This window comes from Pseudomonas sp. SDO5591_S426 (genome assembly GCF_054070755.1).
This window is the reverse complement of record NZ_JBSVXD010000003.1, coordinates 1-57,671: the sequence shown is the minus strand read 5'-3', so window position 1 is coordinate 57,671 and position 57,671 is coordinate 1. Positions and strand designations below refer to the sequence as shown.

The following is a 57,671-nucleotide window of genomic DNA, read 5'->3' as shown; positions in this document are numbered from 1 at the left end:
TGGCTGAGCCTGTTCGGCGTACATTTTCTGAGCCACTGGCGCGGAGACCTTGGACAGCTCTTCAACCTTGGCCTCGATCGCAGCCTTGTCGTCGCCTTTAACAGCGGCTTCCAGCGCTACAACAGCAGCTTCGATTGCAGTCTTCTCTTCAGCGCTCACTTTATCGCCAGCATCAGCGACCATTTTGCGCGTCGAGTGAACCAGTGCATCACCCTGGTTACGGGCAGCGGCCAGCTCTTCGAACTTGCGGTCTTCCTCGGCATTAGCCTCGGCATCACGCACCATGCGCTCGATTTCTTCGTCGGACAGACCGGAGTTGGCCTTGATCACGATCGACTGAGTCTTGCCAGTAGCCTTGTCTTTCGCGCCTACGTGCAGGATGCCGTTGGCGTCGATGTCGAAGGTCACTTCGATTTGTGGCACACCACGTGGTGCTGGTGGAATCTCGGCCAGGTCGAACTTGCCCAGGGACTTGTTCTGTGCAGCCTGCTTACGCTCACCTTGCAGCACGTGAATGGTCACGGCGCCCTGGTTGTCGTCGGCAGTCGAGAACACTTGCGATTTCTTGGTAGGAATCGTGGTGTTTTTCTCGATCAGCGCAGTCATCACGCCGCCCATGGTTTCGATACCCAGGGTCAGCGGGCTAACGTCGAGCAGCAGAACGTCTTTAACGTCACCGGCCAGTACGGCGCCCTGGATGGCAGCACCCATGGCAACGGCTTCGTCCGGGTTCACGTCTTTACGAGCTTCTTTACCGAAGAACTCGGTCACCAGCTTCTGAACCAGTGGCATACGGGTCTGACCGCCAACCAGGATCACGTCGTTGATCGCGCCAACATCGATACCGGAGTCTTTCAGAGCGATGCGGCAAGGTTCGATGGTGCGTTGAACCAGGTCTTCAACCAGCGCTTCCAGCTTGGCGCGGGAGATCTTCACGTTCAGGTGCTTAGGACCGGTGGCGTCTGCAGTGATGTACGGCAGGTTCACGTCGGTCGACTGAGCGGAAGACAACTCGATCTTGGCTTTTTCAGCGGCTTCTTTCAGGCGCTGCATGGCCAGCGGATCACCCTTGAGGTTCATGCCGCTTTCTTTCTTGAATTCGTCGACGAGGTAGTCGATCAGACGAATGTCAAAGTCTTCACCACCCAGGAACGTATCGCCGTTGGTGGCCAATACTTCGAACTGGTGCTCACCATCAACTTCGGCGATTTCGATCACGGAAACGTCGAAAGTACCGCCGCCCAGGTCGTAAACGATCACGGTGTGATCGCCCTTGGCCTTGTCCATACCGTAAGCCAGAGCAGCTGCGGTTGGTTCGTTGATGATACGTTTTACGTCGAGGCCCGCGATGCGGCCGGCGTCTTTGGTCGCCTGACGCTGGCTGTCGTTGAAGTAGGCCGGAACGGTGATCACCGCTTCGGTCACTGGCTCGCCGAGGTAGTCTTCGGCGGTCTTCTTCATCTTCTTCAGAATTTCAGCCGAGATTTGTGGCGGCGCCATTTTCTGGCCGTTCACTTCAACCCAAGCGTCGCCGTTGTCAGCCTTGGCGATCTTGTAAGGCACCATCTGGATGTCTTTCTGTACGACTTCTTCTTCGAAGCGACGACCGATCAGACGCTTCACCGCGTACAGGGTGTTGTGCGGATTGGTCACTGCCTGACGCTTGGCGGACTGGCCTACCAGGATTTCGCCATCGTTGGCGTAAGCGATGATCGACGGCGTGGTACGCGCGCCTTCGGCGTTTTCAATAACTTTGGCTACGCCATTTTCAAGAACGGAGACGCAGGAGTTGGTAGTCCCCAGGTCGATACCGATAATTTTGCCCATGTTCACTCTCCCGAAACTTTGGATTTGGTTGCCGCAGCAGTGGTGGCTAACTGCGGTAGCACTTAAACGCTTGACTTCTAAATGGGGGCCTTGCGGCTAATTTCAAGCCTGCTCGTCGATCGAAGGCGAAACTGGCGCCGGTGCCTTGCTGACCACGACCATTGCCGGGCGCAGCAGACGACCATTGAGCTGGTAGCCCTTCTGGAACACCTTGAGCACGCTGTTCGGCTCGACGTCAGCGCTTTCCTGCATGGCCATCGCCTGATGAAGAACGGCGTTGAACGGTTCGCCATGCGGATCGATCGCTTCCAGCTGATAACGCTTCAGGGTGTCCTGGAACATTTTCAGGGTCAGCTCGATGCCTTCGCGCATTGGACGGATGCTTTCGTCATCCGGATTGGACAACTCCAGGCCGCGCTCCAGGCTGTCGATGATCGGCAGCAGATCGCCGGCGAATTTTTCCAGCGCGAATTTGTGCGCCTTTTCTACATCCTGCTCTGCACGACGGCGGACGTTCTGCAGATCGGCGGCTACACGCAAAGCCTGATCCTGCGCGCCTGCCAGTTGCTCTTCGAGCACTTGTACACGAGCCGCCAGGTCATCACCCGAGGACTGGGGAGCCTGATCGGCGTCTAGATTTTGCGTATCCACTGTCTGTTCGTCAGCCATAAAATTCTCCTTTCAATATCGTCCGCGAGCTCGACTCGCGCTTCTGCCCAGCTATATGGGGCCGCAAAATCCCGCTTCAAGGGGTGGAAGTGATTAACCCTACAAAAAGCTCAGCATTGTCATTCCAAGGCGCGCTAAGGATTTCGTCGGATCAAGCGAAACGAGCTAAGCGAGGGCATTGTCAGCCAGAAACAAAACACTGTATAAATAACCAGACCTAAAGCCTGGGAGCGGCCTTTATGCTGGTGCACCTGTCCGTACACAACTACGCCATCGTTGAACATCTCGATCTCGAACTCGATCGCGGAATGAGCGTGATCACGGGGGAAACCGGCGCCGGCAAGTCGATCATGCTCGACGCCCTGGGCCTGACCCTCGGCGATCGCGCCGACAGCGGCGTGGTCCGCCCCGGTGCAGACAAGGCCGACATCCTGGCAACCTTCGACCTGGCCGACATTCCTGAAGCCAGCGCCTGGCTGGCCGAACGCGACCTCGAAAACGACGGTCCATGCATCCTGCGTCGAGTGATCACCGCCGAAGGTCGCTCGCGCGGCTACATCAACGGCACGCCCTGTCCTTTGGGCGACCTCAAGGCACTGGGCGAGCTGCTGATCGACATCCACAGCCAGCACGAACACCAATCCCTGCTCAAGACCGACACCCACCGCCGCCTGCTCGACGAGTACGCCGGTGCGACCGATCTCGCCCGGCAGGTACAGCTTGCCGCCCAGCGCTGGCGCCAGACTCGCCAGGAACTGGAGCGACTCTCCAATTCCGGCGATGAGCAGCGCGCCCGCCACCAACTGCTCAGCTATCAACTTGAAGAGCTGGAAAACCTCGGCCTTGGCGACAATGAGCTGGAACAGCTGGAACAGGAACACAAGAACCTGACCAATGCCGAAACCTTGCTGGGCATTTGCCGGCAAGTGGTCGAGCAGTGCAGCGAAAGTGATTCCGGCAATGTCCTGAATGCCCTCACCGCCAGCCTCAACCGCCTGTCGAGCGTGAACAACTCGATTGGCGCACTGGGCGAAGCCAGCAGCTTGCTGACCAGCGCGCAGATTCAAGTTGAAGAAGCCGTGGGCGAGCTCAACCGCTTCCTGGACAATTTCGACGCTGATCCGGCGCGACTTCAATACTTGGAAGAACGTCTCGACGCGATTTACACCATGGCGCGCAAACATCGCATTCAACCGACCGAAGTCGCGGAGATGCAACAGCGCCTGCTGGATGAAATCGAAACACTGAATGCCAACGATGAGTCCATCGAGCGACTGAGCGACGAGCTGTCATCTTATGCCCGCCACTATCAGGAAAAGGCCCGGGAGCTGAGCGACTTGCGCCACCAGGCATCCAGCAGCCTGGCCAGCGCCGTGGAGCAGGAAATCCAGCGACTGGGCATGCCCGGCGGCCGTTTTACCATCGAGCTACGCCCGAACAGTGGCGATGAGCTGCTGCCTAACGGACTTGAACAGGTTGAATTACTCGTCAGCGCCAACCCGGGGCAGCCTTTAAAAGCCTTGGCGAAGGTCGCATCGGGCGGTGAACTGTCGCGGATCAGTCTGGCCATCCAGGTGATCACCGCACAAACCTCTCGCGTGCCGACGCTCGTGTTCGACGAAGTTGACGTGGGCATTGGCGGCCCGACCGCCGAGATCGTCGGCCAGTTGCTGCGTCGACTTGGCGAACGCGGGCAGGTACTGACCGTGACCCATTTGCCGCAAGTGGCGGCACAAGGTCACCAGCATTTGTTTGTGCACAAGGTTCGTGGGGAAGACGCCACTCGCACCGCCGTCTCCAAGTTGAGCAAGAACGATCGTGTCGAAGAAGTCGCTCGAATGCTGGGCGGCATCGATCTCACCAAGGAATCCCTGGCTCACGCCAAAAAAATGGTGGTTACCGCAAAAGTTTAAGGCAAGCAGAAAGCACGAAGGCGACCCTGGGGTCGCCTTCGTTCGTTTCGCGAACCAGGTTCGCGCGACTGCTTACTTTTTCTTGCGTACGTACAGCACCAGATTGTGATCAACCATCTCGAAGCCATACTTGTCGACGATTGCTTTCTGCAGGCGCTCGATTTCTTCGTCGAAGAATTCGATCACTTCGCTGGTTTCGACGTTGACCATATGGTCGTGATGCTTGCCGTCGTCCAGCTCGAAGACCGCATGGCCCCCGTCGAAGTTGTGCCGCACCACAAGGCCAGCTGCCTCGAACTGGGTCAGAACACGGTAAACCGTGGCCAGACCGACGTCCTCGCCAGCCTCCATCAGTGCCTTATAAACATCTTCAGCACTCATGTGGCGTTGCTCGGCGGAATCGAGCATTTGCAGAATTTTGACCCGTGGCAGGGTCACTTTGAGGCCGGCTTTGCGTAGTTCGCTATTTTCAACCATGGTCAGCTTTCTCGCGATGCTGCTTCGCAGCTTCTCTTAATGCGGGTATGATCGGCGTTTACGTTGTCCCAGCCAAGATAGTGGAAGTCGCCCACCGATGCAAAACACCAAGCTCTTGCTAACCAGTTTCACCTTTGTGGGACTGCTCGCACTCGCCGGTTGTTCATTCCCCGGGGTTTACAAAATCGACATCCAGCAGGGCAATGTCGTCACGCAGGACATGATAGACCAGTTACGCCCGGGAATGACCCGCAAGCAAGTACGGTTTATCATGGGTAACCCTCTGCTGACCGACACGTTCCATGCCGATCGCTGGGATTATCTGTACAGCCTGCAACCGGGTGGCGGTGAACGCCAACAGGAACGCATTAGCGTTATCTTCAACCCAAATGATCAGCTTGTCAGCCTCTCTGGTGATTTCATGCCAGGCGTGAGCCGCGACGAAGCCATACTCGGCAAGGACAGTGGCACGACAGTGGCCGCCCCAGCAGAGAACGTCGAGAAGCCGAAACCGGAAAAACCGACCAAGCCAGGCTCGTTGCTCGATCAGATCCAGAAAGAAGTAGACGGTGTAGAGACTGTTCCAGTCCCGACTCCAGAACCACTGGACACCACGCCGCAATAATTTGCGACGCAATAAAAAACCCGGCATGTCCGGGTTTTTTATTGACTGGCGTTTACCGATTCACTGATTCCGGGCTTTAGCCTCGGCCGCCTTGGCCGCACGCAACCGACGAACTTCCTTCGGATCCGCCAGCAATGGCCGGTAAATTTCGATGCGATCCCCTGACTGAACCGGTCGACTATCCGCGTCGACGATCACTTTGCCGAAAATTCCCACAGGACATGCAGCCAAATCCAGCTCCGGAAACGCCTGGCCGATACCGGATTTGAGCATCGCCGCCCGAACGCTCGTCCCTGCCGGCACGGTTACCGACAAAAGCACCTGACGATCCACGGCGGCATACGCCACCTCGATCTCGACTCCTGCCTCAACCATATATTTGCTTGGCCCGCTGGCAGAACGCATCCACCAGCGTGTTGGCCGCCTGATTGAACAACGGTCCGAGTGTTGCGCGAATAATGGGGCCGGCGTAATCGAACGACAGATCCAGACTGATCTTGCAGGCCTTTTCGCCCAACGGCTTGAATACCCAGACGCCGTGCAACTGAGTGAAAGGCCCTTCTTCCAGGTTCATTTCAATCGACTGGCCGGGAACCAACGTATTACGCGTCACGAAATGCTGGCTGAGCCCCCCCTTGGCCACACCGACGCTGGCGCGCATGTGTTCGGGGGAGCTTTCGAGGACTTCAGCTGTTGAGCACCAGGGCAGGAACTCCGGGTACCGCGCCACGTCGTTGACCAGGTCATACAGGGCTTGCGCCGGGTACGGCAACAAGGCCGAACGTGAAATGTGTGTCGTCATGTCAGCGTCACTTCCACAGCTGGGCGGCAAATACTACGAGAATGCCGATGGGCGCCACATAGCGCATCAAAAACAAAGACAAGGCGAACAATGCAGGATTACGGATCGACAATTCGTCGCGCACCGCTTCCCGCCCCATCACCCAGCCCGCAAACACCACGAAACACAAACCACCGAGTGGCAACATGATTCGCGAGGTGAAGAAATCGATCACGCCAAAGAAGTCCAGTCCGCCCGCAGCGCCCCATTGATAGAGGTGGAACAAACCGTCTTCGTTCACGAAAAACCTGGCTTCCTTCCAGATATTGAAGGAAAACACAGTGCCCAGGCCAACAAACCAACAGCTGAATGCCAGCCAGAAGGTCACCCAGGCGCGGCTGATTTTGCTCCGCTCGACCAGGTACGCCACCATCGGCTCAAGTAGCGAGATCGCCGAACTCCAGGCTGCAATCGCCACCAGCACGAAGAACACTACGCCCATCACTTGGCCGAACGCTACGTTACCGAAGGCAAACGGCAGGCTGACAAACATCAGACCAGGGCCTTCGCTCGGGTTCAGCCCTGCGGCGAACACAATCGGAAACAACGCCAGGCCGGCCACCAGCGAAACAAAGGTATCGAGCAATGCCACGCCAACCACGGTCCCGGAAAGCGACGAGTTCTTCGGCATATATGCGCCGTAGATCATGATTGAACCGACACCCACGCTCAGGGAAAAGAACGCGTGCCCCATGGCTGGCAACAAGCCGTCGAGAACTTTTTCCGGCTGGAAGTCGAACATGAAATGCACGCCTTCCATGAAATGCCCGGTGGTCATGCTGTAGCCCAACAGCACAAGGATCATCACGAACAGCAGCGGCATCATGATCCGCAGGCTGCGCTCAAGCCCGGCAACCACGCCCTTGGCGATCACGATCGCCGACAGCAGCAGGAAAATCGTGTGCCAAAGTGTCAGGCGCCACGGGTCGGCAATGACGCTGCCAAAATAGGCGCCCACCTGATCAGGTGTCGCCCCCTGGAAATCGCCACGCCCCATGTCGATGATGTAATCGAGCGACCAACCGCCAACGACGCTATAGAAAGACAGGATCAGTAACGCCGTGATCATCCCGGCAAAGGCGCCCCAGGACCATTTGGCCGAATGCCCCGCCTCCAGCGCCAGCACCTTCAAGGCGTTGGCCGGACTCTGCCGCGCACGCCGGCCGATCAGGGTTTCCGCCAACATCACCGGAATGCCGATCAGCGCGATACAGGCCAGGAACATGAGCACGAAGGCGCCGCCGCCATAGACGCCGACCATGTACGGGAATTTCCAGATGCTGCCCAGCCCCACGGCCGAACCGGTCGCGGCGAGTATGAAAACCCAGCGGCTAGCCCAACTGCCGTGGACAGAAACCTTGTCTGTCGACATTGATATTACGACCAAGCGTTGAAAAAAGAGCGCGCATTGTCCGGGATTCAATCAACCTGCTCAAGCACGCAGCAACACCGTAGCCGACTTGCTTGCAACTCCCTATAATGCCGCCCCTATGGCTAAACAGAAGAAACACCCAACAGGGACCATCGCGCAAAATAAAAAGGCGCGACACGATTACTTCATCGAGCATAAGTTCGAGGCTGGTCTGGTCCTGGCCGGCTGGGAAGTAAAAAGTCTGCGGGCAAGCAAGCTGCAGCTGGTTGACAGTTACGTACTGCTCAAGGATGGCGAAGCCTGGCTGCTTGGCAGCCATATCACGCCGTTGACGACTGCCAGTACCCACGTCATCGCTGACCCGGTCCGCACCCGTAAACTCCTGCTCAACCGGCGCGAGCTGGAAAAGCTCGCCGCCGCCGTGCAGCAGAAGGGCTACGCCTGCGTCTGCCTGTCCTGGTACTGGAGCAAGCACATGGTCAAGTGCGAGATCGCTCTGGGCAAGGGCAAGAAGGAATACGACAAGCGTGATACCGAACGCGAACGTGACGCCGGTCGCGAGTTGCAGCGTGCGGTGCGCAACAAGGGCAAGGAAGATTAATCTTTCGGCCTGAGTTTTGCGGCGCTAGCGAAAAGATCGCAGCCTGCGGCAACTCCTACCTTGGAATACGTTCCTTGTAGGAGCTGCCGCAGGCTGCGATCTTTTTTTGCGCTTAACGATCACATCCCCTTGCGCCGCTCCGCCCGGGCCATGCGCTGCACTTCCTGACGCACTTCTTCCAGCACTTCCTGTACATACAGAATGTGCCGACTGGAAACCTCCCGCGCCTGTTCCGCCCTGCCTTCGATAATCGCCAGGTACAACTCCCGGTGCTGCGTGATCAGCATGTCGCGGGTTTCGGTGCGCTGCTTGTACATGCCGCCGATGTTGGTCACCACGTTGCGCTTGAGCAGATCGAACAAGCCACGAATGGTGTGCAACAAAACCGCGTTATGGCTGGCCTCGGCAATCGCCAAGTGGAACTTGGCATCCGCCGCGCCCTCTTCCGCCCGACTGACTTCATCGTGCCGCGAATAGCAGTCCTGCAATTCATTGAAGGCCGCAGTCAGTCGCTCGCGATCCACATCAGTAGCACGTAACGCCGCGTAATAAGCACAGGACGCTTCCAGGGTGTGGCGAAATTCCAGCAGGTCTCGCTGAGCTTCGGGATTACTTTCCAGCAGTTGTAGCAATGGATCACTGAAGGTCGTGCCCAGGGATTCCACCACATAATTGCCGCCGCCCTGACGACTGACCAGCAAGCCCTTGGCCGTCAACTTTTGAATGGCCTCACGCAAGGAAGGACGCGATACGCCGAATTGCTCGGCCAATGCGCGCTCGGCCGGCAAGCGCTCGCCCGCCTTCAGCGTGCCTTCGAGGATCATGCCCTCCAGCTGCTCGACAATATCGTCAGACAAACGGCGCTGACGAATCTGATCAAACCCCATAACTCGATTTCTCCACGATCCCGACGGCTCGCCGGGGCTCTATTCTGGCCGATTCGCGCCGCGCCAGCACCTGCCAGACAACATTTAACCGAGCGGATCAGATGCCCGATCAGGCCACGCATTCGACAAAAGTTTTAGGGCGGCAAATTGACACACCGCACACAAGACTTTTACCCTAGCCAACAGCGATTGTAAATTGGTCTTACCAATTATCCAAGAACGCTGATCAGTGCCTGACCAACAACAATTAGGGGCCACCCCATATGCAAACCTGGCAACAGCTCTACAGCCCTCTCGGCAGCCTCGGTTTATCCGCGCTCGCAGCCGTCATTCCCATCGTGTTTTTCTTCCTGGCCCTGGCCGTGTTCCGCCTCAAAGGCCATGTGGCCGGCAGTATCACGCTGGGCTTGTCGATCCTGGTGGCGATCTTCGCCTTCCAGATGCCCGTCGACATGGCGTTCGCCGCCGCCGGATATGGCTTCGCCTACGGCCTGTGGCCGATTGCCTGGATCATCGTGGCGGCGGTTTTCCTCTACAAGCTGACGGTCAAGAGTGGCCAGTTCGAAGTGATCCGCAGCTCGGTGCTGTCGATTACCGACGACCAGCGCCTGCAAGTGCTGCTGATCGGCTTCTGCTTCGGTGCCTTCCTTGAAGGTGCGGCCGGTTTCGGTGCGCCGGTGGCGATTACCGCCGCGCTGTTGGTCGGACTGGGCTTCAACCCGTTGTACGCCGCAGGCCTGTGCCTGATCGCGAACACCGCTCCGGTAGCCTTCGGCGCCCTGGGGATTCCGATCATCGTCGCCGGCCAAGTGACCGGCATCGACGCGTTCAAGATCGGCGCCATGACCGGTCGCCAACTGCCGCTGCTGTCGCTGTTCGTGCCGTTCTGGCTGGTGTTCATGATGGATGGCCTGCGCGGCGTCCGGGAAACCTGGCCGGCAGCATTGGTCGCCGGTTTGAGCTTCGCCGTGACCCAGTACTTCACGTCGAACTTCATCGGCCCGGAACTGCCGGACATCACCTCGGCCCTGGCCAGCCTGATCTCCCTGACCCTGTTCCTGAAAGTCTGGCAGCCAAAACGCGCCGCCGGCCAACACATCGCCGGCGCCGTTTCGGCCTCCGTGGTCACCGCAAGCGTCGGTGGTTTCGGCCAGAAACGCAGCACCGTTGCCTCGCCTTACAGCCTGGGTGAAATCTTCAAGGCCTGGTCGCCGTTCCTGATCCTGACCGTGCTGGTCACCATCTGGACCCTGAAACCGTTCAAGGCGATGTTTGCCGCCGGCGGTTCGATGTACAGCTTCGTGTTCAACTTTGCCATCCCGCATCTTGATCAAATGGTGATCAAGGTCGCGCCGATCGTGGCCAACCCGACCGCCATTCCAGCGGTGTTCAAACTTGACCCGATTTCCGCGACCGGCACGGCGATTTTCTTCTCGGCGTTGATCTCGATGCTGGTGTTGAAGATCAATTTCAAAACTGGTCTTACCACTTTGAAAGAGACCTTCTACGAACTGCGCTGGCCGATCCTGTCCATCGGCATGGTGCTGGCTTTTGCCTTCGTCACCAACTACTCGGGCATGTCGTCGACCATGGCCCTGGTGTTGGCCGGCACTGGCGCAGCGTTCCCGTTCTTCTCGCCGTTCCTCGGTTGGCTGGGCGTGTTCCTGACTGGCTCCGATACCTCGTCCAACGCGCTGTTCAGTTCGCTGCAAGCGACCACCGCACACCAGATCGGCGTCAATGACACCCTGCTGGTCGCGGCGAACACCAGCGGTGGCGTGACCGGCAAGATGATCTCGCCACAATCGATCGCCGTGGCGTGCGCTGCGACTGGCCTGGTGGGCAAGGAATCTGACCTGTTCCGCTTCACCCTCAAGCACAGCCTGTTCTTCGCCACGATTGTCGGTTTGATCACCCTGGCTCAAGCCTACTGGTTCACCGGCATGCTGGTGCACTAAGTACTACACGCGACATGGAAAAAACCGACGCCGGACCACGATTCCGGCGTCAGCTATTCACAACCCGGTCTGTAAGGCTGCTGAAAGGATCTCACTCTATATTCAGCAGCCTCAGCGGACGGATAACCGGGCCCACCCGGAGACACGCCTGATGAGCGAGCTTTTTTACAACGCTGTGCCGAATGCGACCCGTGTCGCCCCGCCACTGCCCGAGCCTCGGCAATACCCCAGCGAGAAACCGCAACGGGTGTACCTGTTCGGGACCTGCGTAGTGGACTTGTTCTACCCGGAAGCCGGAATGGACGCGATCCACTTGCTGGAGCGCGAAGGCATCCGTGTCGAATACCCGCAAGGGCAAAGCTGCTGCGGTCAACCGGCCTACACCTCGGGTTACACCGATCAGGCACGGACCGTAGCACGCTCGCAACTGGCGCTGTTCGCCGGGGATTATCCGGTCGTGGTGCCTTCGGGCTCCTGCGCGGGCATGTTGCGTGAACACTATGCCGACTTGTTCAAGGACGAGCCGGACACGCTGAAGCAGGTTCAGGCCCTGGCCGCCAGAACCTTTGAGCTGGCCGAGTTCCTGTTGTTTGTCTGCAAGGTGCAGCTCAATGACAGTGGCGAGCCGGTAAAAGTCGCGTTGCACACGTCGTGTTCGGCACGCCGTGAAATGAACACCCACCTGCACGGCCGTGAGTTGTTGGCGCAGCTGAGCAACGTGGAACGAGTCGACCACAGCCATGAAAGCGAATGCTGTGGCTTCGGTGGGACTTTCAGCGTCCGTATGCCAGATATTTCCGGCGCGATGGTGGCTGACAAGACCCGCTCGTTGAAGGAATCCGGCGCGCACAAGGTACTCAGTGCCGACTGCGGTTGTCTGATGAACATCAACGGCTCGCTGGAAAAACAGCAGGAAGCGTTGCGCGGCCAACATCTCGCCAGCTTCCTCTGGCAGCGTACCGGAGGTGCCCGATGAGCGCCGCCGAGATTATTCCTACGGTTACCGTAGAAGAGGATTTCCGCACCCGGGCTCACGAGGCTTTGGGTGACGCGCAATTGCGAGGCAACTTCCGCAAGGCGATGGATTCGCTGATGAGCAAACGTGCGGCCGCTTTCAGCGATGCCCACGAAAGAGAACAGTTGCGTGCGCTGGGCAATGCCGTCCGCGCCCGTGCGTTATCCAAGTTGCCCGACCTGCTCGAGCAACTTGAACAGAACCTGACCCGCAACGGTGTGACAGTGCACTGGGCGGAAACGGTGGACGAGGCCAATGGCATCGTCCTCTCGATCATCCGCGCTCACGAGGGGCGGCAAGTGATCAAGGGCAAATCGATGGTCAGCGAAGAGATGGAGATGAACCATGTCCTCGCTGAACAGGGCATTGAATGCCTGGAATCGGACATGGGCGAGTACATCGTCCAGCTCGACCACGAGAAGCCTTCACACATAATCATGCCGGCGATCCACAAGAACGCCGGTCAGGTCGCGTCCTTGTTCCATGACAAACTTGGCGTGGAATACACCAAGGACGTAGACCAACTTATTCAGATCGGTCGCAGGGTCCTGCGGCAGAAATTTTTCGAAGCGGACATCGGCGTCTCAGGTGTCAACTTCGCCGTGGCCGAAACCGGCACCTTGCTGCTGGTGGAAAACGAAGGCAACGGCCGCATGACCACCACGGTTCCGCCGGTGCATATCGCCGTGACCGGTATCGAAAAAGTCGTGGAAAAACTGCGCGACGTGGTGCCGCTACTGTCGCTGCTGACCCGCTCGGCGCTGGGTATCCCGATCACCACTTACGTCAACATGATCTCCGGCCCGCGCAAGGAACATGAGCTCGACGGCCCGCAGGAAGTGCATCTGGTGCTGCTCGACAACGGTCGCAGCCAGGCCTTTGCCGATAGCGAGTTGCGTCAGACCCTGAACTGCATCCGCTGCGGCGCCTGTATGAATCATTGCCCGGTCTATACCCGAATCGGCGGCCATGCCTACGGCGAGGTTTACCCCGGCCCTATCGGAAAAATCATCACCCCGCACATGGTTGGCCTGGCGAAAGTCCCCGACCACCCGAGCGCCTCTTCGTTGTGCGGTGCCTGCGGTGAAGTCTGCCCGGTAAAAATTCCGATCCCTTCCTTGCTGCGTCGCTTGCGCGAAGAGAACGTCAAGGCGCCGGACAGCACCCATCAAGTGATGCGCGGCCAGGGCAGCAAGTACTCGCGCAAGGAACGTTTCATCTGGAACGCCTGGGCGAAGCTCAATAGCTCACCCACGCTGTATCGCCTGTTCGGTCTGGCCGCTACGCGCCTGCGTGCGCTTACGCCGAGCAATGTCGGCCCGTGGACGCAAAACCACAGCGCCCCGAAACCCGCTGCCCGCTCGTTGCATGACATGGCTCGCGAGCATCTGGCCAAACAGGGAGATCGTTGATGAGCGCCAAGCAAAACATCCTCGCCAAACTGCGCAAAAGTCTGACAGGCACCACGCCGGTGGCTGACAACTTCGATGTCGATCTGGTGACGCAGCCTTACACCTACACCGCCGAACAACGCATCCCGCAACTGCGCAAACTGATGGAAGCCGTACACACGGAAATCCACCTGACGTCAGGTGAAGCCTGGCCTGAGTTGCTCGCACAGTTGCTAAAGGAACGTCAGTTGCCGAGTCTGCTGATCGCGCCGACCACACCTCACGGTCAACGTGTCGCACAACACTGGGAGAAAAATCCTGGCCTGCCGACACTCAAGGCCTACGATCGCCCAATGGAAGAATGGAAAGCAGAACTGTTCAACGACACTCCGGCGAGCCTGACCGGCACCCTCGGCGCCATCGCCGCGACCGGTAGCCTGATTCTCTGGCCAACGCGGGAAGAGCCGCGCCTGATGAGCCTCGCGCCACCGGTACATTTCGCCCTGCTCAAGGCCAGCGAAATCCGCGACAACTTCTATCAGGTGCAGCAGGAGTTCGACTGGGCCCAAGGCATGCCGACCAATGCGCTGCTAGTCTCCGGCCCATCGAAAACCGCTGACATTGAACAAGTGCTGGCCTACGGCGCCCACGGTCCAAAAGATCTGGTGGTGTTGATCCTGGAGGACCAATGAGTCTACCGGCCGCTTTTCTGCGTGATGCGCAGCAACTGATTCCCCGCGAGCGTCGCTTCGACGACCCGTTGTCGACCCTGGCTTTCGGCACCGACGCCAGTTTCTATCGACTGATTCCGCAACTGGTGATCCGCGTCGAGTCCGAAGATGAAGTGGTGGCGCTGCTGAAACTGGCCCAGCGCGATCAGGTGCCGGTGACCTTCCGCGCCGCCGGCACCAGCCTGTCCGGGCAAGCCATCAGCGATTCGGTGCTGATCGTGCTTGGGGATAACTGGAACGGTCGCGAGATCCGTGGCCAAGGCACACAGATTCGTCTGCAACCGGGCGTGATCGGCGCGCAGGCCAACGCGTGGCTGGCGCCGTTCGGGCGCAAGATCGGCCCGGACCCGGCGTCGATCAACGCCTGCAAAATCGGCGGCATCGTCGCCAACAATGCCAGCGGCATGTGCTGCGGCACGGCGCAAAATACCTATCACACCCTGGCAGGTATTCGATTGGTGCTGGCCGATGGCAGTCGTCTCGATACCGAAGATGCCGCCAGTGTCGCGGCATTCCGCCAAAGCCATGGTGAGCTGCTGGAACGTCTGGCGACGTTGGGGCGCGAGACGCGGGCAAACGCTGAACTCGCCGCCAAAATTCGCCACAAATACCGTCTGAAAAATACCACCGGCCTGTCACTCAACGCCCTGGTGGATTACGACGAGCCTGTGGATATCTTGAGCCACCTGCTGGTGGGTTCCGAAGGTACGCTTGGCTTCATCAGCGCGGTGACCTACGACACAGTGATCGATCACCCGAACAAGGCCTCGGCGCTGATCGTATTCCCGGATGTGGAAACCTGCTGCAACGCGGTCACCGTATTGAAAAGCCAACCGGTGTCGGCGGTGGAACTGCTGGACCGACGCAGTTTGCGTTCGGTGCAAAGCAAACCCGGCATGCCCGCTTTCGTACAGCATCTGTCGAACAATGCCTGCGCCCTGCTGATCGAATCCCGCGCAGCGTCGTCCACACTGCTGCACGAACAATTGGCACAGATCATGGCGTCGCTGGCGTCTTTCCCGGTGGAGAAGCAAGTCGACTTCACTGAAGACCCGCTGGAAAACGCCCGGCTCTGGGCGATCCGCAAGGACACCTTCCCCGCCGTTGGCGCAGTGCGCAAAACCGGGACCACAGTGATCATCGAAGACGTGACCTTCCCGGTGGAACAACTGGCCATCGGCGTGAACCGGCTGATCGAGTTGTTCGACAAACATCACTACGACGAAGCGATCCTTTTCGGACACGCACTGGAAGGCAATCTGCACTTCGTCTTCACCCAAGGCTTCAACAATCCGGAAGAAGTCGCACGCTACCAGGCGTTCATGGACGATGTCGCGCAGTTGGTCGCCGTCGAGTTCGGCGGCTCGCTCAAGGCTGAACACGGCACCGGACGCAACATGGCGCCGTTCGTCGAACTGGAATGGGGCAGCGATGCCTACCAGTTGATGTGGCAGCTCAAACGCCTGCTCGACCCCAATGGCATTCTCAACCCGGACGTGGTGCTCAGCGACGACCCGCAGATCCATCTCAAGCATCTCAAGCCGTTGCCGGCCGCCGACGAGATTGTGGATAAGTGCATCGAATGCGGCTTCTGCGAACCGGTCTGCCCGTCGAAAGGCCTGACCCTGAGCCCGCGCCAGCGCATCGTGATCTGGCGTGACATACAGGCGAAGAAACGCGCAGGGGTCGACACCCGCGAACTTGAAGCCGCGTATGAATACCAGGGCATCGACACCTGCGCCGCCACCGGTCTGTGTGCGCAACGCTGCCCCGTGGGAATCAATACCGGCGAACTGGTGAAAAAGCTTCGCGGCCAGCACGCCACCCATACGAAAACCGCCAATTGGCTTGAAGGCAATTTCGCCACGGCGCTGCAAGGCGCGCGCTTCACCCTGCACGTGGCCAACGGTGCACGGATGTTGTTGGGCGCACCACGATTGGCGAAGCTATCGGCGACGTTGACGCGCTTGTCCAAAGGTCAGGTCCCACAATGGACCAACGCCATGCCGCAACCGGAAAAAGCCATTCGCTTCAGCCCGACGGTGACGGACGAGCGCCCGCGCGTGGTGTATCTGGCCGCGTGTGTTTCACGCGCCATGGGCCCGGCGGCTCGCGACAAGGAGCAAATGTCGCTGTACGACAAAACCCGCGGCTTGCTGGAAAAGGCCGGTTATCAGGTGGTCTTCCCGGACAATCTGGATAACCTCTGCTGCGGCCAACCGTTCGCTTCCAAAGGCTATGCCGAACAGGCCGAACACAAACGCCAGGAGCTGATCGGTGCCTTGCTCCACGCCAGCCGTGGCGGGCTCGATCCAATCTACTGCGACACCAGCCCCTGCACCTTGCGCCTGACGCAAGATCTGGGCGATGTGCGCCTGGACCTCTACGATCCGGTGCGTTTCATCCGGACGCATTTGATGGATCGCCTGGACTTCACCCCGCAGGAAACACCAATCGCGGTGCATGTCACGTGCAGCACCCAGCACCTTGGCGAAAGCCAGGCCCTGATCGATCTGGCGCGCAAGTGCAGCAACAACGTGGTCATCCCCGAAGGCATTCACTGCTGCGGATTTGCCGGCGACAAAGGCTTCACCACGCCGGAATTGAATGCGCATTCGCTGCGCACCTTGAAGGACGCGGTGCAGTATTGCAGCGAAGGCATTTCCACCAGCCGCACCTGCGAAATCGGCCTGAGCCAGCATGGCGGGATCGATTATCACGGGTTGGTGTATCTGGTGGACCGAGTGACGCAAGCGCGCCCGGCTTAAGGGTGACGGATAGAAAAGGGGCATTTTTTGCCCCTTTTTGCTGTGCATCACCATCATCCACCCGAAAAAAAAACCGAATTCCTGCGCGCGGCTATAGTCATTTAGCTAGGCCCTGTGAAAGGGCTTATAACCACCTCGGCCAGCGGCCCCCTTCACTGGCAGCACCGAGCCCTCATGCGCAAGGAGATACTCATGAAGCACTCTGCAATTGCTGGATTGTTCATCGCTGCTGCAATGTTGGCGTCGCCGGTGTTTGCGGCGGATAAGGATCTGTGTGCGGGGAATATTCAACAAATAAGCGATTTCGTGGACAGTGCGCCCTCCCTTCCGGAAGGCACAATGGACACCGTAAAAGCCGCACTGACCAAAGCGAAAGCCTCTCAGGCAGCCGGGAACGATAAGGATTGCGTCGAAGTCACCTCAGGCATCATCACCAAAATGCAAATTCGTAACCCAACCCGGAACTGATCCCTGGCAGGGCCAACCTTCGGGTTGGCCTTCCGCGCCACATTGACGTAGACTGTGCAGGCTTGTTGCTCATTTGATTCACGAGCAATGAGTTCGGGGCCGTTTAGGATTCGACGCCGGTTGCGAAACTTTAGGTGCATGCCGAGTTGGTAACAGAACTCGTAAATCCACTGTTGCAACTACTTATAGTTGCCAATGACAAAGACTACGGCCAGGAATTCGCTCTCGCTGCGTAAGCAGCCTTAGCCCTGAGCTTCTGGTGCCTTCGGGCCCAGCAATCACCAGGGGATGTCTGTAAACCCAAAGTGATTGTCATATAGAACAGAATCGCCGTGCAGTACGTTGTGGACGAAGCGGCTAAAACTTACACAACTCGCCCAAAGCACCCTGCCCGTCGGGTCGCTGAGGGTTAACTTAATAGACACGGCTACGCATGTAGTACCGACAGCGGAGTACTGGCGGACGGGGGTTCAAATCCCCCCGGCTCCACCAAATTATCATCTAAAGACGTCCACGGACGTCTTTTTTTGTGCCTGAAATTCAGCAAAACCCTGGCGTCCATGAGCCGCGATTCCGCCCGCAACACTACCGCTCAGAATACGCAGCAAAATCCGTGTACCCCCTTTCCCCACGCCGTGTGTAATACGCTGATCGGTCCGCTTCCGCCAACGGCCAGTCATGCTTGAGACGCTCCACCAGGTCCGGGTTTGCGATGTAGGGTCTGCCGAAGGCGATCAGGTCCACCAACCCGGTGTCGAGCGCATCCTGCGCGCTCTGGCGGTCAGTGAATCCGCCGCACCAGATGATTTTTCCGGGGAACGCCGCTCGAACCTTGGCCAGCAGCGCGTGATCGAGGTGACGCGATTTGAACTCGGCAACCTCCATATTCGCTTCCGGCATCAGTTCGTAGACCAGATGCAGGTAGGCGACGCCGAGGCGGCCCAGTTTATCGGCAACGTACAGCAAGGTTTCTTCAGTCAGAGGGTCCGCCGGAATCCCGTTGAACTTGCCGAACGGCGACAGGCGGACACCCACGCGCCCAGGCCCCAACTCACGCACCGCCGCTTCAACCACTTCCATCAGGAACCGTGTGCGGTTTTCTACGCTACCGCCGCCGAAGCAATCTGTGCGCGTGTTGAGCACCGAGTTCATTAACTGTTCGAACAGGTAACCGTTGGCTGCGTGGATTTCGACTCCGTCAAATCCAGCCTCCCGCGCCTGGACGCAGGCTTGGGTAACGGTGCCGACCAAGGCAAACACTTCTTCCGTCCTCAGGCGTCTTGGCTGGCCTGCGGGCATATAGCCCAACGTGCCATCCGGGCCGTGGGCAAACACTTGCGAATCCGCCCTTTCCTCGGTGACGCCCCATGGCGCTTCGCCGTTGGGCATGAGCGATGGATGGGCCATCCTGCCGACGTGCCAGAGTTGCGAGAATATCGTGCCGCCTTTGCGGTGAACCTCATCGGTCACCAGACGCCAGCCCTGCCGCTGGTCCTGCGTGTAGATGCCGGGGGTCAGCGCGTAGCCGTTGCTGGATGGTGCAACGTCAGTTGCCTCGGTCACGATCAGGCCGGCGCTGGCCCGCTGCCCGTAGTAGGTGGCCATCAACTCGTTCGGGATGTCACCCTCGGAGGTCCGTGTGCGAGTCATCGGCGCCATGACGATGCGGTTCGTCAGCGCAACGGTGCCGCCAACCAATTGGGAATCAAACAGGTCTATCATGGATTTTCCTTCAGGTCGGATCGGATCGGATCGGAAGGAAAATGTACTTTTCGAAAGTCGCCCCCTCTACACACCGTTTGGTCAGTGGTTGCAAATGAAGACGATCAATAGACTCCCCGGCTTGCCAGTCGAACGTGCGCTAGGTGTCCTTTCCGGACGCTGGAAAGCGGTCATCCTTCATGTCCTGCTGGACGGCCCGCAACGCACCTGTGATCTGGAAAAGCGCATCGCCGGCATTTCCCAGAAGGTGTTGATCGAGCAGCTGCGAGCGCTTGAGGAACATGGAATGGTGAGCCGGCAACCCAGCGCCGAGGATCGCCAAGGCATCGAATACCTGCTCACCCCGCTTGGCGAAAGCTTGCGGCCCATTCTGGAGTCCCTCATTGATTGGGGAACCCATCACGCCAGAGAGCTCGACGAGGTACATCGGCTGCTGCCATGCAGTGCTGTGGTTCGAGATCGAACTGGCTGAATGTTTGGAAAGGATCTGTGAGCCGCTCCGGGCTCACCCTCTGGCGCGATGACGCAAGCGCGAGTAAGAGATCAGCATGCTGGTCAGCTCTTGTGTGACCTGGGTGAAGGGTGACACTCGACGGCTGATCAGGCACACCTCATTCGACTCCAGCGGCTCGCGAATCGAAATGCTGATCAGCGACGAGGAAAACAGCTTCATGCCGGGCAGCATCCCGGGCTCAATGGTCAGGTAGTCCGTCTCGGAAATGATGTGCAGGATTTCCAGCAGCGACTCGGTGGTGATCGCGATCTTTGGCGGCGGCAAACCCTGGGCTCTGAACAGCTCGACCAGATGATTTTCCGCACTGCCGACGACCCCGGCCGGGCGGACACTTATCCACTGACAATCAGCGAGGTCGTGCACTGAGCGAGCACCCGCAAGCGGATGTCCCTTGCGCGCAATCACGCTGGACTTCGAGCTGTAGAGCCGCTCGATCTGCAGGTCGATATCGCAAACGTTGGAGCTCAAGGGGCACATCACGAAATCGAGCCGGCCAGCGCGAATCATCTCGATCAGCATCTTCGTCTTGCCACTGGCGACATGCAGCTGCACCTTTGGAAATCGGCGGGTAAAACTGCTGAAGACCGGCATCAGGCACGCCGCCAACGGCTCCACGGTGACACCCAATGCGATCTGCCCTTCGGGCAGGCCATTCCACTGTCGGACGTCTTGAACCGCGCGATCGCAATCCAGAATGATCGAGCGCGCCCGGGGCAGGAAAACCTTGCCGGCCAGGGTCACGCTGATGCCTTGATTGGAGCGCACGAGCAAGGTGACGCCCAGTTCCTTTTCCAGACTTTGAATCGACTCTGTCAACGTGCTTTGCGCAACGTCCAGCTCTCGCGCTGCCGAACGGAAACTGCCCATGTCGACCACCGAGCAGAAGGCGCGCAGCTGGATCAGCTTCATGAAGCACGGCCTCTGGGACGGCTATAGGCACGGTCGCAGATGACCGGGACTTTTTCGGTTTTACTCATGGGGCTTTCTCAAAATTCATTAGATGTATACGATTGAATCGTACGCGATAGATAAATACTCAAGCAAAGTCCTGATGATGTCAAAGCTCGTGTTAAGTCTTGGCGACGAGTGGTGGCGCAAACGGGATGGGCGGAAAAGCCGAAGATGATCGCTTTTTCCGTTCTATTCGGCACCTGACCTCGCCTATAAAATCAGGCCCGTCAGATAGTTACTGTCGTTTGTACTATTTGAACTTCGATAATCCCGTGAAAAGTTATAACTAATAGCAGTTTCCATTAAAGGGGCTCTACGTGTGACTTCGCGCCTGAGGAATCTGCATGCCCAAAAACAACAAACAACTTTCCCTTAGCAGACGCAAATTTTGCGGCGCTGCTGCCGTGACCTGCGCGGCAGCTCCCCTAGGGCTACTCGGCTTCTCAATCAAGACTGACGCTATGACCAATAATCAAAAAACAACAAATAGTGCTTCCACCGAAATACGTCCCTTTCATTTCAGCGCCCCGGAGTCAGAACTTTCAGAGTTGCGCAGACGCATACAAGCAACAAGATGGCCGGACAAGGAAATAGTTAACGACTCATCGCAAGGCGTACAACTTGCGACGATTCAAAAACTGGCCAGACACTGGGCGACAAAGTACGACTGGCGTGTAATTGAATCGAAAATAAACGCAGTTCCCAACTTCATCACCCGGATTGATGGCCTGGATATACATTTCATCCATATCCGCTCCAAACACGAAAATGCACTGCCGCTGCTCATGGCGCACGGCTGGCCTGGATCGGTGATCGAGCTGATGAAAGTCATCGGTCCGCTCACCGATCCTGAGTCGCACGGAGGCAACGCCGCCGATGCGTTCAGCCTGGTCATTCCATCGATGCCGGGTTACGGCTTCTCGGAGAAACCGACCGAGGCCGGTTGGAATCCTGTTCGTATCGCCGATGCCTACATCGAGTTGATGAAGCGCCTCGGCTACACCCGGTATGGGGCGCAAGGTGGCGACTGGGGCGCTATCGTCGTCGACCTGATGGCTGCAAAGGCGCCACCTGGCCTGATCGGTATTCACTCGAACATGCCTGGCGTGATTCCGCCTGAACTGGATGCGGCATTGTTCCGTGGCGACCCGGTCCCGAGTGGTCTTTCCGGGGAAGAGAAACTGGCGGCCGATCAACTCGCCAACACCTACAAGCACATCGGCTACGCAATCATGATGGGCGACAGGCCTCAGTCGCTCACCGGTATCACCGACTCACCCGTAGGTTTGGCGGCGTTCATGCTTGATCACGACCCTAAAAGCTACGAGATGATCGCGCGCTCCATCGACGGTCATCCGGAAGGCCTCACACCCGATGACGTCCTCGACAACATCACGCTGTTCTGGTTGACCAAGACTGCCCTTTCCTCGGCTCGGCTCTATTGGGAAAACAAGTCGACCTTCTTCGCCGTCAAGGGCGTCAACATCCCGGTGGCGGTCAGCGTGTTTCCCGATGAACTGTATACGGCGCCGAGAAGTTGGTCGCAGCAGGCATATCCCAAGCTTGTGCATTACAACAGGCTTCCCAAAGGCGGGCACTTTGCTGCATGGGAGCAGCCAGCGCTTTTCTCGCAGGAAGTCCGGGCCGGGTTCAAGACCCTGCGCTAAGCGCGCCAGCTCTTAGCATCGATACCTGATTCCTGTTGGCTAAGTATCAGGATGGCGGGTGGGCCAATCCACCCGCTTCTACCGTTCGTCGTCGAGGCGAAAAATAATCTTTGACATCGTTGGGGGTTTGGCAGAATATTAATCCATCGCATGCGATCTAATCGAAAGCAACCAACAACATAAACCCGTTGCCGTTTGGAGATTCAACCATGAACACCGCAAGCACCTACACCCTCTTCAATACCACCGCTCGCGCTGCCCAAGGTCACAACGGCAACAACTGGGTCACTGCAGCAGACGATTGATAAACCGTTTTCCACACCAATCATATCGCATACGATGTAATCGTATACACTACAACTCTTAAGGAATCACCCCATGAGCAAGATCGAAAAAGTACTGGCCACTGGCAAAACCCACACCACCTTCAGCAGCGCCGGCAAAACCTCACGCGGTCACAACGGCACCCTCGACATCGAGTTGTCGTCCCCCGGTTCCGCCCAACCGTCCCATGTATTCGCCGCTACCCAGCCGCACCCGAAAGCCGAGCAATTGTTCGCCGGCGCATGGTCGGCCTGCTACACCGCAGCGGTTGGCCTGGTTGCCGCCGAGCGCAACATCGCACTGCCCGCAGACCTGTCCGTCGACATCGAAGTGGACCTGGGCCAGACTGGTCCGGCCTACTTCCTTCAGGCCCGACTGACCCTGCGCGTACCGGGGCTGGCACACGATGTCGCGACCGAACTGGCACACATCGCCGATTCCATCTGCCCGTACTCGAAAGCGACACGCGGCAATATCGACGTAGCCCTGAACGTTATTACGGCTTAATACATCGCATGCGATGTTAGCGTACACGTAGCACATAATTGAAAAACCTGAGGGAATCATCATGAGCAAAATCGAAAAAGTACTGGCCAGCGGCAAAACCCACACCACCCTGAGCAGCGCCGGCACTACCTCGCGCGGTCATAACGGCAACCTCGACATCGAACTGTCGTCCCCGGGCAGCGCCACACCGGCACACGTGTTCACCGGCGTGCAGCCGCACCCGAAAGCCGAGCAACTGTTCGCCGGAGCGTGGTCGGCCTGCTACATCGCGGCGGTGGGTCTGGCTGCACAACAACTGAAGGTGACGCTGCCGGCCGATACCGCTGTCGACATCGAAGTCGATCTGGGCCAGACCGGCGCGGCCTACTTCCTCCAGGCCCGACTGACCCTGCGCGTGCCGGGCCTGTCACACGAAATCGCGACCGAACTGGCGCACAACGCCGATGCCATCTGCCCGTACTCCAAGGCAACACGCGGCAACATTGATGTCGCCATCAACGTCCAGACCGCGTAACGCAGTCCACGGCCGGTCCACCAGGGTGTTTCCCGGTGGACCGGCCGTCGGCTTTACCGGCCGGTTACACGTGGACATTGAATGGCAAAGGTCTGAGCACTTCCGACACCATCGCATGCGATGTATAGTCCGAGCTTGCAACCCATCCGTCTTTGCCCAGAGAGAACGCGCATGAAACCCACCGAAAAGACATCCGCCCTCGACCTGAAGCTCTCCGACTTCCTGTGCTTTGCGGTCTATTCCTCCAACCTCGCCTTCGGCAAGGCGTACAAGCCAATGCTCGAACGGCTCGGCCTGACCTATACGCAATACATCACCCTTGTGGCGCTGTGGGAACAAGACGACCAGACCGTTGGCAGCCTCGGTGAAAAGCTGTTCCTCGAATCCAACACCCTCACGCCGATCCTGAAAAAACTCGAAGCGATGGGTTACCTGCTACGCCAGCGCGACCCGGAAGACGAACGCCAGGTGCGGATCAGTCTCACAAAAGAAGGTCGAAAACTGCGCGGAGAACTGACCGAAGAAGGCTTCCCGCAAACCGGTCTTGATCCTGAGGATTTCGTACTAATGCAGCAGGCGATTGTGAAGCTGCGCAACAACCTCATCCGGACAACCAAAGACCGTCACGACGCGGAGTAAAAGGCTTCCCTAGCTCAGACGAAAGTCGCTCAAGTCAATCGACACCATCAACCGCTCCCGCAGTGGCTGCAGATTTTCGTCGCGCAGATAAGCTCTGCGCCGCGTCGGGAAACGCAGGCCTTGAGCCTCGACGTAATCACTCACGTATTGAGCAGCGGCAAACCCGCCGGCGATATCGACGTGGTAGTCATGGCGGCGCAGCAGAAAGTCGTCGCTGAAGTAGAAATCCTGGAAGCGACTGTGACTGGCGATGTGTTCTGGAAACTCGACCCGCAGCCCGTGCCAAATCTCCTGGCCTTCGTGCCAAGGCTCGATCTCGCTCACATTGAAGCCGGGCAGCGCCATGAAAAACGGCGTCGTCAGGTACGTCCACATCGCATAACCGCTGAAATACGCGCGATGCAACGGGTCCCAAGGCGTTTCCATGCCATGCCCGGCGAATGCCTCGCGAGGGTTCAGCCGTTCGCGCACGATTTCGCCTTGCGTGGTTTCGATAGCGATGTAATCAGCCCGGAATGCCGTGCGCCAATCAGGATTGCCGAAAGGCGTAACCGAAGCCTGTTGCTGGTGCAGGCTGACGGTCATCTCGCGGGGCATCGTGTCTTGCACCACACCTTTGATCCCCCACAACTCGCCGCCCGAAACGATGGTGGCGTTGAGCGTGGTGAAACGGTTCCAGCGCTCCAGGCCGCCATGGGCGTCGAGGATTTTTTGCAATAGATCGCTCATGGGTACTGGCTCCGACAGGATTGGCATTCATCAGAGAATACGCCTTGGCATCACCGGCAAACTGCTTGCCCAATAAAAAAGGCACTGACGGTTTATCGCCAGTGCCTTTTTCTACCGCAATGAAGTATCAGCGCGACAACATGAAGGTGTCGTACTCAAGGTCTTCCAGCGCCGTGGACAACCGGTGCAGCCCAAGCAACACACAGACCAGCAACGAAAGGGTAAAGCCGTAGCCGAAGAAGCTCGGGCCAAGGTGCATGCTGAGCAGGGTCAACCCTGCGTTCAACACCGCGAAGATCACGCACAGTTCCAGCACTACGGCGCGCTTGTCGAGGTAGAAGAAGACGTTGAGCAACGCCATGAACACCACCTGGATGCTCACCCCGATCAGGTCGATGTAGAACAGCGGCAGGTAGTAACTGGAGATCCCCAGCCAGTCCAGCAAGCGTGGCGCGAACAGGAACAACAGCACCACGGTCAGCCCTTGCACCTTGCAGATTTCCAGCAGGCCCTGGCGGATCGACAGGGTCATTTCGGTTTTCAGCGAGCCGATGTGCTGCAGGGTTTCACCCTCGCGAACGGCCCGGAACAGTCGGTCATACCACTCGGCGAAATCGGTTTCGATGCGCACCAGGAACACCGCCATCCCGGGAATGATCGCCAGGTACGCGAGGAAGATCGGCAAGTCATACAGGATCGAGGCGCGCAACGGGCCGACGACGACGTTCGAAGTGCCGGGGTTGAACCAGAAGATGAACTTGTCGATCCAGATGCCAAAGTTATAGAAAAACCCGGTCACCAGCAGGCTGACAAACACTTGGCGGCGCTCAAGGAAATCGAAGGCCACCAATTTCTCGGCACGGTATTCGCGCAGGATGTCGTAGAGAAACAGGAACAGCAGCGTGCTGTGCCCGATCAACAACGCCAACAGCAGGCCCGCTATCCCCAGGAAGCTCAGCAGGTATGCGCTTATGACCATCAGCGTGTAGCCCACCAGCATCACCAGCAGGATGCGGTTATAGGCTTTCATCCCCGAGAGGAAGATGATCACCATCCACAGGTTGCACAGCACCACGAAGTTCGCCAGCACCAGCAACCGGTACATCAGCGGCTGATCGAACAACACGCTCAGCACAACGATACCCAGCAACCCGGCACCAATGGTGACCAGCAACAGCACACCCACCAGATTGGGCAGGATCTGATCGTACTTGTGCTCGAACAGACGGTCGGAAACGAACCGGGTGAAAAACAGTTGCAAGCCGCCCGTGAGGATCAGCGAACTGGCCATCAGGTACGTCACCGTCACCAGGAACTGCCCCACCAGCGTATTGGGCACGACACGGCTCAGGCTGATGATCCCCACCAGCATCACGCTGATGATCGACAGCACCCAGGGACCGGAGCTGATCAGCCCGGCATAAACGTAGGCATGCAAGGTCGCGGTGTAGGAATCGCGCGACAGGATCTTGCGGAGTTCGAAGCCAATCCCGGCCATTTAACTGTTCTCCATGGCGGCTTGATACAAGTCGCGATAACGCTGCAGCATCAAGGCTTCGGTGTAATAACGATTGACCCGTAGCAAGCCGCTGGCCTGAGCGGCCTGCCAGCGTTGCGGGCTGCGCAACAGTTCAAGGATCGCCACGCTGGTGGCTTGCGGGTCGGCAATCGCGACCACTTTGCCGGCCAAACCGAGGTCACGATCTTCGGCGCTACCGCCTTCGATCAGCTCGCGACACGAACCCACGTCACTGCTGACCACCGGCGTGCCGGCGGCCCAGGCTTCGAGAATCACCAGCGGTTGCGCCTCGCTGATCGAGGTCAGCACCATCAGGCCCAGTTGCGGCAGAATCTCCTGAATGCGCTGGAAGCCGAGGAAATGCACCTTGCCCTCCAGCCCCAGACTGGCCATCAGGCTGCGGCATTCGCTGACGTATTCCGGGTCTTCCTCTTCCGGTCCGACGATCCAGCCTTCGGCCTCGGGCATGGCGCTGATCACGCCGCGCATGGCCCGCAGAAAGGTCTTCACGTCCTTGATCGGCACCACACGCCCGATCAGCCCCACCACCGGCGCAATGCCTGGCGCACGGGATTCGAGCGCGGCGGTCCACTGCGGCAAATCGATGCCGTTGGGAATGACCCGGGTGCGGACCGGGTCAGCGCCGTCCTTGATTTGCCGCTGACGGTTGCCGTCATACAGCGAGATGATGCTGTCGGCGCTGTTGTACGTCAGCTGACCGATGCGCTCGAAGAAGCGCACCCACAAGGTACGGATGTAACCCGAACCAGCGTCGAGGCTGCGGTTGAGCGCCTGCCCTGAACTCTCGGCGATCCAGCTGGCCTGGGCCAGGTCGATCTTGCGTTCCTTGGTGTAGATCCCGTGCTCGCTGAGCAGGTAAGTGCAGTTCCAGCGTTGCTTGAGGATGCAGCCCAGCAACCCGGCGTAACCGGTGGAAATCGAGTGCAGCACCCGCGCCCGCGGCATGCGTCGCGACGCCTCGGCGAGCATCAGCAACGGCGACTGCATCGAGCGCAGGGTCCAGAAATAGTTGATGAACGACGGGTCGGCACAATGCAGGCGATAACCTTCGCTCAACGCCTCCCAACTGGCGCGGCTGCGCAGCACGTCGTCGAGGGTCAAACGGCCTTGGGCGATGCTGTCGAGCAGGCTTTCGCCCAGCGCTGGTTCCGGTGCATCCGGGTGATGCAGGAAGCGATACAAATCCTGCAACTGCTGCAGGTCGGCCTCGCGCGGCGTGCCCCGGGTGTCGGTCGGATGGGTCGCGTCTTCGAGGAAGACTTCCTCGATGTGCAACACATTGGACGGTACTTGATAGCGTCGCTCGCCATACGCCGAGCGCTGTCCGCCGATGAACATCACCGAGAACGTCACCTCGGGCAAACCGAGGATCATCTGGTGAATCCAGCTCGACACGCCACCGCGCACATAAGGCCAGGTGCCTTCGAGCAGCAGGCAGATGTCGGCCAGCGGCGCCTCTTCCTTGTGACTCATGTCCAGCTCCTCACCAGGTCAGCGAAGGGTGGGCGCTGACGGGTTTTCTCCGGAAGGCTGGCGAGCAACCCTGGGATTTCGTGGTAACGACCGGCCTCGAACGCGAGCTCGGCGTGGAACGGCAGAATCTGCGCCGCGCCCATGCCGTTTTCCTGAGCCTGGGTCAGCAGCACTTCGGCGCGCTCGATGTCACCGCGCTCCAGGGCAATGCGCCCGGCCAGCAGAAACAGCTCACCGCCCTCGCCCGCTAGCAGGCCTTGTTCGGCATGTTCGTTGGCCTGATCGAGCACGTGCTCAAGCACGCTGCCTTGCGCCAGGCCCAAATAGGCGAGTTCCCAATACCAGCGCGCCAGCGTGCCGTGCAGCACACCCGCGGCTTTGGCGGTGGCACCGTGCAGTTGGCCCAGAGCGATCTGGATGCGCAGGTTGATGTCGCTTTCCTGTTTGTCGAGCATCGAGTAGGCCAACAGCCGTACGTCATCGCTCGGGTCGCCCAGTGCCAGTTTGAGAATCGGCACCGCATCTTTGCCGGGCATGCGCTTGGTCGCCAGCAAGGCGGCCAGACGTTGATCCGGGTCCGGTGCATGGCGCAACACATCCTGCAAACCGCCATCGGCGAAAATGGGCGAATGCAAATTTGTCTGCGCCCGATACGGCAGGCTCGGAATGCCCACCGCTTGCCAGGCCTGCTTGTCGCGTTTGCGCGGCAGGTACAGCGCCGGGAAGATCGCCGCGACCACGCCGACCGCACCCAGCACCGGCACAAAGAATGCCAGGCTGAAAATGAACAGCGGGCTCCACGGCAGCGGCGAGCGGTAACGCGCCGGCAACAGCAGCCAGACCGCGCCGCACAACATCATGCAGGCCAGGCCATGGCTGAGGGTGAACACCAGCAATTGATGCGCCTCGGGCAAGTCGGTCCACAAACTGGCCCAACTGCCCGCCTCTAACAACAAGGCTCCGCTAAACAGCCACTTGCTGATCATTCAGACCACACTCGTTGAACAGGTAATTACGCAGCCCGTTGGGTTCACCAGGCTCCAGGTTGAACGGCATGACCCGCACGCCGAGGCTATCCATGTCACTTTCAATGCCGAAGTGTTCGTGGATCAGCAGGTTGATCCGCGCCAGGTAGCCTTCGGTGCCTTGCGGGCTGGTCAACGGCAGGAGCACCAGCAGCAGCTGATGATCGCGGTTGTTGCGCAGCGGCAAGTGCAAGTCCAGACCACGCTGACTGCGTTCCAGCAAGCGTGTCAGCTCTTCGTTGGCGCGGGTCATTTCAAAAGCGAACAGACCGGCCGACAATTTGTGCTGCTCGACGTCGACCAGCGAGCGCTTGAGTTGCAGGGTGAAATGCTGCGCATCGGCATCGACCAGTTGCAGCACCTGCACATCACGCAGCAACAGGTCGGCGATGTGCCCGGCCAACAGCGCCAGCAGGCTCAGGGTACGATCCTGGAACGCAAAGAACGGCATTTGCCGCACCGCCAGCACCGCCAGCAAACGCCCCTCGGCATCGATCAACGGAATGCACGCCTGCAACGACGAGAACTGCGCCGAGCTGCCCGCTTCGAGCAACTCCTGACGCACACTCACCAGTTCGCCACGCTCCAGGCACAGCTTGACCAGGCCGTCTTCGGTATCCAGAGATCCCATGACGCCGATGGTCGACAGAGGTGTAGGCAATACCCGCTCACCGCGCTCGTCGACCCGATACAGACCGGCCACCCGCAGTGCGCCGTACTGACCAAACACCGCGACGATCGGATCAGCCAGTGCCGCCAGGGCATCGCCCTCTTCCGGCATCACCCGCAGTCTTTCGCGCAAGCCCAGCAAGGAACTGCGCAAGCTTTGGTCACTGCCCGCCACGCGCTGTTCCAGTCGGTCGTGGGAGACCCGCAGGATCTGATGCGCCCGGGTGAATTCATCGAGACGATACTGGCGATAATCGTTAGCCATCTGCAGACGCTCCAGGCGTCGCTCCCACAGATCGCGAACCTCGCCCACCAGCATGCCGCACACCAGCACGCCGACAATCCACGACGGCTCAAGCTGCGCGTAGCCGGCATGGCCGCTGTAGCGCAGGGCGAATACCGCCATTACCAACAACGCGGCGCTGAGCAGGCCGCGGACAAAACCGTAACGCACACCCAACAGCAGCGGCGCCAGAATCGGCCAGGGGAACCCTCCGTGCATTTGCAACGGATCTTGCGGGGTCAGCCACAGGCCGAGTCCAATGACCAGGCCGGTCACGAGGAACGTTTCCAGCCAAGACACCGGGCCACTGGCGCGAGGCGCCAGGCTGTAATCCATGTGTGGAGAATTCATTGCGATCACTCGAACCGAAGGGCGCCAACAAGTTTGTCGAGCACCTTTTGCGCGGTGCCCGCGAGGCTTTCACGGGACCAACCGGCACGTGCGCCACTCTTGCTCCAGAGTACCTGGCCACTGCTGGCGTCGAGCACGCGCAGGCTGATGCCCACCGCCGGCTCACCGTCCAGACCATTCTTGTACTGCCACTCTTCGACGCTACCGGCCACGACGTAATCGAGTTTCTGCTCACGCGCCCAATCAAGGGCACCGGCCAGACGCTCGTTGTCGTCCATCAACGCTTGTTCGCCTTGAGTGCTGGCCGGGTAAACCCGTGGTTGCAAACCGTGGCTGCTGAGCACGCTGAGCAGGATCTGCTCGCTGCGTTCACCGGCCTGCGGCGTCTGCGAATAGTTGACCATCGGCACGATGCCCCACTGCGCAGTGCGCGGCAGGCTCGGGCTGCTTTCGTCGGTGAAGCTGGCACAACCGGCGACGAACAGGACCGCCAGCGCCAGGCTCAGATTACGAATTGCTTGCATACGTTTTTCTCCCGTAGAAAATTCCATGATCAGCGTCCGAAACGCACGCCGTAGCTCACACCCAGTGTTCCGCCGGCCTTGCCGTCCCCGCCTTGTGGCGCGGATTGGTAGCCGAAGGTCAGGGCCAGTTCGTCGTCACCCAGCACTTCGACGCCGATGCCAGTGTTGATGCCGTAGTTGAAGGTTTGATCGGTCCATTGCCAGCCTGCCGTCAGGTCCACCAGCCAGGTGTATTGCGGCTTGGTGCGTACCAGTGCGCCGGGCAAACCACGGCGCCAGGAACTGCCGAAATACAGTTGGCCGTAGCGGCTTTGCAGCAAGTCGCTGGCGGTGACGGTCTCGATATCCAGTGGATTGATCGGATCGGGCTCACCGGTATCCGGGTCGAACGTCTGCTCAGGCGCCGCCCTGATGACCGGCCCGCCAAAATTACTGGACAGATAATCCAGATTTTTGTCCTTGACCCGGTTCTTCTGGTAATCGACACCGCTGCGCACCGTCCAGTTGGGACCGGCAAATTCCAGCGTGTGGTTGTACTCCATTTTCAGCGCATGACCATCGCCCAGATCGTCACCCGCACGGGTGGAAAACGACCGCTGTGCGACTTCCCAACTAAACTGATCGCGGGCCGTGAGGCTGTGGCGACCACCCAGGTACACACGGTCCTGTTGGCCGAAGGCACGCATCAAACCGCTGTCTTCGTTTTTGCGATGCCAATCAACACCGGTTTCCAGTTCATCGCTCACGCCCATCTGCCAGGTCCGGGACAGGCCCAGGCCGTTGCGGTCGTCATCATCGCGCTGGCTGGTATCTGCGAACAGTTTGTAGCTGCCGTTATCCACTGCACGTTGCAGGGTCAGGGCGGCATTACGCTCTTCGCCGATTTTCGATGATTCGATTTCGTCACCGCTGTAGTCGCCCTGTTCAAGCTCAAGATCGGCGTACCACTTATCGCCCAGGTTGTGCGCGATTTGCAGACGCGGCGCGTTGAACTCAATTCCGCCGAAATCCTGCTCTTGCCACGACAACTGCGCGCCTTGCGGCGTGCGCTCGTGGATTTCCACGGCCTGGCGACGCAGCTGTTCGCGCACCGCTTCCGGCTGCTCGTCACCGAGCGCTGTCAGGCTGGTGTCGAGGGCTTCGTTCAGACGCCCCAGGCGATTGAGCGCCTGAGCCCGTTGCGCAGGGTTCAAGTCGCTACGGGCCAGCAGGGTTTCGACTTGCGACTTGTTACGGCTACGCAGGGCTTCCTGAATCTGCTCGTAGCGTTCGACCTTCAAGCCATGGCTACGTGCCCACGCCAGCCAATCATCCTTTTGGGATTCCGAATTGGTGGAATCGAGGCGCGCCAGCAGGCGTTCGAACCACATTTGCAACATCGCCGGCGAACCGTCCTTCCACCTCAACAACTCGTGCTGCGCCTTTTTCGGCGAATAACTGGTGGTCATCAGGCGCAGCCAGACAGCGTAACGCTGAGACGAGGGTTTTATGTCCTCACCTTCCGGACTGCGCAGCAGCTTCAGGCGCAATCGCTGGGCTGCATCCTCATAACCGGCGCTTTCCAATGCATCGGCATAGGCCGCCCGCACCAGCCAGTCCTGCGGACTGCTTTTGAGGTACATGCGATACCAGGCGAGTGCTTCTGCGTCGCGGCCCAGCAACTGGCTGGCACTGGCGAACGGCAGCCACAGCAGTCGGTCCTGGCGTGCATAATCGCGCCACTGGGTCATCAGAGGCTTGAGTTTCGCGGTGTCCGCCTGGTCAACGTAGAACCACACCAGTCGCTCGCGGAACAAGTTGTCAGTGGGGTAACGCGACAAGCCCAGTTGATACAGGCGTTCGGCCTCATCGGCATTCCCCTGCTTGGCCGCCAGTGCACCCCGCATCGCCAGCACCTGAGCTTGATCAAAGGCATCCGGATATTGCTCGGCATCTTCAAGCAGCGATACCACTCGCGACCAGTCGTCCAACTCCTGAGCTTGCTGCAACGCTTCGACCAGGCGTTGCGGATCCCGGGTGCGCTCCCAGCTGCCAATCGTCAACGTCAAGGCGCGTTGAGGATCGCGAGTGCGATACATGGTGATCAACTGGCTCTCGTCGCCACTGGTCAACTTGCCATTGATCGCAAGCAGTTTTTCCAGCGAAACCCGTAAATCCTCATCGCGCTCCAGTTCCCAGGCCAGGGACGCACGGGCGTGCCAGTAATGCTCGTCGTCGATGGTCTGGTCATCGTCCTGAACCACCTTCCATGCGGATTTGTTATCGAACAATTTCAGGTAGGTGTTGGCCCAGTCGACCTGCTCGGTGGTATTGAGCTTGAAGCGTTTGGCATAGCTCTCATAAACCTTGGTCTTGCTCTCGAACTGCCCGGTGTTTTCCAGGTTCTGCAGCAAGCGCGTCCACGCCAGGCGATGCGACGGGTACTTGCGCAAGTACTTGTGGAACCAGGCTTCGGCCTCGTTCGGTGTGCCTCGCGATTCATGACCGTAGTTCAGTGCATCGAGTTCGATGTCAGTCAGCGCGCGCTGATCCATGATCTCTTCGAGCAATGGGATCGAGCGATCGAAATCAAACTGCTGACTCCCCAGACGCCACGCGTGCTCGCGCAGCTTCGGGTCTTCGCGCAACCTCAGCAGACTGATCCAGTAGGTCAACGCGGCCTCGTTCTCTCCACGCCATTGACCCAGCAGAGCCATTTGCTCAAGCAACGCCTGATCCTGGGGGTGGTCGATCACCAATTGCTGACCGGTTTCCCAGGCACCCGCCAGGTCGCCGATGGCCAGTCGCACATGGAAAGCCTTCAACGGGATTTGCGGGTTATCCGGTTGCAAAATCTGCCACTGCTTGAGCACTTGCTGTGCCAGATCAAAACGCTTGTTCGCTACCGCGACATCAACGCCCTGTTCCAGCCAGGCAATGTCGGTTTGCGGATTGGTCAGCTGCGGTAGCTCATCGGCAAGCACCTGTGCGGCCTGGTCACCACGACCGGCGGACAGCAGGCTGTCAAAAGCCAGCTTTGCAAATTCGCGACGCTCGGCGCTGACCTGGGCTTCTCTTTTGAGCTGCTGATAGATATCAGCCGCATGCCCAGGCTGTTCACCGGCCATATACCACTGGGCGGCAGATCTCAACGATTCGGTACGCAACTTCGGTTCACGGTTGGCAATTTCTTCGTAGACGCCAGCGGCGTACGCCGGGGCCTGCAACTCCAGCGCCAGCTTGGCCAGGGTTTGCAGCTGCGGCGTCGGCAACTTGCGATGATCGAAGGTTTTCATCCGCTCAACCAAGGCTTGCTGCGCAATCAGATCGTTGCTGCTCTCGGCAACCAATGCGTCAAGCTGCAAACGATAAAATGCCTGAACCTCCGCCTTCGGATGAGGCCAGGCCTCCAGGTGCCGCCGCGCCTTGTCGTACTCACCCAGACGAATCAGCAGATCGATCAGTTGCATACGCAGGTGATCGTCATCCGGGTGGGCCGCCAGCAGCAACTCGGCATAGTTGGCCGAGACCGCATCCGGTTCACGGCCATCGGGCTGGAATACTTCTTCACGCTGGAAGGTCGCCCACAGCAGACCTCCCACGGCAACCGTCACCACCGCCAATGCCCATGGGTTGAGCAGGCGGCTTTTTTTAGTTGCAGAGGAGCTGACCATTACTCACCTGCTTCATTGGTAATTGAAAAGTCCAAAGGCCCGCAGACGACTTGCCTGCAAAACGCTGCCCATCCACTTCGACCCGGCAGGCACTCGCCGACCGTACCGAGAAGGTCAGATCAAACTGCCCGGCAAACGAAAAGCTCACTCGTTGATCATCCAGGTACTGCCAACTCAGCAGAGGCAAATTGGCTTCCTCCAGCGCCGGGCGGCCGTCCCGATCAGGACGCAGGACCAGCAATGCCCGGTCGCTGCTCAGGGCCACATAGCGGCCTTGCGGTATATCTCGAACACCGGCAATGCCTTGCGATCGCAGCAAATCCGGCCAGCCCATTTGCGGGTCCAGGCGCACGGTGCGCAACGCATCCATGCCGCGAATCTGCCAACTGCCATCGGCGGTCCGCGCCAGGCTGGCCTGGTACAAGCCATGCAATCGATCGATGTAGTCGCTCATCCACAGCGACATCGGATTCTGCTCACGCATGTAGCCGTAGATCTCGTGCATGGCCTTGATCGAGGCTTGCTTGGTGCTTGAATAGAAGTGGTAGTAAAGGTGCAGGCCCCGCAGACGCTTTGGGCTGTCAGTCAATTCAAAGGTCTCGATCAATTCGCGGAAGCCGTAGTAGGGGCCGTGCCACAGGTTGGTGTAGAGGTTCTCGTTGATGATTGGCGCGTAGTACTGCAAGCCGCCCTCGGTGGGACGCAGTAAAGGGTTCAACCCGGTCAGCGACGGATCGGCCTTGGTCATCATCGTTTCCGCGCCGTTGACGTTTTTCAGACCGGCATCGTAGGCAATCTTCAGCGTCGACGCCGAAGGCAGGGCGTCACCTGGCCAGAACACCATTTTCACCGGTTTTTCCGGGGTGGTGAGCTGCTGGTTGATGTAGTCGCGAGAACCGACAACCTCGCGATAGAAATCAATTTTGTCGTAGCCCGGTATCGCCATGTTCAAGCCATATTCCGGTTTGAAATTCTCACGCTTCCTGGCCTTGTCCGGTTGCATGAAAAACGGATGGCTGAAGGTGTGAGTGGCCACTTCGACTTTCGGGTTGGCGAAGATCTCGCGGGCGATGGGCTCCAGTTCACGTGCCAGGTGCGGGAACATGCCGCGCGGCGAAATCTCACCCTCGACGATCGACACCGACGTCAGGAACGGGTTGGGCTTGATGTAGTCGTCCAGCGTATGACGACCGGCGTACGGAGTGCCACGCACTTCGGCGCGGGATGGAAAACCATCGCCATCGATGTGTACGGTAGCGATTCGACGGCCGTTTTCTGTGGTGGTGTCCGGGCGTGGTTGCTCAGGCAGACGCAGGCTTGCCTTGAGGAAGGCGAAGGGATCGAGAATCCAGCGACTGCGCTCGTTGTTCACCTCAAGAAGGTAAGGCGCCAGCGCCAGACCGCCCCAATCGCCAATGACGACCGGATCAAACGTTTCGCCTGCTGCATTGCTCAGCGAGAGTGCCGGTGTCGGCCCCTTGGGCAATACCGAAACCGCCGTCAGATCACGGGATCGGGGCTCCACCGGTGCTTCAAAAGCGCCGACCAGCGCCTTGTCTTGATGAGTAACGGTCAGGGTTTGGGTACCCGGCGGGGCTTCGCGGGTCAGGCCCATGCGTTTGAGCAGAACCCGGTCTTCAATCGGCAGACCTGAGAAAAAAACCACCGGCACGTGCTCGTCCAGACGCGCGCTAATGAAGCGGTTGAACGCCGCAGCATCTTGCGGCGAACCGCTGGTCATCCACGTAATCACCCCGGCATACAAGCCACTGAAGCGATAATCCGGCATTGAGCTGTTGGCAGGCAGGTAGTCGACGCGATACCCCAGGTATTCGAGCAGCCCCCCGAGATAGGTATGACCGGCATTATCAGCCAGGTCACCTTCGCGCGGGTCGTAGACCAACGCTACACGTCGCGGCTGCACTTCGATGTTGCTGATACCCATCGAATTCAGCTCTGGGGTGCTGATAAAAGGAATAAAACCTTCATCGCGCAAACGCTTGGCCAGCTTGCGGGCCTCCTCACGTCGTTCCGGTGGCAAATAGTCGATCGCCACCAGTGGAATGCCCTTGGCACGCAACGGTTGCAGCTGGTCCAGCAGCCATTGGCGGTCCGCCTCCGGTACTGGTCGATATCGCTTGGCGGCTGCATCCCAACCGGCATACAGCGACTCGAAAGCTACCGCTGCCGCCACGCCGTCGAGCTCCGGCAGCACTTCAAAACCACGATTGAAAAACAGCTTCAGTTTTGGTTGCTGCTTGTGCAGCTCCCGCAGAAAACTGGCAAGGCCGGCACGCTGTGCTTCACGTGATGCTTCTGGCAGTAAGGTGAAACTGTCGAGGGTATCGAGAAATAGCCCGCCATAACCCTGGGCTTGCAGCTGCTTGGCACGCCCGAGCAAATGTTCGCGCCAGGCCGGTGCCGTGAGGTCCATGACCTGGCTGTTCCACGAATCGTTTCGCACCGGAGAGACAGCCTTGTCCAGGCCGGCCTTGGTGATGTCAGCCTTTGAGCCGTCGAACTCTCCCACAGACACATAAGCAAATGGTTCACTGCCCAGCTTGCGCAACGTTTTGACATCGCTCGCCGTCATGTGCCCAGGCTCTACAACCGCCCAGTCGAACTGGGCCAGCTCAGAGATTGGCGGCTCGTCGGCATACCAGAAAGTCACGCTGGAAGGAGGCGTCAATGCGGCGGCTTGCACAGCAGGCCCGCTCACACACAGCGCCAGGGCGGCTAACAGTCGCTTGGCGACCGAGCGGACACGCGTCCTGCGAAAAACGATTTCCATAACTCACTCTTGAGATGACTGAACCAGTAATGCTTGAACGTCGGGCAGCAAAACCGACCGAGTTACAAACTGCGGATGAGTTGCGCTAGACCTTTGCCGATGGATGTCGGTTCCGGGAGTTTGAAGCGCTCGAGCAGGCGGGCATTGTTGGCGCGCGAATGGCGAATGTCGCCCTGCCGTGGCGCCTGATGATTGACCGTCAGAGGATTGCCGGTGGCCATCCCCAGTTCAGCGATCAGATCGTTGAGGCTGGTGGAGCGGCTGAGCCCGATGTTCACCGCACCCGGACGCGGCGCGTTCACCTCCACGGCCTGGAGCAGAATGCTCACCAGGTCCTGGACATAGACGAAGTCGCGGGTCTGCTCGCCGTCGCCGAAAATCGACACCGGCTGCCCGTTCAGTGCCCGCTCGGTAAAGATGCTGATCACGCCGGAGTACGGCGAAGATGGATCCTGGCGTGGGCCAAAGATGTTGAAGAAGCGCAGGATCACCGGTTCCAGACCGTGCTCACGGCGATAGAAATCCAGGTAATGCTCACTGGACAACTTGTCGCTGGCATACGGCGTGAGCGGCGACTTGGGGGTGTCTTCGTCGATGGCCGAGCCTTCGCCGTTGTTGCCGTAAATGGCAGCGCTAGAGGCAAACACGACGCGCTTGATGTCAGCCTTCAACATGTTTTCACAGACGTTGAGGGTGCCGACGAAGTTGCTTTGATGAGTACCGACCGGATCATCCACCGAGGCTTGCACCGAGGCTACTGCCGCCAAATGAACGACCGCACTGCAATCGCGCATGGCCTGAGCCACGGCGGCGCTGTCGGCGACATCGCCGATCACCAGGTTCAGGTTGGCATTATCCATCGGCAAATTACTGACTTTACCGGTGGACAGGTTATCCAGCACCCGAACCTTGTAACCCTGGGCCAGCAATGCTTCCACAAGATGCGACCCGATAAATCCTGCCCCGCCGGTGACCAGTACTCGCTCAACGAACATGAAATTTCTTCCTGAAGATTCAAGCGGATACTCGTGCTCAAAGTCCGCTAACGGTGTGGGCTTTCTCATCGTATTGCGGTTGCGAAGCGTGGGAAACTACCCAGTCACGACCGACGTTTTTATGGCGCTAGGCCATCAAAACCGGGCCGATAATGGGAGATCCCGCGGACACTGTCAATAGGTTGTCTATTTTGCCGCCGTACGGCAATTTGCCTGCATAAGTCGTCATTTTCTTGACGGCATTAATCGGATCCATTCTTGGCAAAAAACATGCGCCAAGCCCGGCTGATCACCCGCCGAAATCAACCAAACGTCAGAGCAAAAGGCGCCGCTGCCTGTTCAATGGCCCCGACGACATGAGGTGCCTGCTCTCGATACTGGGGATAACGCGCAATCACCACTTCAACCGCGGCAAGCATTTTCAGAATGCGCTCCCTTGGCTTTTCGATCTCGCAGTTTTGTGCAAACTCCAGCAAGCCTTGTCGTGAGGCAAACATAGACTTGTTACCTGCCAGGTCCAGCGCCAGCACATCCTCCGGGATATAGGCGGTGGTATTGACGATGTCGTAAGCCGGTGCAAGGCGCGCATCGCGCTGCGTGGGCTCCGAATAGAGCAAACCGAAGTTCTTCAAGTGCGCATCGCCATTTCCGACAATACAGCTCAAGGCGACGCTATCGAACAGTTGATCAAGGGAGGATCGCAGATGTTGCGCGGGGCAGAACAAGCGGATGGCCTTGGCGATTGCCGCGTAGCTTTTGCTGTATTTCTGATCCGCTGATAGCCCCATGAGAGCGGCCATGTCCTCAAAACCAATCGGGTTGAGTTGGTCGTCGCGATCGAAGCGACGCATGACAAACAGCTTTGCATTGTCAGACAGATAAAACTCCGGGACAGGCAGACCTCCCTCCTTGGCAATGGACATGCAAAGGAATTCATTGATCGCAAGCCCGGGGAACTCGTCACGGCCACTTTTGATGATCAAGTCCGATGTTTTCGAAGTCACGCGGGACAGTTCCGCTTCCCGCTGCTCCGGCACCAATACCTTGGGTTGAACACCTGAAATACCGGCTCGCAGGATGTAGCGATCGAGAAGTCCGGCAAAGATATCTTCGGTACCGTCCCACGTCAGAATCTCTTCAAGCTTTTCCCCCGGAAACTGCTGCTCGCCCAACAAAGCGTCGACTGCCTCGGAACGCACCCGAACGCGGCCAATGGGCGAGCTGCTTCCGGAAAGTGCCAGCAACAGCATCGGATCGACATTTACGGTTTTAGCCAAGCGATTACGAAGCTGCTCCAGCACATAGCCTTCCGGCAGGTTCATCTGAAAAATGGGGTGCAGATCCCGTCGTCGAAACTCGTCAGGCCGCACAGGCATCGACAAGCTGATTGCCATTTCTGGCAATGCTTCTTCGTGATAGCGAAAAATGAAATCGTCAGCGCTGGTGAGGACTCGGCCGCTGAGTCCCTCAGGTGTACTGACAGCAAGAGAAGTCATTTTCATTCGAACAGATCCCCTAGCTCTTCAAGGGTTGGCATCGCCGCAGGAACGACCGCGAATTCACAATCCAGAGCGCCCAGGACGCGCGCGTAAGCAACCATGGATACCGACAGAGTGCCCTTCTCTACCGCAATGACTTTCTGTCGAGTCAGCCCGGCGAGTTCGGCAAGCCGAGCTTGTGTAAGGCCCCGATTCAGACGCTTATCACGTATCTGCTTGCCAAGCCGGGAAACCAGCAGGGAATAGTCCATGTCCTGTTACCGTTACATTCATCAACCGATGTATCATATACATAACATAGAAATGCTATGAAACAGCGAACTTTCGGAGTTTGCGTCTAACGCCGCCTCGACCTCTAAGTGCGGCAGTTGCGCGACATGAAAGTGTCGACCGAACTGGAAACCTTCGATGGCGATGCTTTCGCAGCCTACGGACGGCTTTGTGGGCGAGCCCTGGCCCGCGCCCATGCCAAGTCCTCTGGCTACGCAGCTCAGATCATTCCCCGCACACTCTTGTTGCAGCCATGCCCAGCCGATCTATATGATAAGTATTATCATTTGTGATATTTACTCATTCGGCGCCTTCACACCATGCTCCCATCCTCCCAAACCAGCTCCTGCGATGTGGCCGTGCTTTACCGCCAACAGCACGGCTGGCTGCAGAACTGGCTAAGGCGCCGGCTGAACTGTTCGCAAAGCGCGGCGGACCTGGCCCAGGACACCTTCATGCGTTTGCTTGCCAAGGAACAGGTCCCGGAGCTGCACGCCCCCCGAACCTTCCTGGCGAAAGTGGCGCAGAGCGTTTTATCCAATCACTACCGTCGGCAAAAACTTGAACGCGCCTACCTTGAGGCGCTCGCAGCGATGCCTGAGCAGGTGGCGCCGAGCCTGGAAACCCAGGCAATTCTGCTGGAAACCCTGATCGCCCTCGATGCCGCGCTGGAAGGTCTGGAGCGCCCGGTGCGCGAAGCGTTTCTCTGGTCACAGGTCGACGGTTTGAGCCACGGGGAAATCGCCGAACGACTCAGCGTTTCCATCACCACGGTCAAGCGCTACATCGTCAAGGCCGGGGCGATGTGCATCCTGCTCGATGAAAGCCTGGACGCACTGTGAACGGCAACGATATGCAAACGATCTCCGGCGACATGGCCGAACAGGCCATGCATTGGCATCTGGAACTGCAGGAACACGACGTCAGCGAAGCGACGCTGGCGGCCTGGATGAGTTGGCGTCAGGCGCATCCTTTGCACGAACGCGCCTGGCAACGGGCGGAAACTTTCGCCCAGCGCATGAGTGACATTCGTACTCCAGGCCAACGCTCCCTGGCGCAGGCGACGCTGCGGCCAACGCTGTCACGGCGCGCGGCCATCAAGCAACTCAGTGTGCTGCTGGCGGCCGGTGCGGGTGCCTGGAGCCTGAAAGACACCGCGTTCCTGCAAGACATGACCGCCGACTATCACAGCAGGATCGGCGAACAACGGCGTATCGTGCTCGCCGACAACACACAGGTTCAACTCAACACCGACAGCGCCATCAATGTCGTGTTCGAGCGCGAAACCCGCCGCGTCAAACTGCTGCGTGGCGAGATACTGATCACCCGCGACAAAATTGCCGATGGCCGCCTGCTGTCGATCGATACCGCCGACGGTCGCCTTGAGGCTGCGCTGGCGCGCTTCAGCGTCAGGCAGCGTGCGGGGTTCACTCAGGTGAGCGTCTATCAGGGCACGCTGAAGATCAGCCCCTCGCTGCAACGCCATCAACCGCTTGCGCTGAAGGCTGGCGAGCAGGTCAGCTTCAACGATCAGGGCCTGCTGCTCCGGCAAACCGTCGCGTTGACCGCCCCGGCCTGGACTCAAGGCATGCTGGTTGCCCAGGGCCAGCGTCTGGCAGATTTCCTCGAGGACTTGAGCCGCTACCGGCGCGGGCATCTGGCTTGCGACCCGGCGATCGCCGATGTTCGCGTTTCCGGAACGTTCCCCCTGGGCAATACCGAGCGAATCATCCTCGCCGTCGCCGACACCCTGCAACTCGACGTCCAGCAATTCACCCGTTACTGGGTCACGCTGAAGCCCCGAATGGCCTGACGCTCAAATTATTTTGCGCTTGGGTGGTCCGTTTTCGATTCTCGCGAGACTTAAACCCCAGACACTCAATTCAATGGGGAACAACTCGTGGACTTCACCTCTCGCAAGCGCCAGGGCTGGCACTTTTCTCTCAAGCAAAACCTGGCTGGCGCAGTGGTTCAAGGCATCGCCTGCATGGCCGCAACCGCCCCAATGCTGATGCTGCCGACCTGGGCGGCAGCCGCCGAGCAGTCGCAGCAGGATTTCGACATTCCCGCCGGGCCGTTGGCACCCGCATTGGCCCGCTTCGGCGAGACCGCGCACATCCTGCTGTCCTATTCCACGTCATTGACTGAAGGGCGAACCACGTCGGGGCTCAAGGGGCGTTACGCAACGGACCACGGCCTGGCGATCCTGCTCGCCGGCACAGGTCTTGAGAGCAGTCAGAGTGACAATGGCAACTACTCGCTGCACGCCAGTGTCGGCGATGCATTGCAGCTGGGCGCGGTGTCGATTTCCGGCAAGGCGCCGGGTTCGATCACCGAAGGCACCGGGCTCTACACCACCTATTCGTCCAGTAGCTCGACGCGCCTGAACCTCACCCCGCGGGAAACCCCGCAATCGCTGACCGTCATGACCCGCCAGCGTCTGGACGACCAACGCCTGACCAACCTCACCGATGCCATGGAAGCCACGCCCGGCATAACGGTCGTGCGCGATGGCCTGGGGTCCGAGACCGACGCCTACTGGTCGCGCGGCTTCGCGATCCAGAACTATGAGATCGATGGCGTTCCCACCAATACCCGCCTGGATAACTACGCGCAAAGCATGGCGATGTACGACCGCATCGAAGTGGTACGCGGCGCAACCGGCCTGATCAGTGGCATGGGCAACCCGAGCGCGACCATCAACCTGATCCGCAAACGCCCGACCGCCGAAGCCCAGGCCAGCGTTACTGGCGAGGCCGGCAATTGGGATCGCTACGGCACCGGTTTCGACGTGTCCGGGCCGTTGACCGAAACGGGCAACGTTCGCGGGCGATTCGTCGCCGATTACAAAACCGAGAAAGCCTGGATCGACCGCTACAACCTGCAATCGCAACTGATCTACGGCATCACCGAATTCGACCTGACCGAAGACACGTTGCTGACCATGGGCTTCAGTTATCAGCGCACCGATGTCGACTCGCCGCTGCGCTCCGGCCTGCCCACTCGCTTCAGTACCGGCGAACGCACCAACCTCAAGCGCTCGATCAACGCAGCACCGGACTGGTCGTATAACGATCACGAGCAGACCAGTTTCTTCACCTCCATCGAACAGCAATTAGGCAATGGCTGGAGCGGCAAGATCGAACTCACCCACGCTGAAAACAAATTCGACGAACTGTTCAATTTCGCCATGGGCGATCTCAACAAGGATGGCAGCGGACTTTCGCAGTTGCCGGTGCGCTTCTCCGGCACGCCGCGCCAGGACAACCTCGACCTGTACGTCACCGGTCCGTTCGGCCTGTTCGGCCGCGAACACGAACTGATCACCGGCATGACCTTGTCCAAGTACAAGGAGAACGTACCGGGCTGGGGTGGCTGGCGTTACGACTATGCCGGGTCGCCGGCGGGCGCCATCGATAACCTCTACAACTGGGACGGCAACTCTGCCAAACCGGCCTTCACCGAAAGCGGCAAATCCTCGATCGACGAAGACCAGTATGCCGCTTACCTGACCTCACGCTTCAGCGTCACCGACGACCTGAGCTTGATCCTCGGCAGCCGCGTGATCAACTGGAAGCGCGACACCTCGGATCGCCCTTACGGCGGTGAAGAAACCGAGGTCAATCGTGAAGAAAACGGTGTGTTCATTCCCTATGCCGGCGTGGTCTATGACCTCACTGACACCTGGTCGGTGTACGCCAGCTACACCAAAATCTTCAACCCGCAAGCCTCGTGGGTCACCGACGAAGACAACAAACCCCTCGACCCGATGGAAGGCAAAGGCTACGAGATCGGCATCAAGGGCACGCACCTGGATGGCAAGCTCAACTCCAGCCTGGCATTGTTCAAACTGGAGCAGGACAACCTGGCGATCTGGCAACACGACAACGTCTACAGCGCCGAACAGGACACCACCTCCAAAGGCATCGAACTGGAGCTGAACGGCGAACTGGCCGAAGGCTGGCAGGCGTCTGCCGGGTATGCCTACTCGGTGACCACCGATGCCGACGACCAGCGCATCAGCACCAACCTGCCGCGCAACAGCGTGAAGACTTTCACCACCTATCGCCTGCACGGCCCTCTGGACAAGGTCACCCTCGGCGGCGGCGTGAACTGGCAGAGCAAAGTGGGCGCCGACCTGCACACCTTCAGCCAGGGCAGCTACGCGGTCGCCAACCTGTTGGCGCGCTACGACATCAGCCACAACCTCAGTGCGTCGGTGAACCTGAACAACGTGTTCGACCGCGAGTACTACAGCCAGTCCGGTCTGTACGGTGTCTACGGTGCCCCGCGCAATGTGATGACGAGTTTCAAGTACAACTTCTGACACAACGTCGATGGCTGCACGCAGGGCTCCAGGCCTGCGCCACCCATCAGCAGGCAGATGAACTTTTCTTCACCCCGCCGCCGCGCGCCAACCTGTACATTTGCCTCGCTCATTCAAGAAACTACGGTTTGCCCGCCCTCCCGCGGGCTTTTTTTTGCCTGTAGATTGCTCGTCATCCGCAATGTCCACCGGAGCGCCCGATGACGATCCTCTCCCTGCCCTGCAAACGCGTGACGCTGGCCGTCCTGAGCCCGAGCCAAGCTGCGTTGGAAAGCGACTTTTATTTGCGAAACCAGACACACCTCGCGCCGTGGTCGCCGATCCGTTCCGACGACTACTACAGCGCGGAAAAAATCCGCTCGCGCCTCGCACAACAGGCCATGGCGTTTGATGAAGGCTATGCGGTGCATTTCGCGGTGCTGGATCGCGACAGCGGGCAAATGATCGGCGCGTGCAACTTCAGCGGGATCATTCGCGGGGCTTTCCAGTCCTGTTATCTGGGCTATCACATCGACCAGGCCCATCAAGGCCAAGGCCTGATGCACGAAGCCGTGGACGCGGGCATTCGCTACATGTTCGAAACGCTGAACCTGCACCGCATCATGGCCAACTACATCCCCGGCAACGAACGCAGTGAGCGGTTGCTGGAGCGTCTGGGGTTTGAACGCGAAGGCTATGCCAAGGCCTATCTGAACATTGATGGCCGCTGGCAAGATCATGTGCTGACGGCGTTGGTCAGCACTGTCTGGGAGGACCCGGACCGACAATGGTCGCGGAGTCTCGGTTAGCACATCAAAACCGTGTGCTGAACCGGCCCTACTGCAGGAGCGAGCCTGCTCGCGATGGCGTCGGTTCAGTCGATAAAGATCTCGCCTGACTCACCGGCAACTCCAACCGCGCCCGCCCATAAAACGCCAGCGCTGTCAGCAAACACGCCAGCCAGACGAAGATCCCGGCCCAGAACGTGTGGGACATGTAGTGCCAACCCTGCAACACCCGCGTCGTGCCATAGACGAACCCCAGCGCCAGCGAGCCGTACATGACTGCCTTGGAATACCGCCAGCGATAACGCCGCGCCACGAAATACAACGCGAGCATGGTGAAGCCACCCGAAGCATGCCCGCCCGGCCAGCAACGACCGTCACCGGCGACCTTCAGCAAATCGAAGTTTTCGTACCATTCCTTGTGTTCAATCTTGCCGCCGTACTGAGTCGTTTCAATCGGGCAATACACGCTGGTGTGGCCCTTGAGGTAGTGAATCACGCCGGTGCTGATGGAGAACGCGAACACCACGTAGAGAAAATCCCTTCGATGTTTGCTGGCAAACCGCAGCACCGGTGCGACTTTGATTTTCTCCAGAAACGCGATGATCTTCGGATGCTTTTCCGCCTTCAGGCGTGGCCAGAGAAACGACAGCAAGGCGCCGATGATTGCGATCTCGCCGGTCCAGTTGGGGATGATCCGTGCCCACTTGTGAGTGATTTTTTCGAACAGGTGCACATGGTCCAGCGGGAACGTCTGCGTCACCGGGTCATAAAAAAGATTGTTGAAGGCGATGTCGATTTTGGTCAGGTCGAACATCAGGAACACCACGGCTGCACAGGCCAGTGGAATACCGAAGTTGATCCAGTAAAAACGATAACGAGTGAATGAATTCATTGGGTGGTCACCGAGCGCCAGTCCGAGGCTTCGATGAAGCCGAGCATGCGGGGTTTGCTCAGCGTTTCGGCAGAAACAAACAACGAAGCGCCGTAACCGAGGGTCGAGCCGGGCAACTTGAGGTCTTTCTCAAGTTGCGCCATGCATTCGCTGTGGGTCACCAGGATCAGATTGCGCCCGGCGATTTTGTGCGCCAGAGCGTCGCGCAACATGGTGCCTTTGCAGTTGATCAGCCAATCGTCACCGCTGCCGACCTTGTTGAACATGTAACCGGCGGTCTGTGCCGTACGCATCATCGGGCTGTTGTAGATATCGGTCTTGTCCAGGCCCAGTTGCTCGAACTGTGCACCGACGGCCACCGCGACACTGCGTGAACGATCGGTGATGCCATCGTTGCCGCTCAGGCAAGCGGCGCGGGAGTGATCGCAGCGCTCGACATGGCGCACCAGCACAATCATGTCGCCCTTGGCCCAACCCGTCAGCAGAGCGCGTGCACCCGCGACGTTGCCGTGGGCCAGGTCCGGCACCGCTGCGGGCCGCAGAAGAAATACCGTCAGGGGGATCACCAACAGCGCCGAGGCCAGCACCACTGCCGCATTGCGAAAACGGGCAAATCGGCTCACATCGATCGAGCGGTTTATTCCGAACAGACTCAGTCTCAATTCCACATCAAGCCGCCTCGCCGGCATGCACCACTTCATTTGATGCCGCGAGGGTAAAGAGGCAGGCGTCGCTAGCCAGTGAAACCCATGTGAAAAAAACCTTGTTACAGAATCCGTCCGACAAAATCCTTTCAGCTCTCACGATTGCTGCCGATACAGTCCGTTCTACACCGCATGCTGGCCCCTAAAAACAACAATCTTCCAGCCAACCGACGATCGAGAAGCACCACGTTCCTGGAGGAATTTTGATGAATAGCTGGTTCGGCAATATCAGCGTAAACCTGAAACTGGGCCTGGGGTTTGGCCTGGTCCTGGCACTGACCTGCGTCCTGGCCCTGACCGGCTGGACCAGCCTCGGCAGCTTGATTGACCGCAGCAACTGGATGAGCGACATCACCCAGCTCAACGCCGGCCTGACCAAACTTCGCGTGGTACGCCTGCAATACATGCTGACCAACGGCGACGAAACCACCGCGCAAAATGTGCAGACCACCCTCGAAGCGTTTTCGGCTCAGCAGCAAGCGTTGCTGGTGAAATTCAAGAGCCCGGAAAACCTCAAGTTGCTCAAGGAGCAAGGCACCGTCATCGATGCCTACAAGACGTCCCTGAACAAAATGCGCGGTGCCTACCGCGCCGGCAACAGCGCCCGCGACGTCATGACCGCCAACGCCGAAACGGCCAACACGTTGATCAATGACATCAACACCCGCGTACAGCAAATGCCGCTGAGCGATCAACGCTTCGAACAGTTCCAGGCCATCACCGCCGCCAAGGAAGCGTTCCTGCTGGCTCGCTACGAAGTGCGTGGCTATACCGCCACCACCAACGCCGAGACCGAGCAAAAAGCTGTTGCCCAACTCGATACGGCGATCGCCAGCGTGAAATCCCTCAACGCACACTTCGCCGACGTGCAGCCAGACGCGCTGCGTCAACTGGAAACCGCGCTGGGCAACTATCGCAGTGCGTTGCAGGCCTACAAGACCGCGAACAGCGATGTGGTGCAGTCACGCAAGGAAATGACCGACCAGGGCGCGGCCATCGTCAGCCTGAGCGAGCAGCTGTATCAGATCCAGCTTGACCGCCGTGACGCCGAAAGCGACAAGGCCCGCACCTTGCAACTGGTCAGCACGTTGCTGGCACTGCTCGTGGGCATCATTGCCGCCGTGCTCATCACCCGACAGATCACCGGCCCGTTGCGCGACACCCTGGCCGTGGTCGAACGTATCGCCAGCGGCGACCTGTCCCAGGACGTCAAGGTCACACGCCGCGATGAACTCGGCGTGTTGCAGCAAGGCATTGCGCGCATGGGCGTGACCCTGCGCGACTTGATCAGCGGCATCCGCGACGGCGTCACCCAGATCGCCAGCGCCGCCGAAGAATTGTCGGCCGTCACCGAACAAACCAGCGCCGGGGTCAACAATCAAAAGGTGGAAACCGATCAGGTCGCCACCGCCATGCACGAGATGACCGCCACCGTGCAGGAAGTCGCGCGCAATGCCGAGCAAGCCTCGCAAGCCGCCGCTGCGGCGGACGGTGAAGCCCGAGAAGGCGACAAGGTGGTTGGTGAGGCCATCGCACAGATCGAGCGTCTGGCCAGCGAAGTGGCGCGCTCCACCGAAGCCATGGGCGTGCTGCAACAGGAAAGCGACAAGATCGGCAGCGTCATGGACGTGATCAAGGCCGTGGCCGAACAGACCAACCTGCTGGCGCTCAACGCGGCGATTGAAGCGGCGCGCGCCGGTGAAGCCGGGCGTGGTTTTGCCGTGGTGGCCGACGAAGTCCGCGGCCTGGCCCAGCGCACGCAAAAATCCACCGAAGAAATCGAAGGCCTGGTGGCCGGTCTGCAAAACGGCACCCAGCAAGTGGCCACGGTGATGAACAACAGCCGCGCCCTCACCGACAGCAGCGTGGCCCTGACCCGCAAGGCCGGCGCGTCACTGGAAAGCATCACCCGCACGGTGTCCAACATCCAATCGATGAACCAGCAGATCGCCGCTGCCGCCGAACAGCAAAGCGCCGTTGCCGAAGAGATCAGCCGCAGCATCATCAACGTGCGCGACGTGTCGGAACAGACCGCTGCGGCCAGCGACGAGACAGCGGCGTCCAGTGTCGAACTGGCGCGGCTGGGGAATCAGTTGCAACAGATGGTGAGTCACTTCCGCGTTTGATGCTCGGTCAGCGCTGACTGAAAGATCCATTCGCAAGCAGGCTCGCTCCCACAAGTTCAGTGAGTACCTTGTGTGCGAGCCTGCTCGCGATGGCGATCTACAGGGCAATGAAAAAAATCTGACAGGTAGATTTGCATTAATTTACTGGACGGTCTCTGAGCAGGTAGGCATAGCTTGGAGATATGCAATCGCCTTGGCCCATCATCAAATTTGCTGGAGGCATTGAAGGCGCCTCACTGCGGCTCCTGTTTTCTTATTATTTGCTGTAATTCTGAAGGTAGATAGTTAAGCGCCGCGTTAGTTTGAAGTCTTTTAAGGTGCAGATCGCTTTTTTTGAAATTTTTAGTGAATGCCTTAAGGGTTGCGACGCTTCGAAGCTTTGCCGCTAATGCAGGGTTCTCAATGGCTCCCGCCAACAGATGAGTTTGGTTGTGCGAAAGACCAGACCGTGCAGCGTAAAAGAGCGTTCTCGGCACAAGCCTTATATAATTTTCTACTTCATTAACTCGCAAATTTTCAGGTCCGAACTGGATACTTGACTTTGGAGAAGGAGTAAATAATTTTTCTCCGGCAGCGGGCATTGGATATTGGGCTTTAGTAAAGTCAACTTGTGCCCTTGCCAATGATTCACTCTTAAAGGTTGGCTCACTAAGTGAGGACGTTGCTCGTCTACTTACCATTGCTAGCTGCGGGATATTCTTTCTTACCAGAAGCCAGCGGGCGCTGATTCGCCCGTTATTGTCTTCTCGATTAATCGGATCACCTATACAGTAGACATACGCATTCAATCCACCACGTCCAAACGGGCTCCAACTGTCCGGACTATTAAACCGCATTAATACCGGATTAAACGCCCGATAGCCATTACCTAACAAATAGTGCCCAGTTAACGGTTCTGACCGCTCGCCGTTGAAGCCGAGCATGCTAAGTAATCCATCCTCCGGTAGGCGGTAGCCGTAGGGCGTGTAAGTGAGAGTATTAAGTCCGCTCGACCGGAGTGCATTCAGTACCGAGTGCTGTTGATCTGTGGCTAACAAGGAGTGGTCCAAGTTGTTACTCTGCCGCCATTGCACTGCCACCAATTGATCTTCGCTCTGCATGATAGAGCGTTGCACCAAACCTTGAATTTCCGTAGTCACACGACCTTTCAGGTAGTGAAACTCTGATTTCGTCTGCCCGGAAGGAGTGTGGCCAATCACTCGGTCCAGTGGATCGTAGTGGTAATAACAAATTAAATTCTTATGGTTCGCCAGCATGTCCTGTGCCTCCGATAGGAGTTCATCGACTCACAGTCACAGTCTCGAGTATCAGACCAATATTGACCACTATCAGAACTGATAGGGTGGAGAAAATTTACGGTTTCACCTGCTTCATGCGCCTCCGGAAAATCTGCTCATAGTCAAACTAACCAGAGCAGCTTTGACAACTTGAGAGTTCAATCAGTTGTGATGCAACCGCGCGCTTGAGCGGTTTCCTGAGGCGTAAGGACAGGTCCGGCACCCACAGGCCTAGGTGTAGCGCTCGCGCAAGATGTTCAGCGCGGCGACGGACGAGTAGTCGACGAGACTCAGGTGACGACAATCCAGCGTCACTCATGCCGGGTCGTTGGCCGGGTCGAACGGGTTGAGAAACAGGGCAATGATGATGCCGCAAAGCACACCGGTGGCCGTTGGTGAATACCGTGATCGCCGTCACGGCGGTGATTACCAGCACGTCGTTCAGCGGTACCTTGTTTTCGCACTCGCAAGAGGCTCAGGCGAAGCTCTGTTGCGACATCACGAACATCATCCCGACCAGCGCTACCAACCTACTACTCAGCGAGAGAAGTTATCTATCTTCACCTGACCTTCAGGAAAGGTCGCGATAATTTCCAGTTCGCCTCCCATGGCGCGGATGTAGCTGCGCAATGTGCTGATGTACATGTCTGTCCGTCGTTCCATTTTGGAGATCGCCGCTTGATTGACGTGCAGCGTTTTTGCCAGATTTTCCTGGCTTAATGCTTGCGCCTGACGCAACTCGTGCAACGGCATTTCTGCTCGCAGCTTTTTCAGCAAGACATCGACACGTGCTTGAGATTCGGGAGAGCGTCGTGCCACCAGATCAGCAAATTTTTTAGCCATTGTCATAGCCCTCGTCCTGCAATGTTTCCAAGTGCTCGTCGTATAGTCGTTCGGCCAGAGGCACATGCTCCTGATACCAACGATCCTGTCCGGTTTTGTCACCACCGATCAACAGGATCGCGCATCGCCGAGGATCAAAGGCATACAACACACGGTAAGGTTTGCCAGCATGTTGCACCCGTAGCTCTCGGAGGTTGCCATGCCGCGACCCTTTGATATCGCTGGTGTATGGAAAGCCCAAGTGTGGCCCCTCATCGCCCAGCATCATGACTGTCGCCTGCACTGAGTCCTGCTCGGCATCTTTGAGCCGGTCCCACCATGCCTCAAATTCATCCGTGTATTCAACGTCCCATTTCATACGAATATGCCACCAGCGGAATATAACCTCAAGGGAATAACCTTATGAGTTTCCAAGGGCGTTCCACCACCCGGATCCTCCATGGAATTGTTAATGGCGGTGTCTGGGGATAATCGAGTGTTGGAAGTGGTGGCGGAATTATTGAGGGCGTTGCGGGGAATTAGCGTGCCCTGTGCGAGGCCGAAGTGGACGTGAACTGATCATTCCCACGCTCCCGCGCGGGAATGATCAGTAGCTATCTAGACCTCAAACACTAATCGCATTGGTAAACACCAACCGATTACCAAACGGATCGCTAATGGTCATGTCCTGGCTGCCCCATGGCATCGCCTGGATCTCTGGCCGGGCGAACGAGTATTCCTTGGCCAGCAGTTGCTGCTGGAAAGTTTCCAGTTCGTCGGTCTCGATGCGCAGGGCCGAGCCGGGTGTTGCGTCGCCGTGGTGTTCGGACAGGTGCAACACGCATTCGCCGCGGGAGACTTGCAGGTACAGCGGGAAGTTGGCTTCAAAGCGGTGCTGCCAGTCGATCCTGAATCCGAGGAAGTCGACGTAGAATTCAACTGCCTTGATTTCATCGAAGATCCGCAGGATCGGGGTGATTTTGCCGAAGCTCATCGAGTTGCTCCCAGACAGAAATAGCCCACAGTGTAGCCGGGCTGTACGTCAGCAATTCGGCTTGTTGACGGCTTTCTTTAATCTCAATGTGCCACTACTGTGATGCACTGCGCGATTCGTCAATTAAAGCCGTCCCGCAAATCCCCTTCCCGTGCCAGAAACCGCCCTTCCCGGCGTCCGTTCGCCTGACCGTCCTGATAACTCAGCACGCCGTTGACCCACACGCCATCGATGCCTTCGGCCGCTCGTTGTGGATCGTTGAAGTCCGCCACATCGCGCACGGTCGCAGGGTCGAACAGCACCAGATCCGCCCAATGGCCTTCACGAATCTCGCCGCGCTCCTTCAAGCCGAATCGTGCCGCCGACAGCCCGGTCATTTTGTGCACGGCAGTGTGCAGCGGGAACAGTCCTACGTCGCGGCTGAAATGGCCGAGCACACGTGGAAACGCGCCCCACAAACGAGGATGGGGAAACGGGTCTTCCGGCAAGCCATCGGAGCCGACCATCGACAGCGGATGGGCGAGGATTCTGCGCACATCGGCCTCGTCCATTCCGTAGTAAACCGCACCCGCCGGTTGCAATTGGCGAGCGGCATCGAGCAGCGACAGGTTCCATTCGGCAGCGATGTCCATCAAGTCGCGCCCGCCCATTTCCGGGTGCGGCGTCGACCAGGTAATGGTGATGCGATGGGCATCGGTGACCTGCTTGAGATCCAGCGTCGAAGAACTCGCCGCATAGGGATAGCAATCGCAGCCCACCGGATGGGTTTTCGCGGCCTGCTCAAGAGACGCCAACAGTTGCGGACTGCGCCCCCAATTCCCGGCGCCAGCACATTTGAGATGGGAAATGATCACCGGGGATTTTGCATGGCGACCGATCTGGAATGCCTCGTCCATGGCCTCCAGCACCGGTTCGAATTCGCTGCGCAAATGAGTTGTGTAGACCGCGCCGAACGCCGTCAGCTCTTCGGTCAATTGCATGACTTCGTCGGTGGACGCCGAGTAAGCGTTGGCGTAGGCCAGACCGGTGGACAAGCCCAACGCGCCAGCCTCAAGACTCTCCCGCAGTTGCTCACGCATACCGGCAATTTCATCTGGCGTTGCTGTGCGAAAAAGATCGTCAAGGTGATTGCTGCGCAACGCGGTGTGCCCGACCAGCGCCGCGACATTCAATGTGGTATTCGCCGCTTCGACCGCCGCGCGATAGTCGCGGAATGTCGGATAAACAAACGCGGCAGCGCTGCCGAGCAGGTTCATCGGGTCCGGCGGATCGCCGCGCAAACTCACCGGCGACGCACTGATCCCGCAGTTGCCGACGATCACCGTAGTCACACCTTGACTGAGCTTGGGCAGCATCTGCGGCTGGCGGATCACCACCGTGTCGTCGTGGGTGTGCACATCGATGAAGCCTGGCGCCAACACCTTGCCGGCCGCGTCGATTTCTTCGCTGGCGTGTGCGTCGTGCAGGTCGCCGATGCGCTCAATGCGCCCGTTGAGAATCGCTACATCGGCGGAGTAACCGGGGCTGTTGCTGCCGTCGATGATCAGGGCGTTGCGGATCAGCGTGTCGTACATCATGTCAGTCTCCCAGCGGCAGGTGATCGTCGCCGCCGCGGTAATCGTCCAGGGCGAGTTTGATCCGCCGCAGACGTTCTTGATTGTCCTGAGGATTGGCCAGTGCCAGCTCGGTGGCAAGCACATCGATGGCCAGCAGCATGCCGTAGCGCGCCGCCGTGGGTTTGTAGATGAATGAGGTTTCGGCGCTTTGCAGCGGCAGCACGATGTCGGCCAGTTGCGCCAGCGGCGAGTCGGCGCGGGTGATGGCCAGGATGCGTGCGCCATAGTTGCGCGCCAGCTCCAACGTTTCCACCAGCTCCGGGGTGATCCCGGTCAGCGAGCAGACGATCACCACGTGCTCGGCGCTGAGGCTGGCGGCGGTGACGCGCATCATTACCGCGTCATGGCACACCGCAATCGGATAACCAAGCCGCACCAGCCGTACTTGCAGTTCATCGCTGCACAAGGTCGAGCAACCGCCCATGCCGAAGGCGTGAATCATCTGCGCCTTGCCCAGCAGTTTCACGGCATCGGCGAAACGCGATTCGTCGAACGCCGACAGATGCTGGCGCAAGGTCGATTCGATATCGCCAACAATTTGCCCGTAAAACGCCGATTGCTCGGGCGTGCCCGGCGGGTCGAGAAACCGGCTGCCGACGCCGCTGGCCTGGGCCAGCTGCAAACGCAAGTCGCGCAGATCCTTGCAGCCGACCGTGCGTGCAAAGCGCGACAGTGTCGCGGTACTCACCTCCGCCCGCACCGCCAACTCATCGAGACTGGCGGATGCGGCAAATCCTACGTCGTCGAGCATCAGGCGAGCGATGCGTCCTTCACCGGCACTGAAGGAATCCTGACGGGCGCGGATCTGGTAGAGGATGTCCATGGCAGGCGACTCCGGTTAAATCAGGTAAGAAAGGCCGACGGTCAACGCGAACGCGACGACGGAAATAATGGTTTCCAGCACCGTCCAGGTCTTGAAGGTCTGGGTGACCGTCATGTTGAAGTATTCCTTGATCAACCAGAAGCCGCCGTCGTTGACGTGGGAAAAAATCACCGAACCGGCGCCGGTCGCCAGCACCAGCAACTCCGGATGCGGATAACCCAAACCAATCGCCACTGGTGCAACTACACCCGACGCGGTGGTCATGGCCACGGTGGCGGAACCGGTGGCGATGCGCATCAGTGCGGCGAACAACCAGCCCATCAACAACGGCGACAAATGGAATTCGTGGGCCAGACCGACGATCTGGTCGGTGACGCCGGCGTCCACCAGAATCCGGTTCAGACCGCCACCGGCGCCCACCAGCAGTGTAATGCTCGCGGTCGGTGCCAGGCATTCGTTGGTGAACTTGAGGATCGATTCACGGTTGAAGCCCTGCGCCAGACCGAGGGTCCAGAAGCTGAGCAAGGTCGCCAGCAGCAGCGCAATCACCGAGTTGCCGATGAACAGCAGGAACTGGTTGAAACCGGTGCCCGGCGTGGAAATCAGGTTAGCCCAGCCGCCGATCAGCATCAGCACTACGGGCAACAGAATGGTCGCCATGGTGATGCCGAAACCCGGCAGGCTGTCGCGCGGTTCACGTTCGAGGAACTGCCGTTCCAGCGGGTTTTCCGCCGGCAACTGGATGCGCGGCACGATGAACTTGGCGTACAGCGGGCCGGCAATGATGGCGGTCGGAATGCCAACCGCAATCGCGTAGAGCAAGGTCTGCCCCACCGACGCCTGATACACCTGCACCGCGAGCATCGCCGCCGGGTGCGGTGGCACCAGCGCATGCACCACCGAAAGCCCCGCGACCATCGGCAAACCGACCATCAGGATCGACACGCCAACTCGCCGCGCCACGGTAAACGCGATCGGCACCAGCAACACGAAGCCGACTTCGAAGAACAGCGGCAAGCCCACCAGGAACGCGATGCAGACCATCGCCCAGTGCGCGTTTTTCTCGCCGAAACGGTCGATCAACGTGCGCGCCACCTGCTCGGCGCCGCCAGACTCGGCCATCATCTTGCCGAGCATCGTGCCTAATGCCACCACCAGCGCGATATGCCCCAGGGTCTTGCCGACTCCGGCTTCATAAGCGCCGACCACACCCGACGGCGGCATCCCCGCCACCAGCGCCAGGCCAATGGAAATCAGGGTGATGACAATGAACGGGTTGAGCCGGTAACGGGCGATCAGAACGATCAAAGCAATGATGGCGATAGCGGCATACACCAGCAGCCAATAGCCGAAGGACAGGGTCATGCGGTACTCCTCGAGAGGGTCACGTCGAAATATTTGTGAAACTCTTAAAACATTTCGAAGCGTGATTATCAAACGAGGTGAAAGTAATTTTCGTACAGAGGTAAGGCGTGTCGCTAATGGATATGTCGTGTCGCGAATAATGAAAATCGAGGCGGCGAATTTTCATCGACGCCAACCTGTTTCCCGTCAGTCGTGATGTACCCGCGCGCGCTTGAGCAGCTTCTTGCAACGCTCGGACAGGCCCAGCACCCGCAGGTGCTTGCCGGCCTTGGTGTAGCGTTCGCGCAGGGTGTCCAGCGCGGCGATGGCGGAGTAATCGACGAAGCTCAGGTGGCGACAATCCAGCGTCACTTGCGTCGGGTCGTTGGTCGGATCGAATTGATTGAGAAAAGGAGTGGTCGAGGCGAAGAACAAGGTGCCATGCACCCGGTACAACTTGCTGCCGTCGTTTTCCAGATGGCTGTCGGCGTACAGCTGACGCGCCTGCTGCCAGGCAAAGTTCAGCGCCGCAATGATGATGCCGCAGAGCACGGCGGTAGCCAGGTCGGTGAACACCGTGATCACCGTCACAGCGATGATCACCAGCGCGTCGTTCAGCGGCACTTTATTGATCACGCGCAACGAGGCCCAGGCGAACGTCTGTTGCGACACCACGAACATCACACCCACCAACGCCGCCAACGGAATACGTTCGATCAGCGGCGACAGAAACAGGATGAACAGCAGAATCGAGACACCGGCCACTACGCCGGACAAGCGCCCGCGCCCACCGGAACTGAGGTTGATCACGGTCTGGCCGATCATCGCGCACCCGCCCATGCCGCCGAATACGCCGGAGACCATGTTCGCCGCTCCCAATGCCACACACTCGCGATCCGGATAGCCGCGGCTCTCGGTGATTTCGTCGGTGAGGTTCAGGGTCAGCAGGGTTTCCAGCAGGCCGACCAGCGCCATCAGGATTGCGTACGGCGCAATGATGCGCAGGGTTTCCAGACTCCACGGAATGTCCGGTAGCGCCAGCGTCGGCAAGCCACCGGCTATGTGTGCCATGTCGCCCAGAGTGCGAGTTGGCAGGCCAAGCAGATAAACCGCCAGGCCCACACCGAGGATCGCCACCAGTGCCGGCGGCACCGTGCGAGTCAGGCGTGGCAGGACATAGACGATGGCCATGGTCACGGCGACCAGCCCGATCATCATGTACAGCGGTGTGCCGCTGAGCCAGGTCTCGCCGCTCTTGAAATGCTCCAACTGCGCCAGCGCGATGATGATCGCCAGGCCGTTGACGAAGCCGAGCATCACCGGATGCGGCACCATGCGCACCAGTTTGCCGAGCTTCAAAAGCCCGAACGCCATCATGATCAAACCGCCCAGCAACACCGTTGCCAGCAAATACTGCACGCCGTGTTGCACCACCAGGGCGACGATCACTACCGCCATCGACCCGGCCGCACCGGAGACCATGCCCGGCCGGCCGCCGAACAGCGCGGTCAGGGTGCAGATGATGAACGCGCCATACAGCCCCATCAGCGGGTTGAGGTGAGCAACCAGGGCGAAGGCGATGCATTCGGGCAGCAGGGCGAAAGAAGTGGTGAGTCCGGCCAGGACATCGGCGCGTAGACTGATTGGTTTCATGAGGGACCGCATACTGGGGGCAAAAAGAATGTGCGGATGTTACGGAATTGCAGGCAGACCGACCAGTTGTTGGGACGCTGGAAACGCAATCGCGGGCAAGCCTTGCTCCTACAGGTTTTGTGTCGTGCACAAAACCTGTGGCA

The 57,671-nt window shown here is 58.9% G+C and carries 49 protein-coding genes, 1 other RNA gene and 3 pseudogenes (1 of these 53 running past the window's edge); 22 read left to right on the top strand and 31 right to left on the bottom strand.

All coding sequences use genetic code 11. The annotated features are described in order from the left end of the window. Together dnaK and grpE are read right to left on the bottom strand one after the other, a co-directional pair. Window positions 1-1,827: the 5' portion of a molecular chaperone DnaK gene (gene dnaK / locus ACW9JC_RS01540; protein ID WP_150731776.1), read on the bottom strand. 90 nt of this gene lie to the left of the window's left edge; 1,827 of the gene's 1,917 nt are visible here — the first part of the coding sequence; it begins with the start codon at window positions 1,825-1,827; its stop codon lies off the left edge, out of view. A 102-nt stretch (window positions 1,828-1,929) separates the two neighbouring features. Continuing rightward, window positions 1,930-2,496: a nucleotide exchange factor GrpE gene (gene grpE, locus ACW9JC_RS01535; protein WP_338584633.1), complete on the bottom strand. Its 567-nt coding sequence runs from the start codon at window positions 2,494-2,496 to the stop codon at window positions 1,930-1,932. A 239-nt stretch (window positions 2,497-2,735) separates the two neighbouring features. Between grpE and recN the strand changes: the two genes are divergently transcribed. Then, window positions 2,736-4,409, top strand: coding sequence for a DNA repair protein RecN (recN, locus tag ACW9JC_RS01530; RefSeq protein WP_448106293.1), 1,674 nt, complete (start codon window positions 2,736-2,738; stop codon window positions 4,407-4,409). A gap of 72 nt (window positions 4,410-4,481) precedes the next feature. Here the strand turns inward: recN and fur are convergent, their stop codons facing one another. Further along, window positions 4,482-4,886: a ferric iron uptake transcriptional regulator gene (gene fur, locus ACW9JC_RS01525; protein WP_003197684.1), complete on the bottom strand. Its 405-nt coding sequence runs from the start codon at window positions 4,884-4,886 to the stop codon at window positions 4,482-4,484. A gap of 97 nt (window positions 4,887-4,983) precedes the next feature. Between fur and ACW9JC_RS01520 the strand changes: the two genes are divergently transcribed. Next, on the top strand, window positions 4,984-5,511 hold the full coding sequence (locus tag ACW9JC_RS01520) for an outer membrane protein assembly factor BamE (protein WP_338584631.1): 528 nt from the start codon (window positions 4,984-4,986) through the stop codon (window positions 5,509-5,511). 60 nt (window positions 5,512-5,571) lie between these two features. Here ACW9JC_RS01520 and ACW9JC_RS01515 read toward each other — a convergent pair whose 3' ends face one another. Genes ACW9JC_RS01515 through ACW9JC_RS01505 form a run of 3 tightly spaced genes read right to left on the bottom strand, consistent with a single transcriptional unit; the run spans window position 5,572 to window position 7,724 of the window. Further along, window positions 5,572-5,886, bottom strand: coding sequence for an RnfH family protein (locus ACW9JC_RS01515; protein ID WP_457453141.1), 315 nt, complete (start codon window positions 5,884-5,886; stop codon window positions 5,572-5,574). Continuing rightward, a complete protein-coding gene (locus ACW9JC_RS01510; RefSeq protein ID WP_457453139.1) occupies window positions 5,879-6,313 on the bottom strand; it encodes a type II toxin-antitoxin system RatA family toxin in 435 nt (144 codons plus the stop codon). The genes ACW9JC_RS01515 and ACW9JC_RS01510 overlap by 8 nt, the downstream gene beginning before the upstream one ends. Before the next feature lie 7 nt (window positions 6,314-6,320). Then, window positions 6,321-7,724 (bottom strand): sodium-dependent transporter, encoded by a 1,404-nt coding sequence (locus tag ACW9JC_RS01505; protein ID WP_457453138.1) that lies wholly within the window; start codon window positions 7,722-7,724, stop codon window positions 6,321-6,323. 118 nt (window positions 7,725-7,842) lie between these two features. On the opposite strand from ACW9JC_RS01505, the gene smpB reads away from it, so the two are divergent. Further along, a complete protein-coding gene (gene smpB / locus ACW9JC_RS01500; RefSeq protein ID WP_007933497.1) occupies window positions 7,843-8,325 on the top strand; it encodes an SsrA-binding protein SmpB in 483 nt (160 codons plus the stop codon). A 119-nt stretch (window positions 8,326-8,444) separates the two neighbouring features. Here the strand turns inward: smpB and ACW9JC_RS01495 are convergent, their stop codons facing one another. Then, on the bottom strand, window positions 8,445-9,212 hold the full coding sequence (locus tag ACW9JC_RS01495; protein ID WP_338584628.1) for a GntR family transcriptional regulator: 768 nt from the start codon (window positions 9,210-9,212) through the stop codon (window positions 8,445-8,447). A 263-nt stretch (window positions 9,213-9,475) separates the two neighbouring features. Between ACW9JC_RS01495 and ACW9JC_RS01490 the strand changes: the two genes are divergently transcribed. The 7 genes from ACW9JC_RS01490 (at window position 9,476) to ssrA (ending at window position 18,035) form a co-directional block, all read left to right on the top strand. Continuing rightward, entirely contained in the window at window positions 9,476-11,170 is a 1,695-nt protein-coding gene (locus tag ACW9JC_RS01490) for a lactate permease LctP family transporter (protein ID WP_338584627.1), read from the top strand. A gap of 151 nt (window positions 11,171-11,321) precedes the next feature. Further along, window positions 11,322-12,146 carry a (Fe-S)-binding protein gene (locus tag ACW9JC_RS01485; RefSeq protein WP_457453135.1) on the top strand — a complete coding sequence of 275 codons (825 nt, stop codon included), beginning with the start codon at window positions 11,322-11,324 and terminating at the stop codon, window positions 12,144-12,146. After that, a complete protein-coding gene (locus ACW9JC_RS01480) occupies window positions 12,143-13,597 on the top strand; it encodes a LutB/LldF family L-lactate oxidation iron-sulfur protein (protein ID WP_457453134.1) in 1,455 nt (484 codons plus the stop codon). Before ACW9JC_RS01485 ends, ACW9JC_RS01480 begins: the two co-directional genes overlap by 4 nt. Then, window positions 13,597-14,268, top strand: coding sequence for a LutC/YkgG family protein (locus ACW9JC_RS01475; RefSeq protein WP_457453133.1), 672 nt, complete (start codon window positions 13,597-13,599; stop codon window positions 14,266-14,268). Before ACW9JC_RS01480 ends, ACW9JC_RS01475 begins: the two co-directional genes overlap by 1 nt. Next, a complete protein-coding gene (locus ACW9JC_RS01470) occupies window positions 14,265-17,075 on the top strand; it encodes an FAD-binding and (Fe-S)-binding domain-containing protein (protein WP_457453131.1) in 2,811 nt (936 codons plus the stop codon). Before ACW9JC_RS01475 ends, ACW9JC_RS01470 begins: the two co-directional genes overlap by 4 nt. A gap of 192 nt (window positions 17,076-17,267) precedes the next feature. Beyond that, the gene (locus ACW9JC_RS01465; RefSeq protein ID WP_150731763.1) at window positions 17,268-17,543 is read left to right on the top strand and encodes a hypothetical protein; all 276 of its coding nucleotides are present in this window, start codon (window positions 17,268-17,270) and stop codon (window positions 17,541-17,543) included. Window positions 17,544-17,638: 95 nt separating this feature from the next. Then, window positions 17,639-18,035, top strand: a transfer-messenger RNA (tmRNA) gene (ssrA, locus tag ACW9JC_RS01460). 93 nt (window positions 18,036-18,128) lie between these two features. Here ssrA and ACW9JC_RS01455 read toward each other — a convergent pair. Beyond that, complete coding sequence (locus ACW9JC_RS01455; protein ID WP_457453130.1) at window positions 18,129-19,265, bottom strand: alkene reductase; 1,137 nt, start codon at window positions 19,263-19,265, stop codon at window positions 18,129-18,131. On the opposite strand from ACW9JC_RS01455, the gene ACW9JC_RS01450 reads away from it, so the two are divergent. Beyond that, window positions 19,264-19,737 (top strand): winged helix-turn-helix transcriptional regulator, encoded by a 474-nt coding sequence (locus tag ACW9JC_RS01450; protein WP_457453129.1) that lies wholly within the window; start codon window positions 19,264-19,266, stop codon window positions 19,735-19,737. The genes ACW9JC_RS01455 and ACW9JC_RS01450 overlap by 2 nt on opposite strands. A gap of 33 nt (window positions 19,738-19,770) precedes the next feature. Here ACW9JC_RS01450 and ACW9JC_RS01445 read toward each other — a convergent pair whose 3' ends face one another. Continuing rightward, window positions 19,771-20,688: a LysR substrate-binding domain-containing protein gene (locus tag ACW9JC_RS01445; RefSeq protein WP_457453127.1), complete on the bottom strand. Its 918-nt coding sequence runs from the start codon at window positions 20,686-20,688 to the stop codon at window positions 19,771-19,773. Between the two features lie 386 nt (window positions 20,689-21,074). Between ACW9JC_RS01445 and ACW9JC_RS01440 the strand changes: the two genes are divergently transcribed. The 4 genes from ACW9JC_RS01440 (at window position 21,075) to ACW9JC_RS01425 (ending at window position 24,381) form a co-directional block, all read left to right on the top strand. After that, window positions 21,075-22,397 (top strand): epoxide hydrolase family protein, encoded by a 1,323-nt coding sequence (locus tag ACW9JC_RS01440; protein ID WP_457453125.1) that lies wholly within the window; start codon window positions 21,075-21,077, stop codon window positions 22,395-22,397. Between the two features lie 378 nt (window positions 22,398-22,775). Beyond that, window positions 22,776-23,228 carry an Ohr family peroxiredoxin gene (locus ACW9JC_RS01435; protein WP_457453124.1) on the top strand — a complete coding sequence of 151 codons (453 nt, stop codon included), beginning with the start codon at window positions 22,776-22,778 and terminating at the stop codon, window positions 23,226-23,228. Window positions 23,229-23,289: 61 nt separating this feature from the next. Further along, window positions 23,290-23,742: an Ohr family peroxiredoxin gene (locus tag ACW9JC_RS01430; RefSeq protein ID WP_457453122.1), complete on the top strand. Its 453-nt coding sequence runs from the start codon at window positions 23,290-23,292 to the stop codon at window positions 23,740-23,742. Between the two features lie 171 nt (window positions 23,743-23,913). Further along, a complete protein-coding gene (locus ACW9JC_RS01425) occupies window positions 23,914-24,381 on the top strand; it encodes a MarR family winged helix-turn-helix transcriptional regulator (RefSeq protein ID WP_457453121.1) in 468 nt (155 codons plus the stop codon). A gap of 9 nt (window positions 24,382-24,390) precedes the next feature. Here the strand turns inward: ACW9JC_RS01425 and ACW9JC_RS01420 are convergent, their stop codons facing one another. The 11 genes from ACW9JC_RS01420 to ACW9JC_RS01370 all read right to left on the bottom strand — a co-directional run bounded on the left by ACW9JC_RS01420 (window position 24,391) and on the right by ACW9JC_RS01370 (window position 40,164). After that, window positions 24,391-25,110, bottom strand: coding sequence for a hypothetical protein (locus tag ACW9JC_RS01420; RefSeq protein WP_457453119.1), 720 nt, complete (start codon window positions 25,108-25,110; stop codon window positions 24,391-24,393). Between the two features lie 127 nt (window positions 25,111-25,237). Continuing rightward, on the bottom strand, window positions 25,238-26,608 hold the full coding sequence (pelG, locus tag ACW9JC_RS01415) for an exopolysaccharide Pel transporter PelG (RefSeq protein ID WP_457453117.1): 1,371 nt from the start codon (window positions 26,606-26,608) through the stop codon (window positions 25,238-25,240). Continuing rightward, window positions 26,609-28,123, bottom strand: coding sequence for a GT4 family glycosyltransferase PelF (gene pelF, locus ACW9JC_RS01410; protein WP_416127920.1), 1,515 nt, complete (start codon window positions 28,121-28,123; stop codon window positions 26,609-26,611). It lies immediately after the preceding gene. After that, complete coding sequence (locus tag ACW9JC_RS01405; protein WP_457453115.1) at window positions 28,120-29,109, bottom strand: HEAT repeat domain-containing protein; 990 nt, start codon at window positions 29,107-29,109, stop codon at window positions 28,120-28,122. Before ACW9JC_RS01405 ends, pelF begins: the two co-directional genes overlap by 4 nt. Further along, a complete protein-coding gene (locus tag ACW9JC_RS01400; RefSeq protein ID WP_457453114.1) occupies window positions 29,087-30,451 on the bottom strand; it encodes a PelD GGDEF domain-containing protein in 1,365 nt (454 codons plus the stop codon). The genes ACW9JC_RS01405 and ACW9JC_RS01400 overlap by 23 nt, the downstream gene beginning before the upstream one ends. A 5-nt stretch (window positions 30,452-30,456) precedes the next feature. Further along, entirely contained in the window at window positions 30,457-30,975 is a 519-nt protein-coding gene (locus ACW9JC_RS01395; protein ID WP_416127923.1) for a penicillin-binding protein activator LpoB, read from the bottom strand. Between the two features lie 29 nt (window positions 30,976-31,004). Then, window positions 31,005-34,628, bottom strand: coding sequence for a tetratricopeptide repeat protein (locus ACW9JC_RS01390; protein ID WP_457453113.1), 3,624 nt, complete (start codon window positions 34,626-34,628; stop codon window positions 31,005-31,007). Beyond that, window positions 34,606-37,419, bottom strand: a complete 2,814-nt coding sequence (locus tag ACW9JC_RS01385; RefSeq protein WP_457453112.1) for a bifunctional glycoside hydrolase 114/ polysaccharide deacetylase family protein — start codon at window positions 37,417-37,419, stop codon at window positions 34,606-34,608. The genes ACW9JC_RS01390 and ACW9JC_RS01385 overlap by 23 nt, the downstream gene beginning before the upstream one ends. Window positions 37,420-37,481: 62 nt before the next feature. Next, window positions 37,482-38,414, bottom strand: a complete 933-nt coding sequence (locus tag ACW9JC_RS01380; RefSeq protein WP_457453110.1) for an NAD-dependent epimerase/dehydratase family protein — start codon at window positions 38,412-38,414, stop codon at window positions 37,482-37,484. Between the two features lie 302 nt (window positions 38,415-38,716). Then, window positions 38,717-39,916 (bottom strand): type II toxin-antitoxin system HipA family toxin, encoded by a 1,200-nt coding sequence (locus ACW9JC_RS01375; protein ID WP_457453108.1) that lies wholly within the window; start codon window positions 39,914-39,916, stop codon window positions 38,717-38,719. After that, window positions 39,913-40,164: a helix-turn-helix transcriptional regulator gene (locus tag ACW9JC_RS01370; protein ID WP_457453106.1), complete on the bottom strand. Its 252-nt coding sequence runs from the start codon at window positions 40,162-40,164 to the stop codon at window positions 39,913-39,915. Before ACW9JC_RS01370 ends, ACW9JC_RS01375 begins: the two co-directional genes overlap by 4 nt. 108 nt (window positions 40,165-40,272) lie before the next feature. On the opposite strand from ACW9JC_RS01370, the pseudogene ACW9JC_RS01365 reads away from it, so the two are divergent. The 5 genes and pseudogenes from ACW9JC_RS01365 to rimJ all read left to right on the top strand — a co-directional run. Further along, a pseudogene (locus ACW9JC_RS01365) lies at window positions 40,273-40,410 on the top strand (DUF2252 family protein); the annotation flags it as partial. A 93-nt stretch (window positions 40,411-40,503) separates the two neighbouring features. Continuing rightward, a complete protein-coding gene (locus ACW9JC_RS01360) occupies window positions 40,504-41,025 on the top strand; it encodes a sigma-70 family RNA polymerase sigma factor (RefSeq protein ID WP_457453105.1) in 522 nt (173 codons plus the stop codon). An 11-nt stretch (window positions 41,026-41,036) separates the two neighbouring features. Continuing rightward, window positions 41,037-41,996 (top strand): FecR domain-containing protein, encoded by a 960-nt coding sequence (locus tag ACW9JC_RS01355; protein ID WP_457453103.1) that lies wholly within the window; start codon window positions 41,037-41,039, stop codon window positions 41,994-41,996. A 174-nt stretch (window positions 41,997-42,170) separates the two neighbouring features. Next, on the top strand, window positions 42,171-44,510 hold the full coding sequence (locus ACW9JC_RS01350; protein WP_457453172.1) for a TonB-dependent siderophore receptor: 2,340 nt from the start codon (window positions 42,171-42,173) through the stop codon (window positions 44,508-44,510). A gap of 200 nt (window positions 44,511-44,710) precedes the next feature. Further along, the gene (gene rimJ, locus ACW9JC_RS01345) at window positions 44,711-45,298 is read left to right on the top strand and encodes a ribosomal protein S5-alanine N-acetyltransferase (protein ID WP_457453101.1); all 588 of its coding nucleotides are present in this window, start codon (window positions 44,711-44,713) and stop codon (window positions 45,296-45,298) included. A gap of 28 nt (window positions 45,299-45,326) precedes the next feature. Here rimJ and ACW9JC_RS01340 read toward each other — a convergent pair whose 3' ends face one another. Together ACW9JC_RS01340 and pmrG are read right to left on the bottom strand one after the other, a co-directional pair. Beyond that, a complete protein-coding gene (locus tag ACW9JC_RS01340) occupies window positions 45,327-46,169 on the bottom strand; it encodes a phosphatase PAP2 family protein (RefSeq protein WP_457453099.1) in 843 nt (280 codons plus the stop codon). Next, window positions 46,166-46,837, bottom strand: coding sequence for a lipopolysaccharide core heptose(II)-phosphate phosphatase PmrG (gene pmrG, locus ACW9JC_RS01335; RefSeq protein ID WP_457453098.1), 672 nt, complete (start codon window positions 46,835-46,837; stop codon window positions 46,166-46,168). The genes ACW9JC_RS01340 and pmrG overlap by 4 nt, the downstream gene beginning before the upstream one ends. A gap of 242 nt (window positions 46,838-47,079) precedes the next feature. Between pmrG and ACW9JC_RS01330 the strand changes: the two are divergent. Beyond that, a pseudogene (locus tag ACW9JC_RS01330) lies at window positions 47,080-48,093 on the top strand (methyl-accepting chemotaxis protein); the annotation flags it as partial. 42 nt (window positions 48,094-48,135) lie between these two features. Beyond that, entirely contained in the window at window positions 48,136-48,999 is an 864-nt protein-coding gene (locus ACW9JC_RS01325; RefSeq protein ID WP_416130425.1) for a methyl-accepting chemotaxis protein, read from the top strand. 233 nt (window positions 49,000-49,232) lie between these two features. Here ACW9JC_RS01325 and ACW9JC_RS01320 read toward each other — a convergent pair whose 3' ends face one another. From ACW9JC_RS01320 to ACW9JC_RS01280, 9 genes and pseudogenes are all read right to left on the bottom strand, one after another. Continuing rightward, on the bottom strand, window positions 49,233-50,255 hold the full coding sequence (locus ACW9JC_RS01320; protein ID WP_457453097.1) for an RHS repeat-associated core domain-containing protein: 1,023 nt from the start codon (window positions 50,253-50,255) through the stop codon (window positions 49,233-49,235). A 258-nt stretch (window positions 50,256-50,513) separates the two neighbouring features. Beyond that, window positions 50,514-50,805 (bottom strand): annotated as a pseudogene (locus tag ACW9JC_RS01315) (SulP family inorganic anion transporter); the annotation flags it as partial. An 8-nt stretch (window positions 50,806-50,813) separates the two neighbouring features. Further along, on the bottom strand, window positions 50,814-51,119 hold the full coding sequence (locus ACW9JC_RS01310) for an XRE family transcriptional regulator (RefSeq protein WP_457453170.1): 306 nt from the start codon (window positions 51,117-51,119) through the stop codon (window positions 50,814-50,816). Beyond that, window positions 51,112-51,477: a type II toxin-antitoxin system RelE/ParE family toxin gene (locus ACW9JC_RS01305; protein ID WP_338584596.1), complete on the bottom strand. Its 366-nt coding sequence runs from the start codon at window positions 51,475-51,477 to the stop codon at window positions 51,112-51,114. The genes ACW9JC_RS01310 and ACW9JC_RS01305 overlap by 8 nt, the downstream gene beginning before the upstream one ends. Before the next feature lie 246 nt (window positions 51,478-51,723). Then, window positions 51,724-52,092 carry a glyoxalase superfamily protein gene (locus tag ACW9JC_RS01300; RefSeq protein WP_457453096.1) on the bottom strand — a complete coding sequence of 123 codons (369 nt, stop codon included), beginning with the start codon at window positions 52,090-52,092 and terminating at the stop codon, window positions 51,724-51,726. Window positions 52,093-52,211: 119 nt separating this feature from the next. After that, window positions 52,212-53,669, bottom strand: a complete 1,458-nt coding sequence (locus tag ACW9JC_RS01295) for an N-acyl-D-amino-acid deacylase family protein (protein WP_457453094.1) — start codon at window positions 53,667-53,669, stop codon at window positions 52,212-52,214. A gap of 1 nt (window position 53,670) precedes the next feature. Then, entirely contained in the window at window positions 53,671-54,531 is an 861-nt protein-coding gene (locus ACW9JC_RS01290) for a MurR/RpiR family transcriptional regulator (RefSeq protein WP_457453093.1), read from the bottom strand. Between the two features lie 15 nt (window positions 54,532-54,546). Then, window positions 54,547-55,896 carry a GntT/GntP/DsdX family permease gene (locus ACW9JC_RS01285; protein ID WP_150769255.1) on the bottom strand — a complete coding sequence of 450 codons (1,350 nt, stop codon included), beginning with the start codon at window positions 55,894-55,896 and terminating at the stop codon, window positions 54,547-54,549. Between the two features lie 186 nt (window positions 55,897-56,082). Beyond that, window positions 56,083-57,528, bottom strand: a complete 1,446-nt coding sequence (locus ACW9JC_RS01280) for a SulP family inorganic anion transporter (protein WP_457453091.1) — start codon at window positions 57,526-57,528, stop codon at window positions 56,083-56,085. Window positions 57,529-57,671 lie beyond the last annotated feature (143 nt).

Coding starts and splice junctions, on each gene's coding strand:
- ACW9JC_RS01420 (WP_457453119.1), bottom strand. CDS start 25,110: ATGAGCGATCTATTGCAAAAAATCCTCGACGCCCATGGCGGCCTGGAG.
- ACW9JC_RS01440 (WP_457453125.1), top strand. CDS start 21,075: ATGCCCAAAAACAACAAACAACTTTCCCTTAGCAGACGCAAATTTTGC.
- ACW9JC_RS01285 (WP_150769255.1), bottom strand. CDS start 55,896: ATGACCCTGTCCTTCGGCTATTGGCTGCTGGTGTATGCCGCTATCGCC.
- ACW9JC_RS01435 (WP_457453124.1), top strand. CDS start 22,776: ATGAGCAAGATCGAAAAAGTACTGGCCACTGGCAAAACCCACACCACC.
- ACW9JC_RS01405 (WP_457453115.1), bottom strand. CDS start 29,109: ATGATCAGCAAGTGGCTGTTTAGCGGAGCCTTGTTGTTAGAGGCGGGC.
- ACW9JC_RS01340 (WP_457453099.1), bottom strand. CDS start 46,169: ATGAATTCATTCACTCGTTATCGTTTTTACTGGATCAACTTCGGTATT.
- ACW9JC_RS01395 (WP_416127923.1), bottom strand. CDS start 30,975: ATGCAAGCAATTCGTAATCTGAGCCTGGCGCTGGCGGTCCTGTTCGTC.
- ACW9JC_RS01485 (WP_457453135.1), top strand. CDS start 11,322: ATGAGCGAGCTTTTTTACAACGCTGTGCCGAATGCGACCCGTGTCGCC.
- ACW9JC_RS01370 (WP_457453106.1), bottom strand. CDS start 40,164: ATGGACTATTCCCTGCTGGTTTCCCGGCTTGGCAAGCAGATACGTGAT.
- ACW9JC_RS01455 (WP_457453130.1), bottom strand. CDS start 19,265: ATGATAGACCTGTTTGATTCCCAATTGGTTGGCGGCACCGTTGCGCTG.
- ACW9JC_RS01515 (WP_457453141.1), bottom strand. CDS start 5,886: ATGGTTGAGGCAGGAGTCGAGATCGAGGTGGCGTATGCCGCCGTGGAT.
- ACW9JC_RS01380 (WP_457453110.1), bottom strand. CDS start 38,414: ATGTTCGTTGAGCGAGTACTGGTCACCGGCGGGGCAGGATTTATCGGG.
- ACW9JC_RS01400 (WP_457453114.1), bottom strand. CDS start 30,451: ATGAATTCTCCACACATGGATTACAGCCTGGCGCCTCGCGCCAGTGGC.
- ACW9JC_RS01495 (WP_338584628.1), bottom strand. CDS start 9,212: ATGGGGTTTGATCAGATTCGTCAGCGCCGTTTGTCTGACGATATTGTC.
- ACW9JC_RS01385 (WP_457453112.1), bottom strand. CDS start 37,419: ATGGAAATCGTTTTTCGCAGGACGCGTGTCCGCTCGGTCGCCAAGCGA.
- pelF (WP_416127920.1), bottom strand. CDS start 28,123: ATGAGTCACAAGGAAGAGGCGCCGCTGGCCGACATCTGCCTGCTGCTC.
- ACW9JC_RS01475 (WP_457453133.1), top strand. CDS start 13,597: ATGAGCGCCAAGCAAAACATCCTCGCCAAACTGCGCAAAAGTCTGACA.
- ACW9JC_RS01280 (WP_457453091.1), bottom strand. CDS start 57,528: ATGAAACCAATCAGTCTACGCGCCGATGTCCTGGCCGGACTCACCACT.
- ACW9JC_RS01450 (WP_457453129.1), top strand. CDS start 19,264: ATGGATTTTCCTTCAGGTCGGATCGGATCGGATCGGAAGGAAAATGTA.
- ACW9JC_RS01290 (WP_457453093.1), bottom strand. CDS start 54,531: ATGGACATCCTCTACCAGATCCGCGCCCGTCAGGATTCCTTCAGTGCC.
- ACW9JC_RS01300 (WP_457453096.1), bottom strand. CDS start 52,092: ATGAGCTTCGGCAAAATCACCCCGATCCTGCGGATCTTCGATGAAATC.
- ACW9JC_RS01310 (WP_457453170.1), bottom strand. CDS start 51,119: ATGGCTAAAAAATTTGCTGATCTGGTGGCACGACGCTCTCCCGAATCT.
- ACW9JC_RS01510 (WP_457453139.1), bottom strand. CDS start 6,313: ATGACGACACACATTTCACGTTCGGCCTTGTTGCCGTACCCGGCGCAA.
- ACW9JC_RS01480 (WP_457453134.1), top strand. CDS start 12,143: ATGAGCGCCGCCGAGATTATTCCTACGGTTACCGTAGAAGAGGATTTC.
- pelG (WP_457453117.1), bottom strand. CDS start 26,608: ATGGCCGGGATTGGCTTCGAACTCCGCAAGATCCTGTCGCGCGATTCC.
- ACW9JC_RS01350 (WP_457453172.1), top strand. CDS start 42,171: ATGGCCGCAACCGCCCCAATGCTGATGCTGCCGACCTGGGCGGCAGCC.
- ACW9JC_RS01390 (WP_457453113.1), bottom strand. CDS start 34,628: ATGGTCAGCTCCTCTGCAACTAAAAAAAGCCGCCTGCTCAACCCATGG.
- ACW9JC_RS01430 (WP_457453122.1), top strand. CDS start 23,290: ATGAGCAAAATCGAAAAAGTACTGGCCAGCGGCAAAACCCACACCACC.
- ACW9JC_RS01355 (WP_457453103.1), top strand. CDS start 41,037: ATGCAAACGATCTCCGGCGACATGGCCGAACAGGCCATGCATTGGCAT.
- ACW9JC_RS01295 (WP_457453094.1), bottom strand. CDS start 53,669: ATGATGTACGACACGCTGATCCGCAACGCCCTGATCATCGACGGCAGC.
- ACW9JC_RS01445 (WP_457453127.1), bottom strand. CDS start 20,688: ATGAAGCTGATCCAGCTGCGCGCCTTCTGCTCGGTGGTCGACATGGGC.
- ACW9JC_RS01490 (WP_338584627.1), top strand. CDS start 9,476: ATGCAAACCTGGCAACAGCTCTACAGCCCTCTCGGCAGCCTCGGTTTA.
- ACW9JC_RS01470 (WP_457453131.1), top strand. CDS start 14,265: ATGAGTCTACCGGCCGCTTTTCTGCGTGATGCGCAGCAACTGATTCCC.
- ACW9JC_RS01375 (WP_457453108.1), bottom strand. CDS start 39,916: ATGAAAATGACTTCTCTTGCTGTCAGTACACCTGAGGGACTCAGCGGC.
- ACW9JC_RS01465 (WP_150731763.1), top strand. CDS start 17,268: ATGAAGCACTCTGCAATTGCTGGATTGTTCATCGCTGCTGCAATGTTG.
- fur (WP_003197684.1), bottom strand. CDS start 4,886: ATGGTTGAAAATAGCGAACTACGCAAAGCCGGCCTCAAAGTGACCCTG.
- ACW9JC_RS01425 (WP_457453121.1), top strand. CDS start 23,914: ATGAAACCCACCGAAAAGACATCCGCCCTCGACCTGAAGCTCTCCGAC.
- grpE (WP_338584633.1), bottom strand. CDS start 2,496: ATGGCTGACGAACAGACAGTGGATACGCAAAATCTAGACGCCGATCAG.
- smpB (WP_007933497.1), top strand. CDS start 7,843: ATGGCTAAACAGAAGAAACACCCAACAGGGACCATCGCGCAAAATAAA.
- ACW9JC_RS01320 (WP_457453097.1), bottom strand. CDS start 50,255: ATGCTGGCGAACCATAAGAATTTAATTTGTTATTACCACTACGATCCA.
- ACW9JC_RS01520 (WP_338584631.1), top strand. CDS start 4,984: ATGCAAAACACCAAGCTCTTGCTAACCAGTTTCACCTTTGTGGGACTG.
- rimJ (WP_457453101.1), top strand. CDS start 44,711: ATGACGATCCTCTCCCTGCCCTGCAAACGCGTGACGCTGGCCGTCCTG.
- recN (WP_448106293.1), top strand. CDS start 2,736: ATGCTGGTGCACCTGTCCGTACACAACTACGCCATCGTTGAACATCTC.
- ACW9JC_RS01325 (WP_416130425.1), top strand. CDS start 48,136: ATGGGCGTGACCCTGCGCGACTTGATCAGCGGCATCCGCGACGGCGTC.
- ACW9JC_RS01305 (WP_338584596.1), bottom strand. CDS start 51,477: ATGAAATGGGACGTTGAATACACGGATGAATTTGAGGCATGGTGGGAC.
- ACW9JC_RS01360 (WP_457453105.1), top strand. CDS start 40,504: ATGCTCCCATCCTCCCAAACCAGCTCCTGCGATGTGGCCGTGCTTTAC.
- ACW9JC_RS01505 (WP_457453138.1), bottom strand. CDS start 7,724: ATGTCGACAGACAAGGTTTCTGTCCACGGCAGTTGGGCTAGCCGCTGG.